Origin of the sequence: Albirhodobacter sp. R86504, from assembly GCF_042466415.1 — a bacterium.
Lineage (GTDB): Bacteria > Pseudomonadota > Alphaproteobacteria > Rhodobacterales > Rhodobacteraceae > Albirhodobacter.
The window spans coordinates 113,308-170,688 of record NZ_JAXHCH010000003.1 but is presented as its reverse complement, the minus strand read 5'-3'; the positions used below and the strand labels follow the sequence as shown (position 1 = coordinate 170,688).

The 57,381-nt window shown below is 59.8% G+C and carries 53 protein-coding genes (2 of these 53 cut by a window edge); 32 read left to right on the top strand and 21 right to left on the bottom strand.

What is annotated here, in order from left to right; all coding sequences use genetic code 11:
* The 6 genes from SJY32_RS16465 to SJY32_RS16440 all read right to left on the bottom strand — a co-directional run.
* Positions 1–16: the start of a dihydrodipicolinate synthase family protein gene (locus SJY32_RS16465; protein WP_376878296.1), read on the bottom strand. 884 nt of this gene lie to the left of the window's left edge; only the first 16 of its 900 coding nucleotides appear in the window; its start codon is at positions 14–16; its stop codon lies off the left edge, out of view.
* A 115-nt stretch (positions 17–131) separates the two neighbouring features.
* Complete coding sequence (locus SJY32_RS16460; RefSeq protein ID WP_376878293.1) at positions 132–863, bottom strand: FadR/GntR family transcriptional regulator; 732 nt, start codon at positions 861–863, stop codon at positions 132–134.
* A gap of 134 nt (positions 864–997) precedes the next feature.
* A complete protein-coding gene (locus tag SJY32_RS16455) occupies positions 998–2,158 on the bottom strand; it encodes a YHYH protein (RefSeq protein WP_376878290.1) in 1,161 nt (386 codons plus the stop codon).
* 1 nt (position 2,159) lies between these two features.
* Entirely contained in the window at positions 2,160–2,624 is a 465-nt protein-coding gene (locus tag SJY32_RS16450; RefSeq protein ID WP_376878287.1) for a MarR family winged helix-turn-helix transcriptional regulator, read from the bottom strand.
* 63 nt (positions 2,625–2,687) lie between these two features.
* The gene (locus SJY32_RS16445) at positions 2,688–3,980 is read right to left on the bottom strand and encodes an MATE family efflux transporter (protein ID WP_376878284.1); all 1,293 of its coding nucleotides are present in this window, start codon (positions 3,978–3,980) and stop codon (positions 2,688–2,690) included.
* Positions 3,981–4,200: 220 nt separating this feature from the next.
* Positions 4,201–4,902, bottom strand: coding sequence for a GntR family transcriptional regulator (locus SJY32_RS16440; protein WP_376878281.1), 702 nt, complete (start codon positions 4,900–4,902; stop codon positions 4,201–4,203).
* A 267-nt stretch (positions 4,903–5,169) separates the two neighbouring features.
* On the opposite strand from SJY32_RS16440, the gene SJY32_RS16435 reads away from it, so the two are divergent.
* The 6 genes from SJY32_RS16435 (at position 5,170) to SJY32_RS16410 (ending at position 12,912) form a co-directional block, all read left to right on the top strand.
* Positions 5,170–6,273, top strand: coding sequence for an ABC transporter ATP-binding protein (locus tag SJY32_RS16435; protein ID WP_376878278.1), 1,104 nt, complete (start codon positions 5,170–5,172; stop codon positions 6,271–6,273).
* A complete protein-coding gene (locus tag SJY32_RS16430) occupies positions 6,270–7,235 on the top strand; it encodes an ABC transporter permease (RefSeq protein ID WP_376878275.1) in 966 nt (321 codons plus the stop codon). The genes SJY32_RS16435 and SJY32_RS16430 overlap by 4 nt, the downstream gene beginning before the upstream one ends.
* A 9-nt stretch (positions 7,236–7,244) precedes the next feature.
* Positions 7,245–8,126 (top strand): carbohydrate ABC transporter permease, encoded by an 882-nt coding sequence (locus SJY32_RS16425; RefSeq protein WP_376878272.1) that lies wholly within the window; start codon positions 7,245–7,247, stop codon positions 8,124–8,126.
* Positions 8,127–8,179: 53 nt separating this feature from the next.
* Complete coding sequence (locus SJY32_RS16420) at positions 8,180–9,724, top strand: extracellular solute-binding protein (RefSeq protein WP_376878269.1); 1,545 nt, start codon at positions 8,180–8,182, stop codon at positions 9,722–9,724.
* Between the two features lie 72 nt (positions 9,725–9,796).
* Positions 9,797–12,172: a DUF4962 domain-containing protein gene (locus SJY32_RS16415; protein ID WP_376878266.1), complete on the top strand. Its 2,376-nt coding sequence runs from the start codon at positions 9,797–9,799 to the stop codon at positions 12,170–12,172.
* Positions 12,169–12,912, top strand: a complete 744-nt coding sequence (locus SJY32_RS16410) for an SDR family NAD(P)-dependent oxidoreductase (RefSeq protein ID WP_376878263.1) — start codon at positions 12,169–12,171, stop codon at positions 12,910–12,912. The genes SJY32_RS16415 and SJY32_RS16410 overlap by 4 nt, the downstream gene beginning before the upstream one ends.
* Before the next feature lie 45 nt (positions 12,913–12,957).
* On the opposite strand, the gene SJY32_RS16405 is transcribed toward SJY32_RS16410, so the two are convergent.
* Positions 12,958–13,683, bottom strand: coding sequence for a FadR/GntR family transcriptional regulator (locus tag SJY32_RS16405; RefSeq protein WP_376878260.1), 726 nt, complete (start codon positions 13,681–13,683; stop codon positions 12,958–12,960).
* Positions 13,684–14,208: 525 nt separating this feature from the next.
* Here SJY32_RS16405 and SJY32_RS16400 point away from each other — a divergent pair.
* The 3 genes from SJY32_RS16400 (at position 14,209) to SJY32_RS16390 (ending at position 17,086) form a co-directional block, all read left to right on the top strand.
* Positions 14,209–15,201 (top strand): TRAP transporter substrate-binding protein, encoded by a 993-nt coding sequence (locus SJY32_RS16400; RefSeq protein WP_376878257.1) that lies wholly within the window; start codon positions 14,209–14,211, stop codon positions 15,199–15,201.
* Positions 15,202–15,284: 83 nt separating this feature from the next.
* Positions 15,285–15,776 (top strand): TRAP transporter small permease, encoded by a 492-nt coding sequence (locus tag SJY32_RS16395; protein ID WP_376878254.1) that lies wholly within the window; start codon positions 15,285–15,287, stop codon positions 15,774–15,776.
* A complete protein-coding gene (locus SJY32_RS16390; protein WP_376878251.1) occupies positions 15,773–17,086 on the top strand; it encodes a TRAP transporter large permease in 1,314 nt (437 codons plus the stop codon). The genes SJY32_RS16395 and SJY32_RS16390 overlap by 4 nt, the downstream gene beginning before the upstream one ends.
* A 114-nt stretch (positions 17,087–17,200) precedes the next feature.
* Here the strand turns inward: SJY32_RS16390 and SJY32_RS16385 are convergent, their stop codons facing one another.
* Positions 17,201–18,394, bottom strand: a complete 1,194-nt coding sequence (locus SJY32_RS16385) for an AGE family epimerase/isomerase (RefSeq protein WP_376878248.1) — start codon at positions 18,392–18,394, stop codon at positions 17,201–17,203.
* A 67-nt stretch (positions 18,395–18,461) separates the two neighbouring features.
* Positions 18,462–19,319 carry a LysR family transcriptional regulator gene (locus tag SJY32_RS16380; protein ID WP_376878245.1) on the bottom strand — a complete coding sequence of 286 codons (858 nt, stop codon included), beginning with the start codon at positions 19,317–19,319 and terminating at the stop codon, positions 18,462–18,464.
* Between the two features lie 139 nt (positions 19,320–19,458).
* Between SJY32_RS16380 and SJY32_RS16375 the strand changes: the two genes are divergently transcribed.
* From SJY32_RS16375 to SJY32_RS16350, 6 genes are read left to right on the top strand one after another with little or no spacing between them, the layout of a single operon-like run.
* Complete coding sequence (locus tag SJY32_RS16375) at positions 19,459–20,496, top strand: TRAP transporter substrate-binding protein (RefSeq protein ID WP_376878242.1); 1,038 nt, start codon at positions 19,459–19,461, stop codon at positions 20,494–20,496.
* A gap of 10 nt (positions 20,497–20,506) precedes the next feature.
* Positions 20,507–21,040, top strand: coding sequence for a TRAP transporter small permease subunit (locus SJY32_RS16370; protein ID WP_376878239.1), 534 nt, complete (start codon positions 20,507–20,509; stop codon positions 21,038–21,040).
* Positions 21,037–22,317 carry a TRAP transporter large permease gene (locus SJY32_RS16365; RefSeq protein ID WP_376878236.1) on the top strand — a complete coding sequence of 427 codons (1,281 nt, stop codon included), beginning with the start codon at positions 21,037–21,039 and terminating at the stop codon, positions 22,315–22,317. The genes SJY32_RS16370 and SJY32_RS16365 overlap by 4 nt, the downstream gene beginning before the upstream one ends.
* Positions 22,318–22,329: 12 nt before the next feature.
* Positions 22,330–22,983: a DUF2848 domain-containing protein gene (locus SJY32_RS16360; RefSeq protein ID WP_376878233.1), complete on the top strand. Its 654-nt coding sequence runs from the start codon at positions 22,330–22,332 to the stop codon at positions 22,981–22,983.
* On the top strand, positions 22,980–24,236 hold the full coding sequence (locus SJY32_RS16355; RefSeq protein ID WP_376878231.1) for an amidase family protein: 1,257 nt from the start codon (positions 22,980–22,982) through the stop codon (positions 24,234–24,236). Before SJY32_RS16360 ends, SJY32_RS16355 begins: the two co-directional genes overlap by 4 nt.
* Positions 24,229–25,419, top strand: coding sequence for a M24 family metallopeptidase (locus tag SJY32_RS16350; RefSeq protein WP_376878228.1), 1,191 nt, complete (start codon positions 24,229–24,231; stop codon positions 25,417–25,419). The genes SJY32_RS16355 and SJY32_RS16350 overlap by 8 nt, the downstream gene beginning before the upstream one ends.
* Positions 25,420–25,440: 21 nt before the next feature.
* On the opposite strand, the gene SJY32_RS16345 is transcribed toward SJY32_RS16350, so the two are convergent.
* From SJY32_RS16345 to SJY32_RS16325, 5 genes are all read right to left on the bottom strand, one after another.
* Positions 25,441–26,463: a YeiH family protein gene (locus SJY32_RS16345; RefSeq protein ID WP_376878225.1), complete on the bottom strand. Its 1,023-nt coding sequence runs from the start codon at positions 26,461–26,463 to the stop codon at positions 25,441–25,443.
* On the bottom strand, positions 26,456–27,760 hold the full coding sequence (hisD, locus tag SJY32_RS16340) for a histidinol dehydrogenase (RefSeq protein WP_376878222.1): 1,305 nt from the start codon (positions 27,758–27,760) through the stop codon (positions 26,456–26,458). The genes SJY32_RS16345 and hisD overlap by 8 nt, the downstream gene beginning before the upstream one ends.
* 101 nt (positions 27,761–27,861) lie before the next feature.
* Positions 27,862–28,548, bottom strand: a complete 687-nt coding sequence (locus SJY32_RS16335; protein ID WP_376878219.1) for an aspartate/glutamate racemase family protein — start codon at positions 28,546–28,548, stop codon at positions 27,862–27,864.
* Positions 28,545–29,750: a DegT/DnrJ/EryC1/StrS family aminotransferase gene (locus tag SJY32_RS16330; RefSeq protein ID WP_376878216.1), complete on the bottom strand. Its 1,206-nt coding sequence runs from the start codon at positions 29,748–29,750 to the stop codon at positions 28,545–28,547. Before SJY32_RS16330 ends, SJY32_RS16335 begins: the two co-directional genes overlap by 4 nt.
* Before the next feature lie 5 nt (positions 29,751–29,755).
* Positions 29,756–30,775 carry a D-cysteine desulfhydrase gene (locus SJY32_RS16325; protein ID WP_376878213.1) on the bottom strand — a complete coding sequence of 340 codons (1,020 nt, stop codon included), beginning with the start codon at positions 30,773–30,775 and terminating at the stop codon, positions 29,756–29,758.
* A 117-nt stretch (positions 30,776–30,892) separates the two neighbouring features.
* On the opposite strand from SJY32_RS16325, the gene SJY32_RS16320 reads away from it, so the two are divergent.
* From SJY32_RS16320 to SJY32_RS16290, 7 genes are all read left to right on the top strand, one after another.
* Positions 30,893–31,801 (top strand): LysR family transcriptional regulator, encoded by a 909-nt coding sequence (locus tag SJY32_RS16320; RefSeq protein WP_376878210.1) that lies wholly within the window; start codon positions 30,893–30,895, stop codon positions 31,799–31,801.
* Positions 31,802–31,950: 149 nt separating this feature from the next.
* Positions 31,951–34,374, top strand: a complete 2,424-nt coding sequence (locus tag SJY32_RS16315; protein WP_376878207.1) for an FAD-dependent oxidoreductase — start codon at positions 31,951–31,953, stop codon at positions 34,372–34,374.
* 67 nt (positions 34,375–34,441) lie between these two features.
* Positions 34,442–35,200 carry an electron transfer flavoprotein subunit beta/FixA family protein gene (locus SJY32_RS16310; RefSeq protein ID WP_376878204.1) on the top strand — a complete coding sequence of 253 codons (759 nt, stop codon included), beginning with the start codon at positions 34,442–34,444 and terminating at the stop codon, positions 35,198–35,200.
* The gene (locus SJY32_RS16305; protein ID WP_376878201.1) at positions 35,200–36,126 is read left to right on the top strand and encodes an electron transfer flavoprotein subunit alpha/FixB family protein; all 927 of its coding nucleotides are present in this window, start codon (positions 35,200–35,202) and stop codon (positions 36,124–36,126) included. Before SJY32_RS16310 ends, SJY32_RS16305 begins: the two co-directional genes overlap by 1 nt.
* A gap of 122 nt (positions 36,127–36,248) precedes the next feature.
* Entirely contained in the window at positions 36,249–37,244 is a 996-nt protein-coding gene (locus SJY32_RS16300; RefSeq protein WP_376878198.1) for an ABC transporter substrate-binding protein, read from the top strand.
* Positions 37,245–37,307: 63 nt separating this feature from the next.
* On the top strand, positions 37,308–38,114 hold the full coding sequence (locus SJY32_RS16295) for a taurine ABC transporter ATP-binding protein (protein WP_376878195.1): 807 nt from the start codon (positions 37,308–37,310) through the stop codon (positions 38,112–38,114).
* A complete protein-coding gene (locus SJY32_RS16290; protein WP_376878192.1) occupies positions 38,111–39,340 on the top strand; it encodes an ABC transporter permease in 1,230 nt (409 codons plus the stop codon). Before SJY32_RS16295 ends, SJY32_RS16290 begins: the two co-directional genes overlap by 4 nt.
* A gap of 48 nt (positions 39,341–39,388) precedes the next feature.
* Here SJY32_RS16290 and SJY32_RS16285 read toward each other — a convergent pair whose 3' ends face one another.
* Positions 39,389–40,399 carry a LysR family transcriptional regulator gene (locus SJY32_RS16285; RefSeq protein ID WP_376878189.1) on the bottom strand — a complete coding sequence of 337 codons (1,011 nt, stop codon included), beginning with the start codon at positions 40,397–40,399 and terminating at the stop codon, positions 39,389–39,391.
* 243 nt (positions 40,400–40,642) lie between these two features.
* Here SJY32_RS16285 and folD point away from each other — a divergent pair, with 243 nt between their 5' ends.
* Positions 40,643–41,593 carry a bifunctional methylenetetrahydrofolate dehydrogenase/methenyltetrahydrofolate cyclohydrolase FolD gene (folD, locus tag SJY32_RS16280; protein WP_376878186.1) on the top strand — a complete coding sequence of 317 codons (951 nt, stop codon included), beginning with the start codon at positions 40,643–40,645 and terminating at the stop codon, positions 41,591–41,593.
* Positions 41,594–41,603: 10 nt separating this feature from the next.
* Entirely contained in the window at positions 41,604–42,488 is an 885-nt protein-coding gene (gene purU, locus SJY32_RS16275; RefSeq protein ID WP_376870942.1) for a formyltetrahydrofolate deformylase, read from the top strand.
* A gap of 52 nt (positions 42,489–42,540) precedes the next feature.
* Here purU and SJY32_RS16270 read toward each other — a convergent pair whose 3' ends face one another.
* From SJY32_RS16270 to SJY32_RS16250, 5 genes are read right to left on the bottom strand one after another with little or no spacing between them, the layout of a single operon-like run.
* Positions 42,541–44,793, bottom strand: a complete 2,253-nt coding sequence (locus SJY32_RS16270) for a glycoside hydrolase family 2 TIM barrel-domain containing protein (RefSeq protein ID WP_376878183.1) — start codon at positions 44,791–44,793, stop codon at positions 42,541–42,543.
* Position 44,794: 1 nt separating this feature from the next.
* The gene (dgoD, locus tag SJY32_RS16265; RefSeq protein WP_376878180.1) at positions 44,795–45,943 is read right to left on the bottom strand and encodes a galactonate dehydratase; all 1,149 of its coding nucleotides are present in this window, start codon (positions 45,941–45,943) and stop codon (positions 44,795–44,797) included.
* Between the two features lie 7 nt (positions 45,944–45,950).
* Positions 45,951–46,865 (bottom strand): Gfo/Idh/MocA family protein, encoded by a 915-nt coding sequence (locus tag SJY32_RS16260; RefSeq protein ID WP_376878177.1) that lies wholly within the window; start codon positions 46,863–46,865, stop codon positions 45,951–45,953.
* Complete coding sequence (locus SJY32_RS16255; protein ID WP_376878174.1) at positions 46,865–47,923, bottom strand: ABC transporter ATP-binding protein; 1,059 nt, start codon at positions 47,921–47,923, stop codon at positions 46,865–46,867. The genes SJY32_RS16260 and SJY32_RS16255 overlap by 1 nt, the downstream gene beginning before the upstream one ends.
* A 49-nt stretch (positions 47,924–47,972) precedes the next feature.
* Complete coding sequence (locus SJY32_RS16250) at positions 47,973–48,782, bottom strand: IclR family transcriptional regulator (RefSeq protein ID WP_376878171.1); 810 nt, start codon at positions 48,780–48,782, stop codon at positions 47,973–47,975.
* Between the two features lie 144 nt (positions 48,783–48,926).
* Here SJY32_RS16250 and SJY32_RS16245 point away from each other — a divergent pair, with 144 nt between their 5' ends.
* From SJY32_RS16245 to SJY32_RS16215, 7 genes are all read left to right on the top strand, one after another.
* A complete protein-coding gene (locus SJY32_RS16245) occupies positions 48,927–50,159 on the top strand; it encodes an ABC transporter substrate-binding protein (RefSeq protein WP_376878168.1) in 1,233 nt (410 codons plus the stop codon).
* A 71-nt stretch (positions 50,160–50,230) separates the two neighbouring features.
* Positions 50,231–51,151, top strand: a complete 921-nt coding sequence (locus tag SJY32_RS16240) for a carbohydrate ABC transporter permease (protein WP_376878165.1) — start codon at positions 50,231–50,233, stop codon at positions 51,149–51,151.
* Positions 51,151–51,996, top strand: coding sequence for a carbohydrate ABC transporter permease (locus SJY32_RS16235; protein ID WP_376878162.1), 846 nt, complete (start codon positions 51,151–51,153; stop codon positions 51,994–51,996). Before SJY32_RS16240 ends, SJY32_RS16235 begins: the two co-directional genes overlap by 1 nt.
* Entirely contained in the window at positions 51,996–54,074 is a 2,079-nt protein-coding gene (locus SJY32_RS16230; protein ID WP_376878326.1) for an alpha-galactosidase, read from the top strand. Before SJY32_RS16235 ends, SJY32_RS16230 begins: the two co-directional genes overlap by 1 nt.
* A complete protein-coding gene (locus SJY32_RS16225) occupies positions 54,071–54,961 on the top strand; it encodes a 2-dehydro-3-deoxygalactonokinase (protein WP_376878159.1) in 891 nt (296 codons plus the stop codon). Before SJY32_RS16230 ends, SJY32_RS16225 begins: the two co-directional genes overlap by 4 nt.
* Positions 54,958–55,554, top strand: coding sequence for a 2-dehydro-3-deoxy-6-phosphogalactonate aldolase (locus SJY32_RS16220; protein ID WP_376878156.1), 597 nt, complete (start codon positions 54,958–54,960; stop codon positions 55,552–55,554). The genes SJY32_RS16225 and SJY32_RS16220 overlap by 4 nt, the downstream gene beginning before the upstream one ends.
* Positions 55,551–56,402, top strand: a complete 852-nt coding sequence (locus tag SJY32_RS16215; RefSeq protein ID WP_376878153.1) for an SMP-30/gluconolactonase/LRE family protein — start codon at positions 55,551–55,553, stop codon at positions 56,400–56,402. The genes SJY32_RS16220 and SJY32_RS16215 overlap by 4 nt, the downstream gene beginning before the upstream one ends.
* Before the next feature lie 63 nt (positions 56,403–56,465).
* Here SJY32_RS16215 and SJY32_RS16210 read toward each other — a convergent pair whose 3' ends face one another.
* Positions 56,466–56,852 carry a YciI family protein gene (locus tag SJY32_RS16210; RefSeq protein WP_376878150.1) on the bottom strand — a complete coding sequence of 129 codons (387 nt, stop codon included), beginning with the start codon at positions 56,850–56,852 and terminating at the stop codon, positions 56,466–56,468.
* 85 nt (positions 56,853–56,937) lie between these two features.
* Here SJY32_RS16210 and SJY32_RS16205 point away from each other — a divergent pair, with 85 nt between their 5' ends.
* A protein-coding gene (locus tag SJY32_RS16205) for a fumarylacetoacetate hydrolase family protein (protein ID WP_376878147.1) crosses the window boundary here: on the top strand, positions 56,938–57,381 show its 5' portion. It continues 426 nt past the right edge of the window; 444 of the gene's 870 nt are visible here — the first part of the coding sequence; the start codon lies at positions 56,938–56,940; the stop codon falls past the right edge of the window.

The following is a 57,381-nucleotide window of genomic DNA, read 5'->3' as shown; positions in this document are numbered from 1 at the left end:
CAAGATCATGCGTCATGGGAAGGCTCCTCGCGGCGTCAGTGAAATAGATCAAAGTTGTAAATATTTATTACTAATGATTCCGCGCCGCGTCAATCACCGCGCGTCCTACGCATGTGGCCTGCGATAAGAGGTCAGAGCGATTGATCGAGGATGCGGTTTCGCACGCTGACCAGATGATACTGCATGTAAAGCCTGGCGAGGTTTCCATCGCCCGCCTCAATCGCATTGAAAATATCGCGGTGTTCTTGCAAGACGCGCTCGGTCCGTTCGGGTGGGCGATTGGTCGTGATCTGTGACGCGATCCGCATTGTGCCCGTCATCTCCGGTCGCAGCGATAGGATCTGACGCTCGAACAGGTCGTTGTGCGTGGCGCGCGCGATCGTGATGTGGAATTGGAAATCGGCCTCGGTTGCATTTTCGCCCGCCGTATTCAGCGCCCGTTCCATCATGTCTAACGCTTTGCCAATGCTGGAGATATCCGCCTTATCCGCGCGTTGCGCCGCGAGCCGCGCCGCCTCGCATTCCAAGCTCTGCCGGATCTCGTAGGCGCGAATATAATCGGCAATTTGCACGTCTTGTGCGAAGGGCGCCATATCTTGCGGCGGCAAGCGCAACACGAACGTGCCCGCGCCGCGCCGCGCGCCGATCAACCCGTCGTTTTGCAGTTGCTTGAGCGCATCGCGGATCACCGGCCGCGAGACGGAGAACTGCTCGGCCAGCGCGTGTTCGGTCGGCAGGCGGTCGCCTGTTGCGTAATGATGCGCGGCAAGTTGCGACAGGATCTGTGCGTAGACCTCATCCGCGAGCCGTCGTTTGCGCAGCGGGGCAACGGAAAGCTGTTGCGGAGCGGGTTTGGATGTCATGCGGGCGCCGATAGTTGTAAACTTTATTATCAATATCGCGCCCGTCCCGCGCTCGCAAGCCCGAGACAAAAAATCAGCCCGCGCAGCGGAAGGCTGGGCGGGCTGGCTGTTTTGGGGCGTCGAGATCGAGGGCTCTAGGGCCGCTGGGGCATGGCCGCGCGCAAGGCGTCTTCGCTCACCCCGAGCTCTGCCGCCGCCTTGGCGAGATCGGGTTCCTGACCTGGCCCGCCCAAGGCTTGCATCAAATCGTCGACGCTGACGCCGAGATCTTCCGCGGCGGTGTCAAAGCCCGGAGGGGTGCCATGACCGCCACCGTCAGGCCCGCCCGCAGCGCCGATGCCGCCTGCGGCTGTCGTTGCGAAGTTATCTTGCGCGCTGACGCCAACAAGGCAGGCGGGTAGATTGGGGAAGCTGTCGGAGGCATGATAATGGTAGGACGTCTCGCCAGTTGCTGTGACGCCAATATGCCCGCCGCATTGATCAAGGTCTTCGGGTTTGGAGCCGTCGTGCTCCAAGCTGCCAACCATCGCGAAGCCGTCGAACGCATACCCAAAGGGGGCGGAGGCGTCCTGCGCGAGGCCGCAATCGGCGCTGACGCCTTCATTCGCGAGCAACGTGTCGATATCGGTCGAGGTTGCGTGCCAGTGATACCATCCGCCCGGATCGATGTGCCCGCCGCAGGTGTCCAACGCGGGCAGGTGGCCGGTTTGCAACACGGACGGCGCATCTGCGAAGATCGGCACACCGTCAAGCGCGACGCCAACTTTCGCGACAGTGCCCAGATCTGTCGGCGTGTCAGCCATCACCGGATCCACCGGAATCCGCATGGTAATGACGACATCCTGATCGGGGCTGGCCATCAGGCAGGCGTGATCTGCGGAGGGCGCTTCGCCCGAGTTGGGATCGGAAATCGCGATGTTTCCTGCCGCGTCATAGAATGTATAGCCCTGATCCGCGAGCATCTCAAAGAAGGTACGATCAAGGCGGTATAGACCCGCTTTCTCGCCGTCCCAATCCCACAAGCCGCCGGTTTCGTCCAGCGTACTCGGGCAAAACGGGCCGATCTCCAGCCCTTCGGGTTGATACCCCGCGATGAACTCGTAGCATTTCGCCTCATCGCCATTTTCCAACGTGCAATCCACAATTTGCGGGGCGCTGGTGAAGGCGGTCTCGCTAAACGCCTCCAGATCGGCATTGGCGAGGGCCGCATGCGGGGCGGCGAGCGCGGCCAAGAGCGGCGCGATAGTGCGCAGACGCAGGGTATTGCGGGTTCGGGTATGCCGAATAAGAGCCATATTAGAGCCTTTCTGGATCAGCTTTGCTTTGCCCATCGCCGCCGGGCGGGCGGGCGCCCAAGGCAGAGTGCAGCTTTGCGGCGCCAGCCAAGAGCGAGCTTGCGTCGTCGTCGCCTAAAAGCGAATAGATGAGCGCATCAATATCCGCCCATGCCGATTGGATATCCGCATGAAGCGCGCGGCCTTTCTCGGTCAGTTCGAGAATATTGCCGCGCGGATCGTCCGGATTGGGAACGCGAGAGATCCAACCGCCCAGAACGAGCCGCAATGTCATCGTGCTCATGCTTGCGGGGGTGATCGAAAACTCCCGCGCGAGCGTGACCTGTGACGCCTTGCCCATCCGCGCCAGCGCATCAATCACGCGCGCCTGACGGGGCAACAGATCAAGCCGCGCAAGACGTTTGCGCAACCGATCTTCGAGAATTTCCGCGCTGTGCAGAATGTAATGTAAACCATGTGTCTTCATCGTTAGTTAGTATACATATAGTTTCGCAAAAGTGTAGCGAAAATTTGCGGGGCGTCGATGGTGTCACGTCAGGCCGCGCTTCCATCCCCCGCGCAAAAGCCGGATGTGGAAAGCGGGAAACTTCACCAGCTCCTCCATCAGCAAAAGCGAAAATACCCACGTGACCGACAAATCGAGATACAAGATCATGATCGCCGTCAGGGGAATGCGAAACGCCCATTGCGCGGCGATAAACAGGTTCATGACATAGACCGTCTCGCCCCCCGCTCGCAAAGTATTGCCGCAAATCGCGTTTGATCCTTTCGGGAAGGGCAGGATGACCAAAATCGGCAAGAAGCTGAGCAGCGCCGCCTTTGTCTCCTCTTGCAGGTCGCTGTAAATCCAGCCCGCGCCGAGCGCCACGCACAGGTAGGTAAACGACACGAGAGCCGACGTCAGGCAGGAGGTTTTCCACGCGCGGCGTAAGAAGGCATCCAGCTCATCGCCTTTCAGGTTGCGACCCAAAAGTTGGCCGATGAGGATCCCCGTCGCCTGCGCCCATGTGATGCCGAGGGTGCCGGCCACGTTCACCCATGGCAAGATCAGGGTAAGCGCGGCAAAGGCGTTCACGTTCAGATGTGCGTAGAGCAGGGTGGAGGCGGTGTTGGCGAAGGTGCTGCTGATGAAGGTCGCGGCGATGGGGAGAGAAAAGCGGATATGCCGCTTGAGCGAGGCTTTAAGCGTGCCATCCATCCATCCGGCGACGTCAAAATACCCGCCGGTCTGGGCGTAAAACCGCATCCCGAGATACCCCGCCCGCAATAAAGACGAGACCGCGCTGCCGATCGCCGCGCCAAGCACGCCGAGTTCGGGCAGGCCCCAAAGGCCGTGGATCAGGCCGACACTGACGATAATATTCACGGGCACCGCAAAGAGGTGACTGTAGAACGAGGTTTTTGTCTCGCCGCAGCCGTTAAAATGGCTGGAAATTGCGCCCGCGACGGCTTCGCCCAAAACCACAAAGAGGAATGCGTTGAGATAGGTTTGGGCCTGTGCCGCGATCTCCGGGGTATGCGCGAAACGTGTGAACAGATCGCCGCCGAATATCAAAACGGCGAGAATTCCCAAAAGGCCCGCCGCCACATTGATCGCAAGGCCGCAGTAAAATCCTGTCTTCAGGGCAATGGGTCGCCCCGAACCATAGGCCTGCGCGATCCAGATTTGGGTGGCGGAGGAAAAGGCGAGAAGGGTGCCCACAAGCATGCCCCCGACCGCCCCCGCAAGGCCCATTGCCGCGAGCGCGGCCTCGCCCAAACCCGCAACAAGCAAGGCGTCGATCACCACGATTCCGTGCGTCATCATCGCTTTGAGGGTCATGGGCCACGCCATGTGGAAGATCTGCGCGGTGGTGGGGATGGCGGCGTTAGGTGGGTTTGGTGGCATGGAAATCCGGATTCGCAGAAGGATTTGGGGATGAATGAGGCGCAGCAAAAAACGGCGCGCCCTCGCAATGGGCAGCGTTGACGTGTCGGAAAATCAGTCTTGAGGCCCTTACCTGCGCATGGTCGGGCGGGCAGGGGGCGGTTGTCGTGTCGTCTTACGGATCGAAATAGCGGGCGTTGTTTTCCGATACGGTGGCGATCGTGTCATCAAGGCGCGACAGGTGCAAAAGACAGGCTTCCTCCGCGGCCAGCGCGTCGCCCTCCTTCACCGCCTTCGCGATGGCCTCATGGTCGGACAAAAGGCCCGGCATCCGGTCCTCTTTTGCCAAGCCCAAAAGGCACAGACGATCCACTTTCGATTTCTCGAACGAGATCACCTCAAACGCGAAATCGGCCTTTGCGATCGCACAGAGTGTCTTGTGAAATTCATAATCGAGTGCGCCGAACCGATCGTAATCGCGCGCCGCAACGGCCTCGCGTTGATCTTCAAGGCACATATCAAGTCGCGCGGCGGCCACGGCATCACAATGCCGCGCGGCCTCTTGCAGGACTTTCACCTCAACAGCCGCCCGCACAAAGCGCGATTTGGTGATCTCGCGATGGGAGAAGCGTTTGACCTCGGTTGCGCGTTGGGGGCGCGAGACGATGAGATCCAGCGTCACAAGACGGCTGAACGCATCGCGCACCGGTTGGCGCGATAATCCGAACTGCGCCGCGATATCGGCCTCGGATATTTTATCGCCCGGCAGCAACCGCAAAGACGTGATCTGTGCATAGAGGTGATCAAACACCTCATCGACATTCGTGCGGCGCGGAGCTGGCGTGCGTTGGGTGGTGGACTCTGTCATCTGTCCCATTTTGCATCCCCTAAAACTCTGACCTCAATATCCAATCGCGCAGGTAATATCCAGAATTCTATGCCTGCGCGGGATGTCGCCCATGGTGCGGTGAGGCTGAGTGAGTCCCTGAACTTTAAACTGGAATACCAGATACGTTACTAGTATACCAGTTTTATTATGCGCACCGAATCATAGGGGGAGTCTTTGATCCGGTCGCGGGAGGTGCTTTGCGATATCCGTTTATTTTCAGGGTTTTGGCAAAGTATTATAGCGCAGGGAGAGAGAATGTCCGGAGTTCAGCTCAAGAGCATTGTGAAGGCATACGGGGCGCTTCAGGTCGTGCATGGCATCGATTTGGAAGTCGCGGAGAAAGAGTTTGTTGTGCTTGTCGGCCCGTCGGGGTGCGGTAAATCCACAACATTGCGGATGATCGCGGGACTGGAGGAAATCTCGGATGGCGAGCTGAAAATTGACGGGCGTCTCGTCAATCAGGTTGCGCCGAAGGATCGCGACGTGGCGATGGTGTTCCAGAATTACGCGCTCTATCCGCATTTGAATGTCGCGCAAAATATCGGGTTTGGCCTGCGGATTCGCAAAGAGCCGATGACGAAGATCGATGCTGCGGTCAAAGAGGTCAGCACAATTCTGGGCCTCACCGAGTATCTTGATCGCCGCCCTGCCGATCTGTCTGGCGGGCAACGCCAGCGCGTGGCGATGGGCCGTGCGATTGTGCGTCGCCCCAAGGTGTTCTTGTTCGACGAGCCCTTGTCGAACCTCGATGCCAAGCTGCGCACCCAGATGCGCGCCGAAATCAAACGCCTTCACAATCGGCTCGGCGTCACCAGCATCTATGTCACGCATGATCAGGTCGAGGCGATGACCTTGGCGGATCGTATCGTTGTGATGAACAATGGCCGGATCGAACAGATCGGGACGCCGATGGAACTGTTCCTCAATCCGGCGAATGCGTTTGTGGCGGGCTTCCTTGGCGCGCCGCCGATGAACCAGATCAACGCAGTGATCGCGGACGGGGCGCATGGCCCTGTCGCCCAATTCGGCGGACAGCAGATCGCCTTGCCGCCCTTGCCTGGTTTGCAAAACGCGGTGGGGCGCCCCGTGATCGTCGGGATCCGGCCCGAATACGCCGAAATCGCAACCGGGGCGGGCGAAGGTGTTGTGCAATGTGATCTCGATCTGGTGGAAACCTTGGGATCGGAGGCTTTGCTGCATATGAGCTTGGGCGATACGCCCTTCGTCATCCGCACGGAAACCTTGGGAAATATGGCGAACTTGTCCTCTGTGGCGGGGTTCACCGCGAAGACGGATCTGATCAAGGTCTTTGACGCAAAAACGGGTATGGCGCTGTCTGGCCAGACGCGTGTCGCATGACTGATCCCGTCGTTTCAGGGCATATTTCCATCGTCCCCCGCCCCCGTGCGAGCCGCCGGACGCGCTTCTCCCACCATCTGCGCAACGAGTGGCAGCTCTATGTGATGCTTGCGCCGACGATCATCTGGCTGTTAGTGTTTTTATATACGCCGATGTACGGCCTGCAGATCGCGTTCAAGGATTACAGCATTTTCCGCGGCGTCTCGGGCAGCCCATGGATCGGGTTTGAACATTTCGAGACCTTGTTCAACAACGATCAATTCCTGCGGGCCCTGCGCAACACAGTCTATATCAGCTTCTATAGCCTCCTGTTCGGCTTCCCGATGCCGATCTTGCTGGCGGTGATGTTCAACGAGGTCATCAGCCAGAAGTTCAAAAAAGCCGCGCAGACGATCGTTTATCTGCCGCATTTCATCTCCTCCGTGATCATCGCGGGCATCGTCATCACGGCCTTCTCGCCCTCTGCGGGCATCGTGAATACGGTTTTGGGGTGGTTCGGCATGGATGCGGTTTACTTCCTGACCAAGCCTGAATGGTTCCGCCCGATCTTTGTTGGCACCACCATTTGGCAAGAGGCGGGCTTCCAATCCATCGTTTATCTCGCCGCGATCGCGGGCATCTCGCCCACGCTCTACGAGAGCGCAGTCGTGGACGGCGCCTCGCGGTGGCAGATGATCTGGAAGATCACCCTGCCGTCGATCCTGCCGACGATCATCATCATGCTGATCATCCGTATCGGCAACATGCTGGAAGTCTCGTTCGAGATGATCTTCCTGCTCTACCAGCCCGCGACCTACGAGACGGCGGATGTCGTGAATACGTTCATCTACCGGCAGGGCGTGCAAGGCGGGCAGTATGATCTGGCCGCGGCTGCGGGTCTGTTCAATGCGGTGGTCGCCTTCGTTTTGGTGATGACGGCGAATACAATTTCCAAGCGCTATTCGCGCACCTCGCTTTGGTAGGGGGCAGATATGTCAAACATGAACCTCTATTCGCGCGGCGATAAGACCTTTGTGATCCTGAATATGATCCTGATCGGGATTTTCACGATCTCCGCGCTCTATCCGTTTATCTATATGGCCTCGCTTTCTTTCAGCTCCGGCTTTGAGGCGCGCGCGGGCAATGTCGTGCTGACGCCGGTGGGTTTCACACTGGAAGCTTACAAGCGCGTCTTGTCCGAGCCGATGTTCTGGGTGTCCTATAAAAACACCTTCATCTACACGATCGGCGGCACATTGATGAGCCTCGCGTTCATCATCCCCGGCGCCTATGCCTTGTCGCGTAAGCAACTGTTCGGGCGGCGTTTTTGGAACCTCACCGTGGCGTTTACGATGTGGTTCCACGCAGGCATGATCCCGTTCTTCCTTAACATGCGCGATCTTGGCCTGCTCGATAGCTATATCGGGATCATCATCGGCTTTGCGGTCAACGGGTTTAACCTGATTTTGCTGCGCAACTTCTTTGAGGGTATCCCGCAAAGCTTCGAGGAAGCCGCGCGCATGGACGGGGCAAACGAATTCCAAGTGCTTTGGAAAGTTTACATGCCGCTGTCCAAACCGGCGATTGCGACGGTGGCGCTGTTTTGCATCGTGTCGCGTTGGAACGGCTTTTTCTGGGCGATGATCTTGTTGCAAGACGAGAGCAAGATCCCGCTTCAAGTCTATCTGCGCAAGATCATTGCCGAGCTTTCAGACGATGAGGAATTCGCCAACACGCTGCAATCGGCGGCCTATTCCTTCGAGACGGTCAGCGCCGCGATCATCGTCTGTTCCATCATTCCTGTGCTGCTCGTTTATCCGTTCCTGCAAAAATACTTCAACAAAGGGATCCTCTTGGGAGGGGTGAAGGAATGAACGGGGCACCACAGGCTGCGACTATCAACTTTGCGTTTTTTGGGAGGAAAACCATGCGATCACTTACTTTGGCGGCGGCCATTATGATGGGCACTGCGATCACATCGCCCGTCTTTGCGGCCGATGATGCGAAGATCTCTGACGAGCCGTTGAACCTGAGCATCCACCTGCACTGGGCGCGGGCGCAGAAATACAATGACGCCTATCCGGTCGAACTGGCCGCGCGCGAGAAGACCAACATCTTCCTCAACGATGCGACGATCGGCGCGAATACCACCGATAGCCAGGAGGCGTTCAACCTGTTGCTGGCGTCGGGCAAAATGCCCGATATCGTAGGCGGCGCGCGGATCAAGGATAACGTCAACCAATACGGGCCGCAGGGCGCCTTCTTGCCGCTCAACGATCTGATCAAGGAACACGCGCCCAACCTGCAAGCGTTCTTCGACGCGCACCCCGATCTGTTGAAGGCGGCGTCGGCGGCTGATGGCAATCTCTACTACGTGCCGTATTTCCCCGATGGCAAATTCGGTCGCGGCTATTTTATCCGTCAGGATTGGCTCGACAAGCTCGGCCTCAAAGCGCCTGAAAATGTCGATGAGGTCAAAGCCGTTTTGGAAGCCTTCCGCGACCAGGACCCGAACGGCAACGGCAAGAAAGACGAGATCCCCTATTTCGTCCGCCAGTGGGAGGAGCTGATCCGCCTTGTGACGTTGTGGGACGGGCGCTCGACAGGGTCGGACACCTACCATGATTTCATGGTGCAAGACGACGCGATCGTTCACCCCTATGCGCTCGATGGCTACCGCGAGGGGATGAAGAACATCGCGCAGTGGTACAAAGAAGGCCTGATCGACGCGGAGGTGTTCACCCGCGGATCGAGCGCGCGCGACTATCTTTTGTCCGAAGATCTTGGCGGGATGACGCATGACTGGTTCGCGTCAACGGCGGGTTACAATGACTCGCTGCAAGAAAAAGTGCCCGGCTTTAGCTTTGTCGCCTTCGTTCCGCCGGCATCCGTATCGGGGGTTCGGATGGAAGAACACCGCCGCATCGCGATCAAGCCGGAAGGTTGGGCGATTGGCTATGCGAACGAGCATCCTGTCGAGACGATCAAATATTTCGATTTCTGGTTCTCGCCTGATGGGCGCAATATGTCCAACTTCGGTGTCGAAGGGCAGCATTGGGATATGGTCGATGGCAAAGCCACGTTCAAACCCGAGATCCTGAACAATGGTCAGGCCGTCAACAGCCAGATGTATGAGGCCGGCGCGCAGATCCTGCGTGGGTATTGGATGGATTATAACTACGAAGTTCAGTGGACGGGCGAGGAAGCCCTCAAAGGGATCGAGCTCTACGAGCAGGGCGATTACCTGATCGATGATTTCCTCGGCGTGTCCTTCAATGTCGAAGAGCAGGCCGTCTACGACAAGTTCTGGCCGTCGATCCGCACCTATATGTTGGAACGTCAGCAGGCGTGGATTTTGGGGTCGGGCGATGTCGAGGCCGATTGGGATGGCTATATCTCGACGTTGAACAAGATGGGCTACGATCAGGTCGTTGAGGTTATGACCGCGGCGTATAAGCGCCAATATCAGTGATCTTATTTTGATCCTGCGTGCGGCGACCGGCGCCGCACGCGCTATTCCTTTCATGACGAGAAAGCCTATCCCATGCCGAGCCAAACCTTGCCGATGCTGGATGCCCCGAAGACGGGCCGTTTGACCATCCAATACGGGCCCGAACAGGGCACGACATTGACGGAGAACCCGCCGCGTTTCACTTGGCTTCCGGTGATCGAGGACGGCGCGCGCTATGTCTTGCGCGTCTCGACCGATCCTGCCTATCCGGCCAAATCGACCCTTGTTTTTTCCAAAATCGAATTGAATTTCTTCACCCCCGATCAGGTTTTGCCTGCGGGTGAGTATTACTGGTCTTATGCCACCTGCGACGCGAAGACCGGCCAACCGACCAGCGCTTGGGGCGAAAACCGCCGCTTTACGCTGACAGCTGATTTGCCGCAGACGCCCCTTGCGCGGCGCGATACGCGCCTTGCAAAAGCGCCCCGCAGCCATCCGCGCCTTTGGCTGACGCAAGATCGTTTGGCCGAGTTCAAAACCCAAGTCGCCGCGGATGCGGATCATTGCACATGGTCGACCTTCTTTGCGAAGTCGGTTTTGCCGTGGATGGACCGCGACATTATGGACGAGCCTGCGGGCTATCCCGATCACAAGCGCGTCGCGAAGATCTGGCGTCAAACCTATATCGATTGTCAGGAATTGCTCTACGCGATCCGCCATCTCGCGGTGGGCGGGCAAGTGACCCAAGACGCCGCAATGCTTGCGCGCGCGAAGGAGTGGTTGCTCTCGGCGGCGGCTTGGAATCCTGCGGGGACGACCTCGCGCAGCTATACCGATGAATGGGCGTTCCGCGTCAATCTCGCGCTGGCTTGGGGGTATGATTGGTTGTTCGATCAGCTCTCCGAGGACGAGCGCACGGTTGTTCGCACAGCGCTTTTGGCGCGTACGCGCGAGACGGCCGATCATATTATCAAACACGCCAATATCCATCTGTTCCCCTTCGATAGCCATGCCGTGCGGGCTGTCTCGGCGGTACTGGTTCCGGCGTCGATCGCGCTTTTGGATGATGCGCCCGAGGCGGAAGACTGGCTGCATTACTCGATCGAATTCCTCTCCACCGTCTATTCCCCTTGGGGCGATTCAGATGGGGGCTGGGCGGAGGGCCCGCATTACTGGATGACGGGGATGGCCTATCTGATCGATGCGGCTAACCTTTTGAAATCCTACACAGGAATCGATCTCTACGCGCGCCCGTTCTTCCAAAAGACAGGCGATTTCCCGCTCTACACCAAGGCCCCCGATACCCGCCGCGCGACCTTTGGCGATGATAGCACGATGGGCGATCTGCCTGCGATCAAGGTGGGCTATAACCTGCGTCAATATGCGGGTGTCACGGGCAATGGCGCGTATCAGTGGTATTACGACGAAATCAAACGCACAAATCCGGGCACGGAAATGGCGTTTTACAACTGGGGTTGGTGGGATTTCAATTTCGACGAATTGGTCTACCGCACTGATTTCCCGATCATCAAGGCCGAGCCACCTGCCGATGACGATCAGCTTCGCTGGTTTAAGGGGATCGGCTGGGTCGCCATCCAGCATCGGATGCAAGATCCCGACAACCACATCCAGTTCGTGATGAAATCGTCGCCTTACGGCTCGATCAGCCACAGCCACGGCGACCAGAACGCGTTTTGCCTCGCGGGCTTTGGCGAGGATCTGGCGATCCAATCGGGCCATTACGTCGCCTTCAACAGCACGATGCACCAAGCTTGGCGACGCCAAACCGTATCGAAGAACGCTGTGATGATCGACGGTAAGGGCCAATACGCGGGCAAGGATAAGACGCTCGCGATGCGCTCGACGGGAAAAATTACCGTGGCGGAAGATCGCGGCGATCATATCTATATGCAGGGCGATGCAACGGAGGCGTATAAGACGCTGACGTCGCAGGTCACATCGGTTCTGCGCGACGTTTACTTCGTGAACAACGAGTATTTCGTGATTGTGGATAGCATCGATGCCGATACGCCAGTCAGCGTCGATTGGTTGTTGCATGCCAACGGGCCAATGGCGCTTGGTGATACGAGCTTCCGCTACACCGGCGAGCGTGCCGGTTTCTACGGCCAGATGCTTTGGTCGGAGGCCGGCGCGCCCGTGATCACGCAAGAGACAGGCTTCCCCGGTGTTGATCCGTCGGAGATCGAAGGCCTGCCCGTCAGCACCCGCCTAAAGGCCACGTTCCCCAAGGCGATCCGCCACCGGATTGCGACCTTGCTCGTGCCATACTCGCTTTCGGCCCCGCGCCGGATTTTCAGCTTCCTCGACGACCAAGGCTATGATTGCGATCTGTATCTCACCGATGCTGAAGACCGCAGCTTCCGGGTCATCGTTCCGAAGACGTTTGACGTCGGGACCTCAACCGTCCAGACACACCCCAAGACGAAAAACCAGAAGGAAACCACATGAAACTCTCAGGAAAAACCGCAATCGTGACAGGCGGTGGCCGTGATATCGGGCGCGCTTGCGCAATCCGTCTGGCGGAAGAAGGCGCGAATGTCGCGATCAACTACTTCTCCAGCAGCGAAGGCGCAGATAGCGCCGTTGCGGAGATCAAAGCCGCGGGCGGCAGTGCCTTTGCCTTGCAAGGCGATCTCAACACCCAAGAGGGCGTCGATGCGCTTGTGAACAAAACCGTTGCCGACTTCGGCGGCATTGATGTTTTGGTCAACAATACGGGCGGCCTGATCGCGCGCAAAACAATTGCCGAGATGTCGTTGGAACATTGGCAGGCGGTGATGGATCTGAACCTCACCAGCACCTTCTTGATGGTGAAAGCTTGCCTCGCGCATATGGACAGCGGCGCAATCGTCAACCTCGCGAGCCAAGCTGGCCGTGACGGCGGCGGCCCGGGGTCGGTTGCTTATGGCACATCGAAGGGCGCTGTGATGACGATGACGCGCGGCTTGGCAAAAGAGCTCGGCCCGAAAATCCGTGTCAACGCGCTTTGCCCTGGCATGATCGACACCGATTTCCACAATATCCACACCAAACCGGAAGTGCGCAAGAACGTCGAAAATGCGAGCCCGTTGAAACGTCAGGGCTTGCCGGTTGATATTGCCAACCTCGTCTTGTTCCTCGCCTGCGATGACAGCGCTTTCATCACTGGCACGAACATGGATATCAACGGCGGCATGCTATTTAGCTAAAATTTATTTACATAGCGAATACGGGCCTGCTTTTGCGGGCCCGTTTTACGTTGCGACGATCATATTGCTCTCAAAGAGACGCGATCTGGCGTTTTCGATATGGGCGCGCATTGCCTCGCGGGCGGCGGTCTGGTCTTTCGCCTTGATCGCGTCAAAAATCGCGTGGTGCTCTCGTTGCACCAAATCCAGACGTGCTTTCGGCTTTGTCAGCGAGAGCGACCGCGTCAGGGTCAACCCTTTGAGGATGTTGGGCTTCATGGATTGGCGCGCGGTCAGAAAATAGTCGTTTTGCGAGGCTTTGCAGATTTCCGAATGAAATGCCTCGTCCGCGTCGGTGCCCAATTTGCCCTCTTGCACGCAGATATCCAATGCCATGAGCGCCGATTTTATCCGCGCGAGATCGGCGTCGCTACGACGCGCGGCGGCATGAAAGGCGGCCTCGCCCTCGATCGCCGCGCGGAATTCGAACACCCGCTGAATATCCGCGATGGACCCGATCGGCGCGAATTCCAGCACAGCGCTATCGGGCTGGCGCGTGACGTAAGAGCCTGATCCCTGTTTCGAGACAATCAGATGATCGACGCGAAGCTGTTGCAACGCTTGTCGCAAAACGGGCCGCGAGACATGCAAACGCTGGCTGAGCGCATGTTCGCTCGGCAGTTTGCCGCCCGCCGGATATTCGCCGCGTACGATCATCGCCAGCAACTGCTCATACGCGAGATCGGCAAGGCTGCGATGCGCCGCGCCCTCATTTGCGGCGTCACGTTTCATGCGAAAAGGCGGGGGTGGGGTTTGGCCTGCCGCCATCGGATCGGTTCCAGTCATCAGGGTGTAACGGTATTGGGCGGGTCAAACACGCACCCAATCTCGCTCTCTTACTGTGCCTGTCCGTCGTTCTCAAGCATCGGGCTCAAGCATCGGGCTCAAGCATCGGGTCAAGCATCTGGGCGGGCGCATTTGTGCGAGGAATCGGCCCGCTCCCGCAGGGAAGGGCGCCGCCTCCTTGCCGGAGCGGCGGCGAAAGCGGCCGCGTGACTGGCGCGAAAATGTGCACGAGGGCGAGGGCAGGGGATGATAGCGCCTGACAAATCGATCTTTAACAAAGTTTTTGCAAAAATAACTATACTGGTATTCTAGTATTATCCATTCAAAATCATATTGTTACGGCATTTATGCCTAATTGTTAGGCAAAAAAATTTGCGTTTATTCGTTGACTTAAAACAAATTTTTACATCTATTTAGCACAGTCAAGAGGCCGCCCTGGAGGGGAGACGGCCCTGAACTGGGAGGACTAAAATGACGATTTTCAAGAAAGCCACCGGGATCATTGCGGGCGCCGTTATCGCGTCAGGGGTTCTGGCATCAGGTGCCTTCGCGCAGACAACCCTGCGCGGCGCGAGCATGTTTGATGACAACCATGCCTTCACCAAGACGCTCCGTAAATTCATCGAGCTGACGGATGAGAAATATGACGGTGAGGTCGAATTCGATCTGCGTCTCAACGGCGAACTCGGCGTCGAATCCGATTACGTGACCTACCTCAACCAAGGCGTTGCGGTTGACTTCACGATCCTCGCGCCATCGAATATGGCCGTGTTTGCGCCGTCGATCCCGTTGATGGATATGCCGTTCCTGTTCCGTGATCTCGACCATTGGAACGCGGTTCTCTCGTCGGACGTTCTGGCCCCGCTAGAGGCGGAGTTGCTGGAGAAAGCCGATATCAAGATCGTTGGCTACACTGGGGGGGGCGTGCGCAACATCCTCTCTGCCAAACCGATCCATAATATGGCGGAGCTGAACGGCTTCCGTATGCGGGTGATGGGCGCGCCGATTCAGGCGCAGGTCTTCTCCGCGATTTCGGCCGCGCCTTCGGCGATCGCTTATAACGAAGTGTATAACGCGATCCAAACCGGCGTTATCCAAGGGTTCGAGAACGAAGCCGCCAGCATCCAGAACCTCAAGTTTTACGAGGTTGCGCCGAACGTAACCCTGACGCAGCACTCGATCACCGTGCGTCCGATCGTGATGAGCGGCAAAACCTTCCGCAACCTGCCTGAGGATCTTCAGGCGGCGGTGATGGAGGCCGGTAAAGAGGCGGGCGCATTTGGTCGTGAGCTGGAATCGCGCGAAGATGGCGTGAAACTGCAAGAGATGGCCGACGCAAAGCAGATCAACGTGATCGAATTTGAAGGCCGCGATGAGTTGCTGGATCTCGTGAAGCCGGTTCAGGACGCTTACGCGGCCGAGCTTGAGGCGACCGAGCTGCTCGAAGCGGTGCGCGCGAAGTAAGATCCCTATGAGGGCGGGTCGTTTCCCGCCCTCTTTTCCGCGCCCTTCGGGGCGCCCGTTCCAACCATCTCAGGGGTCTTGTTTTGGGCGTTTTGCTTGACCGGTTTTCGAACCTTCTACGGGTGCTGCTCGCAGTGCTGATGGGCGCGCTTGCGATCCCCGTCGCGATGCAGGTGATCTCGCGCTACACGGGTGTGATCCCCACCTTCTTGTGGACGGAAGAACTGTCCACGTTCATCTTCATCTGGGTGGTCATGCTCGGCTCGATGGTCGCGGTTTGGGATGGCACGCATTTTGACGTGCAGGTTATCCCCGACTCGGAGAAGCCCCTGCTCCTATTCGTGCAAAGGGCGATCGTCTTGATCCTCGTTCTGGTCTTCTCGCTTTTGTTTGCGTGGTACGGGATCGAATACGCCAAATTCGGCGGAATTCAGAATTCCGTCATGATGCGCGCGAACCTGATGATTACCTATATTTCGGTGCCGATTTCGGGTGTGGTCTGGACCCTCTTTACGAGCTACCGGCTCTATGAAGCGTTTGTCGCCTACCGTTCGACCAAAGGACTCCACGCATGATCGTTTCAACTCTTATGGCCTGCGCGATCCTCGTCGGCGGGTTCATCTTCCTCGTCGCGATCCGCGTGCCTGTGGCTTTCGCGCTTGGTATCGCGACCATTCCGATTGTGATGCTGGATATGCGCCTGACGCCGTTCATCATCATTGACCGGATGTTCCAATCGTATAACTCCTTCATTTTGCTAGCGGTTCCGTTCTTCCTTCTGGCGGCGAACCTGATGAACTCGGGCAAGGTGACAGATCGTTTGATCGAGCTGTCGCGCGTGCTGACGGGTTGGATGCCGGGCGGTCTGGGGCATGTGAACGTGGCGGTGTCGATGCTGTTCGCGGGGATCTCTGGGTCCTCGACGGCGGATGCGGCGGGTTGCGGCAAGATCCTCATTCCTGCGATGCAAAGAGAGGGCTACGACACGCGTTTCTCGATCGCGATTACGGCGTGTTCGTCGGTGATGGGCGTGATTATCCCGCCAAGCATCTTGATGGTTGTTTGGGGCGGCGTGATGCAAGTGTCGGTTGGCGCGCTGTTCTTGGGCGGCGCCATTCCCGGCTTGCTGATCGGGCTGGCGTTGATGGCGACGGTGTATGGCTACGCGAAAGTGTATAATTACCCGACGGCCGGGCGCCCGACATTTGCTGAATTCTGGCACGCGCTGAAGGGGGCCGCGCTCGCGATGTTCACCCCGATTCTCGTGATTGGCGGGATTGTGGGCGGGATTGTGACCCCGACGGAAAGCGCGATTATCGCCGCCGCTTACGCGTTGATCTTGGGCCTGTTCGTTTACCGCACTGTGACGGTGCGTGATTTGGGGACGATCCTGTATGACACGGGCCGCTTCGCCTCCATCTCGCTTTTCGCGATTGGCACGGCGTCGGCGTTCGGGTGGATGCTGTCGTTCTACAACGTTCCGCGTCTGATCGTGGGGACAATGACGGCGTTGGAATTCGGCCCAACGGGCACGGCATTCATGATTGCGGGTCTGTTCTTGTTCTTCGGCCTGTTTATCGACGCGATTCCGACGATCATCATCTTGGGCACCGTGTTGATGCCGGTTGCACAAGCGGCGGGGATCGAGCCTGTTGCCTTCGCGATCATCGGCATCGTCTCGCTTGCCTTCGGCCTTGTCACACCGCCTTACGGTCTGTGTCTGCTGATTTCGGCCTCGATCGGCGGGATGAACGTCTCGAAAGTCATGCGCGATGTGGTCATCATCTTGGTGCCGATGTTGTTCATCTTGCTGATGCTGATCGTGTTCCCACAGATCGTCATGTGGCTTCCCAAAACCTTGATGCCGGATTCCTTCCCCGGCTGAGGTTGAATGCCAGAGGCGGTAGGGCCAAAATTTCGCATCTGGCGTGACGCCTGCCCGTTAAGGGCAGGCGTTTTTCGTCTCTAGTTGGCGCTTTAGGCTCTTATTTTGTGCGGTTCAGGCCGGATGCGCGGGCGGGTTTGGCCAGAAGCCGGCGCGCGCGCCCTCGGTCAAAGCCACCGCGATATGATACATCACGCGCGTCAACGCCTCCGGCCAGATCGTCTCGCCCTGCGCATCCAATTGGTTCACGAAGGCGGGGCGTCCGTCGAACCAGCCCGCAAACATCAACACCAAAAGCGCCTTCGCACGGCCTTCCGCCACGGGATCGCCCGCCATGTGCCGCGCGGCCAATGCTTTGATCGCCTCGGTTTGCGGCCAGAGCAAGAATCGGTTCTCCATCACGGCGCCTGATACAGACACGGCGTCATAGGCCGCGCCTTTAAGGGGACCTTGCGCGGCAAACCCGCCCTGTTCGGCAAAGCCCATCAGCGCGTTGACCGTCGCGGTGAGATCCGTGCGGCCGGCCAGATGCGCCTCCTCCGAAAGCAGCCACGCCCATTCGCATTGGTGGCCGATCTCGCGCCGCAATCCGTCCGGTGCGGGCAGGGGGCGGTAATCAGGGGTGATAAACTCGGCGAGGCTGCCGCTATCGGTATCGAAGAAATACCGCAGGCCAATGGTCCGTATGTCTGCGGCGCGCGTCAACCACTTGCCGTCGCGCGTCATCCGGTAAGCCTGCAAGCAGGCCTCATACCAATGCATATGCGGGTTTTGGGCAGGGTTAGACACTGTTTTGGTATCATCATTGCGCAAAACGCCGGTGTCGGGATCTGTCAAATGCGTCTGCAAGGCCGCCCAACATGCCTCGATCAGGGCCTCGGTTTCGGCCGAGGTCTCGATCTGGTTCCACGTCACCAACCCGAGGAGGACAAAGCTCAACTCGTAGCTCCGCGCGACCTCGTCTTGCGGATTTCCGGTCACCGTGCCGTCTCGCGCCAGTTTCGCGCGGTAAAGGCCATCCGCCCGCCGAAACAGATCGACAAAGGCCGCCTGCGCGCGCGTGGCATCGATCATCGCTGGCTCGCGGGTGATCTGCGCAATATGGGCGAAGGTGAACAAGGTGCGGGCCTGCGCGAGCAGCGTTTTGCCCGCATCCAGATCGGGCTTTCCGGTCACGTCGAGCACATCGAAAACGCCGTGCGGGCCGTCGATCACTTGCGCGCGCCAGTGTGGGAAAGTGTCGCGCCAGAAAGCGGTGACGAGGGCGGTCGTGTCGCCGATTGGCGAACTTGTATCGGTTTGTGTCATGGGGTCCTCCTGTCCTTGTGATACTGGTATACTTGTATGCCAGTCAAGCAAGCCCGCAGGCAGGGCGTCACCCATCCGCCACCTCGCGAAAACATTTAACCGCCTGCTCAATGAGCGTCCCCTCATGCTCGCGCAGATAAGAGGCCGAGAGCGCAATCGGGTTTGGGGCCCATCCGGGATCAAACCGCGCCACCTGCACGGATTCCATCCGTTTGAGCAACGCGCGCGTCGGGAAAGCCCCCGCGCCAATGCCCGCGCCGACCAACTCGAACCCCGTCGAGAGCGCGCTTGAGGGAAAGACCCGAACGCCCGAGCCGTGCAACCGTGTGAGATGGGCGTGGATCTCTTGAAACGGGCGGGATTTGCGGTGAAACGTAATGACCGGCGTTTTTGCCAGATCGGGATCTGGTGTCCCCGCCTGTTTGAACCATCCCATCTCGACCGGCGGGAGGGTGGTATTGGTCACGGAATATTCCGAGATCGGCCCCATCAACACGGCCAAATCGAGGGACCGTTCCAAAATCTGATCGCGCAGGTTCACCGAAATATCGACCGACACCTCCACCAACACGCGCGGATAGCGGCGATGGAACCGCGCCAGAAATTCCGCCAGCCAGCTCTCGGCGGCTGTCTCGACGACCCCGACGCGCAGCACCGCCTCCAGCATCTCGGAGGGCACAAGCTCGGACCGGATGCGGTTCATTGTCTGCTCCAGCACTTCCGCATGGGGGATCAGCAAAATCCCCGCGCGGCTCAGCCGCATCCCGCCGCCGCCGCGTTCGAACAAGGTGAGGTTGAGATCTTCCTCCAGCGCAAGGATGCGGTTCGAGATCGCGGGCTGCGACAGGCTCAGGGCCTCCGCCGCGCGCCGCACACCGCCAAGCCGCGCCACGGCGAGAAATGTTTTGATCTGATCGAAATTCATTCACGCCTCCCGTTGGTTCGTGATAACTATACGTTATCACTTTAGATCAAAAACTAAAATTTGACAGAATTGCCCCGACAGCGGAGTTTTGTCACAAGGCTGTGACAATAGCGGCCAATCCCAACAGAGGTTCTCCCCCATGAAAAAACTAGCACTCACCCTCACCGCGCTCGCTTTGGGCACCACCGCGCAGGCGCAAGACAGCCTGTCCGTCGTCGGAAGCTGGAGCGGCCTTGCGCTGCACAAGAATTATGAGGCGCCGTTCTGGACGACGACCGTTCCGGAAGTCACCGATGGCAAGCTTGCCGTTGCGCTGACCACGCATGATCAGATGGGCATCGCGGGCGGCGACGTGTTCCGCATGATGTCGCAAGGCGTGTTTGATGTTGGCATGACGGCGGCGGATTACGCCGTGTCCGATAGCGCCGCGCTGGAAGGTCTGGATGTGCCTTTGGTCGCCAAGGACGCCGATGCGGCGAAGGCGGCGATGGACGCCGCGCGCCCGATGATGGATGATATTTTCGCCTCCGTCTTTAACGCCCATGTCATCGGCACCGCGCCTTATCCGGCGCAAATCGTCTTTTGCAACAAGCCCATCGAAGGCCTCGCAGATCTCAAGGGTTTGAAGGTGCGCGCATCGGGCCGCATGACGGCGAATGTGCTCGAGGAGCTCGGTTCGGAAGCGGTGACGATGGCGTTTGGCGAAGTCACCGGCGCGTTGCAGCGCGGCGTGGTTGATTGCGCGGTGACCGGCGCGGGGTCTGGCTATAGCGCGGGCTGGTGGGAAGTTTCCACGCATCTGTTGCCGTTGGCATTGGGTGGCTGGGATCCGGTCGTGGCCGCTATCCGCCTTGAGCGTTGGAACGCGATGGATACCGCCACGCAAGACGCAATCACCACTGCGTTTATCGAGCAAGTCGAGACCCCGACTTGGGCCGAAGCGCAGGCAAATATGACATCCGAGATCGCTTGCCTGACGGGCGAGGGCGACTGCGCGATGGGCGAGGCGCATGATATGACGCTGGTTGCTGTGACCGAGGCGGATGAGGCTCTGGTCAAGGATATTCTGGTCACGGAAGTTCTTCCGGCGTGGTCGGAACGTGCGGGCGGCGATTGGGGTCAGCGTTGGAACGAGAGCGTCGGCGCTGTCTCCGGCCTGACCTTTAGCGCGAACTGAGGCGGGGATCATGCAAGCTCTTGTCCAAACTCTTGCGCGGGTGAACGGCTATATCGCCGTCGCGGCGGGTGTGATGTTGCTGGCGACAGTGGCGGCTATTCTCGCGGATGTCGTGATGCGGGCCATCTCGCATCCGTTGGGGGGCACTGACGAAATTTCGGGATATGCGATGGCCATCACCTCCGCTTGGGGGGCGAGCTACGCCCTCACTGAGCGGGCGCATGTGCGTATCGAATTGATCCGGAACAAATTTGTGCCTGCGGGGCGGGCTTGCATGGATCTTCTGGCTTTGGGTGCTCTCGCGGCGACGGCCGTGATGATCGGCTGGCGCGGGTGGGGGGTTTTGGCCTCCACCCTCGCCAATGATGCGCGGGCCAATACCGCGCTGGCGACACCTCTGGCGTGGCCGCAGACCTTGTGGCTTGCGGGCTGGCTTTGGTTCGCGGTCTCGGCGCTGGTGCTGATGGCGGCGGGTTTGGTGTTCATGGTTCAACGCAACTGGGCCGCCGTGGATGAGGCCGCTGGCTTCAAGGGGGAAATATGATCCTGTTTACACTTTCGGGTCTATTCGGCCTGCTTCTGGCGTCGATCCCTGTCGGCATCGTTTTGATCCTGCTCTCGATCGGGCTGGATGCGTTCTTCTCGCCCTTCCCGTTGATGCGCGGTCTGGGGCAGGTGGTTTGGTCGTCGTCCAACTCGGGCACGCTGATCGCTATTCCATTCTTCGTGATGCTGGGCGAAATACTTGTGCGCAGCGGCGTCGCGGCGCGCACCTATAACGCGATGAACAGCTGGCTCTCGTGGCTGCCTGGCGGGTTGATTCACGCCAATATCGCGACATCGACCCTATTTTCCGCCACCTCCGGTAGCTCGGTTGCCACGGCGGCGACGGTGGCAACCGTGGCATCGCCGCAGGGCGACCGGCTCGGATACGATCCGCGCCTGTTCACCGGCGCAATTGCGGCGGGCGGCACCTTGGGGATCTTGATCCCCCCATCGATCAACCTGATCGTTTACGGCTTCCTCACCGAGACGTCGATCCCACGGCTGTTCCTTGCGGGGTTGGTGCCGGGCATTTTGATGGCGGTGCTGTTCATGGCCGTTGTTGTGGCCCTGTGCATGTGGAAGCCTTCTTTGGGCGGCGAGCGGCCTGCGTTCTCATGGTCGCAGCGCTTGCGCAGCTTGCCCGATTTGCTGCCGGTTCTGGGCCTCTTTGCGACAATTGTCGTGACGATTTACGCCGGCATCGCGACGCCAACAGAATCCGCCGCTCTCGGCGTGGTCTTTGCGCTGGTCATCGCGGCGCTCAACCGTGCGCTCACGGTTTCGATGCTCAACGAAGCATTGCGCGGCACGGTGAAAACCACGGCGATGATCATGCTGGTGGTTATCGGCGCCTATGTTCTCAACTTCGCGCTGACCGCTCTTGGCATCAGCCGCCAGTTGCAAGCCTTGCTTGAAGGTCTGGGCCTTGGCGCGTTCGGCACGCTGATGGTGATCGTGCTGATCTATATCGTGCTCGGGTTCTTCATCGAAACACTGTCGTTGATGGTGGCGACAATCCCGATCGTTGTGCCGATCATCGAGAGCTTCGGCTATGATAAAATCTGGTTCGGCATCTTGATGATCGTGTTGATCGAGATGGCGCTGATCACCCCTCCTGTTGGTCTCAACCTATACGTCGTGCAAGCCGCGCGTGGCCGCGGATCGATGTCGGAGGTGGTCGCAGGCGCGCTTCCCTTCGTCATGGTGATGCTCGGCATGGTTGGCCTTCTTATTCTTATTCCCGGCTTGGCCCTTTGGCTGCCTGACTCCCTATAAATCGAGGTTATGATGCAATTCCAAACACCTACCGGCCCGGTTACGCTTGATATTCGCCATTTGGTCGTCGCGGGCTGGACAGGGCGCGATGCGGCGAAGGTCACGCATCACATTGAAGAACTCGCGGCCATTGGCGTCGCGCCGCCCTCAACCGTGCCTTTGTTCTACCGCACCTCGTCGAACCTTTTGCAGCAAGGCGAGCGCGTCGAAGTTGTCGGCCCGGGCACCTCGGGCGAGGTTGAGCCGCTGGTGATGAACGCAGGCGGTCAGCTCTGGCTCGGCCTCGGGTCGGATCACACCGATCGTCCGCTGGAGGCGCATTCTGTTGCCGCCTCCAAGCAGGCCTGCGCCAAGCCGGTTGCCTCGCAGATCTGGCCGTTGGCCGAGGTGAAAGACCACCTCGATGCGTTGGAGCTGCATTGCGACATCCGCGAGAACGGCGCTTGGGTTGTGTATCAAACAGGCACTTTGGCCAGCATCCGCCCCCTGATGGATCTCGTTGCGGGTGCAAACCTGCCGGAAGGTGGCGCGATGCTTTGCGGCACGTTGGGCGCGATCGGCGGGGTGCGTGAAGCCGCCGCCTACCGCATGCGCTTGACAGATCCGGTTCTGGGTCGTGAAATCACGATGCACTATGAAACGGAAACCCTACCGGTGATCGCATGACAACGCCCCTGACACCTGCAATGACCGATGCCGATCGCATCGCCCGCGCGAAGGCGAGCACATCGGTGTTCACCAAGCTTCTGCCCGAGGCTTTCGCACAGGATGCGGGCCGGGCAGGGCCGTTGGCGGGGCAGGTTCTGTCCGTCAAAGACCTGTTTGATCTGAAGGGCGAAGTGACCCGTTCGGGGAGCCCTCTCCTTGCTGATACCGCGCCCGCGATAGCGGATGCCGTGGCGGTTGCGCGGCTGCGCGATGCGGGCGCGCGCGTGATCGGGCGCACAACGATGACGGAACTGGCCTATTCCGGCCTTGGCCTCAACCCGCATGATGGCACGCCGGAGAACCCTTTGTTCCCGGGATGTATTCCGGGCGGATCGACGTCTGGCGGCGCGGTCTCCGTTGCCTCCGGCTTGGCGGATATCGCGTTGGGCAGCGACACCGGCGGGTCTTTGCGGATTCCGGCGGCGTTTTGTGGGTTGGTCGGGTTTAAACCCTCGCAGATGAGCGTCCCTCTGGACGGGGCGATGCCCCTGTCCGAGAGTCTTGATAGCGTGGGGCCGATGGCGCGCGATGTCGCGACCTGCGCGACCACGTGGCAAGTTATGTCGGGCCAGACGACTTTGGGCGATGCGACCAAGATCGCGCCCGCGCGCCGCGAGCTGATCGTGCCGCTGAATTTCGGGATGAGCGATCTCGATCCGGCCGTGACGGCGGGCTTTGCCGCGTTGCGCGCGGCGCTTGACGCCGCGGGCTGGACAGTGCGCGAAGCCGAGCTACCGGTTCTCAACGACTACAAAAACCTGCCCGTCTGGCAGTTTAGCGCCTATGAGAGCCTTCGCCGCTTCAAGGCGCGGATGGACGAGCATGGCGACAAGATGGACCCGCGCGTCCGGCAACGGATGGCGCGCGGTGCCGAGGTCTCCGAGGCCGATTTCGCCGCGACCTTGGCGATGCGCGCAGAGTTGATCGCCGCCTTCCGCGCGCAGCTTGGTGATGCGCTGGTGCTTTTGCCCACGGTCGCCATTCAAGCGCCACGGTTTGAGGATGTCGCAAACGACGATGGGTTCACGCGGATCAACTTGCTTGCCCTGCGCAACACCAGCCTTGCAAATGTGATGGACGGATGCAGCATCAGCCTGCCGTTTGGCAAAGGCGATGCGCTGATTGGCGCGATGCTCACGGGCTTGGGCGGCGACGATGCGGCCTTGTTGGCGGCAGCATTCGCGATGGAGGCCGATCTGGCGGATGCGTAATCCGCCGTTGACGCTCCGCCAGCGCGATCCGGCAATTCTCCCTGCGCGCCGCGCGGCCATCATGGCGGCGGCGGGCGGGCGACCCGTGGTCGTTTTCGGCATGGGCAGCGCGCTTGGCGGGGGCACGCGGTCGCATGGCGGTATGCGGTTTCTGACCGGCTGGGATAGCCACGAATCCGCCTCGCTTTTGGTGATGACGCGGGCCGGTTGCCATCTGTTGCTCACGAGCCCCTTCATGGAGCCCGCCGCGCGCGAGACCGTGCCCGAGCTTGCGCCGCGATATCTCCCGCAGGCCCTCTGGCCGCAACACCTGCGCGATCTTCTGGCGGGGCAGGCACCCGTCTTGATCGGCGAGGCAGAGATGCCGATGGGGCTCTATCAGCCGCTGGCCCCGATTTTGGCAGGGGGTGAGGATTTCACCCCCGTTTTGGATGCCGCGCGCCAGATCAAGGCGCCCGCCGCGATCGCATTGCATCAGGCCGGAGCGGAGATCTGCGATCATCTGTTTGCCGCGCTGCCGGAGGCGATCAAGATCGGCCGGACGGGGCGTGAAAGTCAGCGTATTTTGGAGGATACCGCCCTGCGCCTTGGGGCCGAGTATTGCCGCACGTGGCTCACGCTGCGCCCGCAAGCCGATCATCCGCGCTATTGGCCCGAGGAGACGGGGCGCGCGGCGGCTTTGGGGGATCAAATGCTGTTCGGCGTTGCGCTGACGGTGGACGGGCATTGGGCGCATGGCCTGCGAATGGGGCATATCGGCGCGGTGCCCGATACGATTGCGCAGATGCACGCCCATGTGCAGACCGCGCTTGACGCAGGGCTCGCCGCGCTGCGCCCCGATCACCCGGTGTCGGACGCCGTGCGCGCGATGGCGGCTGCGACGGACCTATCGGCGACCGCGTTTGGATTTGCCGAATTGCGGCAGTTCAGAACGGGGCACGGTCTTGGCCTGACTTATGAGGAACCGGGCCTGACCGCCGCTTTCCCGCAACGGTTTGGCGCCTATCCCGAAACCATGCCGAAGGAAGATGGCCCCCTCCTGCGAGAGGGGATGATATTGGAATTACATCCAAATCTATTTGTGCCCGGCCATGGTGGCGCCGCATTGGGGCAGATGATCTGCATAACGAACGACGGCGCGCGATTGATGCTGACGGCGCCGACCGAGGTCATTGCCTTGTGATCTCGCGCGCCGTCTTTTACCTTAAAGCAGGAAGATATGCGCGAAGATGATCGCCTGAGCCAACAAGAACACGGTATCGACCGCGATCAAAACCAACCCCTTCACCCCCGGCGCAAAGAGCTTTTGCAGGGAGGTTTTGACCCCCAAAGCCGAGATGGCGACGACGAGCAAGAACCGTGAAGCATCGTTCACAAAGCTCAGGAGCGCCTCCGGCAAGGGAACGAAATTGCGGACGATCATCAAGATGATGAAGGCCACAACGAACCATGGCAGGCCCGCCGTGCCGCCCGATTCCTTGCGGAAAATGATTGTCACCGCCAAGAGGACAACCGGCAAAAGTGCGACGCGCAACAGCTTGGTGAAGGTGGCAATGTCGCCGGCGGTATCACTGACCGAATAGCCCGCGCCGACGACCTGTGCGACATCGTGGATCGTCGCCCCGATCATATAACCGCTTTCAATATCGGCCAGACCGAGCGATTTGAACAACATCGGATAGACGATCATCGCAATGGTCGACATCGCGGTGACGCCCACCACCGTGAGCAAGACGTCCTCCTCTTTGAGGTGTTTTTTCGGCAAAACTGCCGCAATCGCCATCGCCGCCGATGCCCCGCATATCGCGACCGAGCCACCCGTCAGCAGACCAAAAGCGGTGCTGCGCCCGAACAACCGCGCGAAGAGCACGCCGCCGAGCAAGGTGAGCACCAGCATCACCGCCACGCCAATGATCGGCGTGATCCCCAATTGCGACACATCCGCAAAGGTCAGCCGCAGGCCCAAAAGCGCAACGCCGAGCCGCAACAGATCGCGCGCGCAAAAGGCGATGCCTTCGGCCATACGCGGGGTTTCGTTCATAAAGTTGAACGCCATCCCGATGAGCAACGCAAATAGCATGGCAGGCGCGCCGTAATGCTCATCAAGGAAACTGGAGGCCAGCGCGATGGTCGTGGCGAGGATGATCCCGCCGCGATGCAGATGGAACCACTCGATCGCTTGACGCTGCTTGGAAAGAGGCGCGCCGATTTGCGGGGCCTCACTCATCTGCCGCGCTCAGATCGAAGGTCTCGTCGGGGAAAAACTTGGCGAGGCGGATATCGGCGGAGCGTGCGTGACCTTCCATCCCTTCAAGCCGCGAAATCCGCGCGGTGGCTTCGGCCAAGGGGCGCGCACCGTCCCGTGTGGCGCGCTGCCAAGTGACGGTTTTCATGAATTTATGCACCGAAAGACCGCCCGTGTAGCGCGCGGCACCCGAGGTTGGCAAAACATGGTTCGGGCCCGACGCCTTATCGCCAAACGCCACCGTGGTTTCCTCGCCCAAGAACAACGATCCGTAGGAGCGCAGGCGCCCCAGCCACCAATCCAGATCGGCGGCTTGGATGTGCAAATGCTCCGGCCCGTATTGATCGCAGACCTGCGCCATATCCTCTGCATCATCACACAGCATCACCTCGGCATAATCGCGCCACGCGGCCTCGGCGCTGGATCGGTTCGGCTCGGGCAGGGACGCGATCATCCCCGGCACGATCTCCATCACCTTTTCCGCCAAGGCGCGGTCAGATGTCACCAGCCAGACGGGCGAGTTATAGCCATGCTCCGCCTGACCCACCAAATCCATCGCCACCAATTCGGGATCGGCAGTGGCATCGGCGGCGACCATGCTATCGGTCGGGCCTGCGAACATATCAATCCCCACATGGCCGAACAAAATCCGTTTCGCTTCCGCAACATATTGGTTGCCGGGGCCGACGAGGATATCGGCTTTGGGAAGGCCAAAGAGCCCGTTCGCCATCGCCGCCACGCCCTGCACGCCGCCCATCGAGAGGATTTCATCGGCGCCGCACAGATCCATCGCGAATAGGATCGCCGGCGGAATCCCAACGCCCGGGCGCGGCGGCGAGCACGCCGCGATATGGGGCACGCCGGCCATTTTCGCAGTGGTGATCGTCATAATCGCGCTGGCGATATGGGAATAGCGCCCCCCCGGAACATAGCAGCCCGCCGCAGAGACGGGGATCTGCTTTTGGCCCGCGATCAGGCCTGGAAGGATCTCGATTTCGCAATCGGTCACGGTGGCGCGCTGTGCCTCGGCGAAGCGTTTGATATTGGCATGGGCGAAGCGGATATCTGCTTTCAGCTTCTCGGGCACCAAGGCCGCCGCCGCGGCGCGTTGCTCGGCGGAGACCACAATATCGCCCGCCCATTTATCCAGATCGCGCGCGTATTGGCGGGCCTTTTCCTCGCCGCCTTCCGCAATCTCGCCCAACATTTTCACAACGATATCATGCACATCGCCCTGATCGGTTTCTGCGGTGCGGTCGGCTTTTTTCAAATAGATCATGGCATTGGCTCTCAATTTTTTGCCGGATGCTGCCAGTAAATCTGGGGGCATCGGGGCGGCGGGAGGCAGTGGCGCGCGGTCAAATCCACCGCGCCCACCGGTTAAGCTTTCGCTTGCAGCAGAACTTCTTTCACCAGCTGGTCAAGCGTGTCGAAGGCGGTCGCCTGCGGGGAGACCGACTCGGGGATCAGAGAAAACTCGGTGCAGGCAATCATCTGGACGGTCGCGCCGCGCGCGCAAAGTGCTTCGGAGGCGGCTGTCAAAATCGCACGCGCTTCGGGTTTTGGCCCGACGGATTTCAATTGGCGGATGGCGGTGAGGGTTGCGTCCTCATCCTCGGCATAGATGGCTTTGAGGCCGTGACGCGCCAACGGCCCGTCAAAAAGCCCAACCTTCCGCACCGCCGGCGATCCGAGCACCCCGACCAGACCATTGGTCGACAGGCTCGCCGCATGGGCGCACGACAGCTCGATCATGTCGAGCATCGGCACGCTGACCGCGCCGCGGATCGCATCGGCGTAGTGATGCGCGGTGTTGCACGGCATCGCCAGCACGTCCGCGCCGCCCGCCACCAACCGCCGCGCCATATCGGCCAAGGCCGCCGAGGGATCGACCGTTCCGCCTTCGAGTAAATGTTTGATCCGCGAGGGGATCTGCGTGTTCTGATCAACGATGAGCGGGATATGATCGCTGTCGTCGTTTGCGGGTGTGCCGGCCAAAATCTTTTGCATAATCAAGATGGTGGCTTCCGGCCCCATACCGCCTAAAATCCCGATCCGCCGCATCATTCGCGCTCCTGTTTCAGCATGGCTACCGCATCGAGGATGTGATCGGCCAAGAGCGCGCAATCCTTCAGATCAAAGGTCAGCGGCAGGCGCATATCGAACAGGCCCGCCAAGATCCGGTCGGTCTGGGGTAGGGCTTGCGCCGCGATATAGCGCCAGCTTTGATGCGCCGAGGTGAAGCCAACGGGCATGGACGCGCCAAACCATTTGACCTCGACGCCCACCGCCGCGAGATGCGCGATAAACCCGCGAGCGGCGTCCGGTGTGATGTGGGGCAAGCAAAACTGGATCGAGGAGCCGACGTAGAGCTCTGCCTCGGGGCGATTGGGCAGGTGGATCGCGGGATTGGTCGCCAGCATCTCCGCCACCAAATCGTGCCGCGCGTTCCAATCCGCGATGCTTTGATTCAGGGCGCGCAGCTGCGGGCGCAAAATCGCGGCGCGCAGGTTATCCATCCGCGCCGAGCAATTGGGTGTATCGAGTTTGATATCGTCGTAGACCTCTGTCGCGGGGCCCGCGCCGTGCCGATCAAACAGCATATAGGAGCCGGAGAGGATCGTCGCCCGCGCCATGAAATCAGGATCGTCTGAGGTCAGCAAGCCGCCCTCGCCGGAGTTCATATGCTTGTAGGTTTGGGTGCTGAAACATCCCGCCAGTCCGAAGGAACCGGAGAGCTTCCCGTTCCAGCGCGCGCCCATCGTATGCGCGCAATCTTCGATGATCGTCATGCTGTGCGCGGCGGCAATCCGCATCAAACGATCCATATCGCACAGGTGTCCGCGCATGTGTGACAGCAACAAATAGCGCGCACCGGTTGCCTTTGCCTTGCGATCAAGATCATCGAGATCAATGACCAGATCATCGGTGATTTCGATCAAAACCGCTTTCGCCCCGACGCCGGCAATCGCGCCCGGAACCGGCGCGAGGGTAAAGCCGTTCGTCATCACCAGATCGCCGGGCTGAACGCCGCTTGCGCGCATCGCGATCTGCATCGCCTGCCCGCCGGACGCCACCGCGAGGCAATAGGGCTGGCCCTGCCATGCGGCGAATTCGCGTTCCAGATCGGCCGTCTCGCCGGCCGCATCGGCGGCAGTGTTGTAACGGTGCAAACGGCCCGAGCGCATCACCGCGACGGCCGCCTCGATGGCGTCATCAGGGATCGGCAATTGCTGGGTAAAGCTTTTGGTGAATGTCGCTCGGGCCATCTTAATTACACTTTCAACGCTTGGTTGCCCTCGGCAAAGACCGAGTCATACCCGAACAGCGCAGTTGAGCCACCGGTATGCAAGAAGACAATCCGCTCGCCCTTCTTAAACGTGCCTTTGCGGCAATGATCGATCAGGCCTGCCGCGCCTTTGCCGGAGTAAACCGGATCGAGCAGGATGCCTTCGAGCTGTGCGAACATGCGGATCGCTTCGATCGTGTCTTCGCGGGGCACGCCGTAGCCTGCGCCGACGTAGCTGCTGTCTGCGATCACATCGCCGCGCGATACGACATTCGGGCAACCGAGCTTCTCAGCCGTCTTTTGTGCCAGCGCGAAGACGTTTTCTTCTTGCTTCTCTTTGGGCGCGCGAACGCCGATCCCGAGCAACGGGATATTCGCGTTCATGGCTTTAAGACCGGTAATCAGGCCGGCTTGTGTGCCCGCAGACCCTGTCGCGGTGACGATATGATCGATGCGCAGGCTGCGATCATTGGCTTGGCCCATGAGTTCAAACGCGCAGTTCACATAGCCCAAAGCGCCCGTCGCGTTGGAGCCGCCACCCGGAATGAGATAGACCTTACGGCCTTCTGCTTTGAGTTTTTCGGCAACAAGCTCCATCTCGGCCTGCATATCCATGCCGCCTGCGCGTTTGGACGTCGTCGCGCCGTGCAAATGATCGAGAAGCACATTGCCGTTATCGTTGTAGTTATGATCGTTGGAGCCGGTGCGATCTTCCAACAGGATATGGCAGCCCATGCCGAGTTTTGCGGCGAATGCGGCGGTCTGGCGGGCGTGGTTTGACTGGGTCGCGCCCTGCGTCATGACCGTGTCGGCGCCCATAGCCAAGGCTTCGGCCATCAGGAATTCGAGCTTCCGCGTCTTGTTTCCGCCGGTGGACAGGCCCGTGCAATCATCGCGCTTGATCCAGATTTCCGGCCCTCCGAGTTCGGCCGACAGGCGGTCCATCTTCTCAAGCGGGGTCGGAAGATGCGCGAGATGGACGCGCGGGAAGCGGGCGAGATGCATGTGATGTTCCTTGAGTGATGACACTAACTTGTATGATCTGACCGTTGCGCATCTCAAACGGCTATGCAAATTCGAAATTTTTGATATGTTATGCAAAACTTGCAAGTTAGGTGCGATATGCGTCTTGAATGGTTGGAAGACATCCTCGCGATTGCCGATACCGGATCATTCAGCGGCGCCGCCGAACGGCGGATGCTCACGCAATCAGCATTTTCGCGAAGAATTAAGCAGATTGAAGATTACGTTGGCGTCGAACTGTTCGATCGCGCCCATAAGCCGATTCGGCTGAAACCGACGACAACCGCGCAAAGCGAACAGATCGTCCAATTGACGATGGCTCTGCGGCAGCTTGTCGTTGATTTGCGGCGCGGCGAGCGGATGACGAGCAACCGCGTGGTGATCGCGTGCCAACATTCGCTCACCGCGATGCGCGTCCCGGCCCTTTTGCAGCAAATGCCGATGGAGCGTGACGGGATCTACGTGCGGCTCCGATCGGCCAACCTCGACGAATGCACGGGCATGTTGTTATCGCGGCAGGCGGATGTGGCGATTGTCTACCGGATGCCCGATGAGCTGAACGATTTCGGCACGGATTTCCTCGAAGAGCTGGTGATCGGGTCGGATCGCTTGATTCCTGTTTTCAACAGCCCGATGCCGGATTTACGCCGCGCGCTGACGGCGCAAAACGGCGATCAACGCTTTGAGTTGCCTTATATTACGTATCCACCCGATGTATTTTTGGGGCAGGTGATGGAACGCAAGATCCTGCCGTTTTTGAATCCCGCGCTGGATCATGCGCCAAAGCTGGAAACGGCCCTGACATTGGCGGCGGTCGAGATGGCGGCGATCGGGCTCGGGGTGGCGTGGGTGCCCGAATCCCTCGCGCAGGAGCGTTTGGCCGCAGGCACCCTGTTTGACCTTTCGCCGGTCCTGCCTGTGTTTGATTTGCAGGTGATCGCGGTGCGGGTGCAAGGCGCGCGCAACATGGCCGAAGGTATCTTCTGGTCGCAACTGGCGGCGATCTGACGGCGATCTAACGGCGCCGCGGCGCGCGGCTGTTCTGCTTAATTTTAGGGGTCGTTCTGATTTTCTGAACGCATCACGCGCCCAATTGACCGATCCCGAAACGCAGCGTCATCTGATTGCAATTCAGAAAAATGCAAGGTGAGGTTGCTATGAAAAGTCAAACACGTGTGGTCGTCATCGGCGGGGGTATCGCGGGGTGTTCCACCCTCTATCACCTGACGCAAGAAGGCTGGACCGACGTGGTCTTAGTCGAACGCAACGAGCTGACTTCGGGGACGACGTGGCATTCGGCCGCGCAGGTCACGAACTTCGGCGCGGTGCAAACGATGGTCGGCCTGAAAAGCCATTCGATCAAACTTTACAAAGAGTTGGCGGATGATCCGGAATACCCGATCAACTACCACCACGCCGATGGCGGGATGCGTTTGGCCAATACGCAGGCGCATATGGACGGCTATCGTCACTTCGCCAGTGTCGCCAAAGGCATGGGCGTTGAGTTTGAAATCATCGACGCGGAAGAATGCGCCCGCCGCCACCCGCTGATCTCGACCGACAACCTTCTGGGCGGCCTTTGGGATCCGCTGGACGGTGATATTGATCCGGCGCAGCTGTGCCAAGCACTCGCCCGTCGTGCCCGTTTGGCCGGCGCGGAGGTGTATCGCAATACGCCAGTCACCGGCCTCACCCAGCATAAGGACGATAGCTGGACGGTTCACACCGAGCACGGCGACATCAATTGCGAAATCGTGGTCAACGCCTGCGGCTACCGCGTGAACGAAGTCGGCGCGATGATGGGCGTGCACCACCCCGTCATGTCGATGGAGCACCAATACTTCCTGACCGAGCCGATCAAAGCGATTGAGGAAGCCGGCCACCGGATGCCGCTGATCCGTTGCCCCGTGTCCGATTACTATTGCCGCCAAGAGAAAAACGGCCTGCTGGTTGGTTTCTACGAGCAAGATTGCCGCACGTGGGGGATGGACGGGATCGACCCGAAATTCGTCAACGCTCTGTGCCCCGACGATCTCGACCGCGTCACCGACGTGCTTGAGGGCGCGTTTGCACGGATGCCGGCGCTCACCGAAGTCGGTATCCACACCGTCGTCAACGGCCCGATCACCTACACGATCGACGGCGCGCCGCTGGTCGGCCCGATTCCGGGCAAGCGCAACGCGTTCTGCATCATCGGCCTGCGCGCAGGTCTGGGCGAGGGCGGTGGCCACGGCTGGCTGCTCGCGCAACAAATCGTCCACGGCGAGGCCTGCTATGACACTTGGGTCACCGACCCGCGTCGTTTCACCGGCCATTGCAACGTGGAACTGACCGCGCTCAAAGCGATTGAAGATTACCAAAACGAATTCCGCTTCCACATGCCGCATGAGCATCGTCCGGCGGGCCGTCCGATGAAAACCACGCCGATCACGCCGATTTTGGCGGCGGCAGGTGCGGAATTTGGCGTCGTCAACGGCTGGGAACGTGTGGCCTATATCAAGCCGACACCGGACTTCCACGAGACCCACAGCTTCTATTTCAACGAGACGTTTGACGTTGTCGCCAAAGAGATTGCCGCGATCCAAAGCGGCGTCGGGATGACGGAAGTCAACGGGTTCAACCGGTTCGAGATCACCGGCACCGGCGCAAAAGCCTGGCTTGATACGATGGTCTGCGGCCGCGTTCCGACCAAGGTTGGCAAAGTGGGTCTGGCCTATTTGCTCAACCACCACGGCAACGTGAAAGCGGAAGCCACGCTCGCCAATCTGGATGCCGATACGATCTGGTACGGCTCGGCCGCGGCGTCCGAATATCACGATATGGACTGGCTGCAAAAGCACCTGCCCGATGACGGCTCCGTGCAGGTCAAATCGCTCACCAATGACTACACGATCCTCGTGATCGCAGGTCCGAAATCGCGCGAATTGCTCTCGGCTGTGTCGCGTGGCGATTGGTCGAAAGAGGCGTTCCCGTGGCTCTCCGTGCGCCGCGCCTTCGTGGGCATCGCGCCTGCGGTGATCATGTCGGTCAGCTTCTCGGGCGAATTGGCCTATGAGATCCATGTGCCCAACAACCAGCTCTACGCCGCCTATCTCGCGCTGCAAAACGCGGGCAAGCCGCTCGGCCTGTCGCTGTTCGGGTCGATGGCGGTTGAATTGATGCGTCTGGAAAAAGGCTACCGTCACTGGAAGGCTGATTTGATCACCGAATTCAACCCGATGGAAAGCGCGCTGGACCGGTTCGTGAAAACCGACAAACCGGCCTTCATCGGCAAGGAGGCCATGCTTGCCCAGAATGAGAAAGGCCTGCGTCAGCATTTCGTCAGCCTCGTTCTGGATTGTACCCATGCCCCCGCGCATGGCGGCGATAGCATCGTGCTGGAAGATGGCACATGCGTCGGCACGATCAGCTCCGCCGGATGGGGCCACCGCGTTGGCAAAAACATCGCGATGGGCTTCCTCTCGCCCGAATATTCCGCGATCGGCACCAAGCTGATGGTCGAAGTGATCGGCGTGCCGGTGCCCGCAGAGGTGGTGGAATTCGATCTCTACGATCCGGAAAACGCTAAAATCCGCGCGTAATCGCGCCACACAACACCGCAGGGGGCGCATGTCCCCTGCCAATTCCTAATAGTCTTCCGGAGGCCAAATGAAGGTTCTAGTCCCAGTCAAACGCGTGATTGATTATAACGTGAAGGTTCGTGTGAAAGCGGATGGGAGCGGGGTTGATCTTGCGAATGTTAAGATGTCGATGAACCCGTTCGACGAGATTGCCGTTGAGGAGGCGATCCGTTTGAAAGAGGCGGGCGCGGCGGAGGAGGTGATCGTCGTCTCGATCGGCGTGAAGCAGGCGCAGGAGACGCTGCGCACGGCTTTGGCGATGGGGGCGGACCGCGCGATTTTGGTGATCGCGGCGGAGGATGTTCACACCGATATCGAGCCGCTCGCGGTGGCGAAAATCCTCGCGAAAGTGGTCGAGGCGGAGGCGCCCGGTCTCGTGATCGCGGGCAAGCAAGCCATTGATAATGATATGAATGCGACGGGCCAGATGCTGTCGGCGCTGCTCGGTTGGTCGCAAGCGACCTTCGCATCCGAGGTTTTGATCGCGGACGGCGCGGCCAAGGTCACGCGCGAAGTTGATGGCGGGTTGCAGACGATTTCTGTCAAATTGCCGGCAATTATCACCGCCGATTTGCGCCTCAACGAGCCGCGCTACGCGTCGCTGCCCAATATCATGAAGGCCAAGAAAAAGCCGCTGGAGGAGAAAACGCCCGCCGATTACGGCGTGGATGTCGCCCCGCGCTTAACGGTTGTTAACACGGTGGAGCCTGCGGGCCGCGCGGCGGGCATCAAGGTTGGCTCGGTGGACGAGCTGGTATCGAAACTCAAAGACGCGGGGGTGCTGTGATGGCTGTTCTTCTTTTTGCGGATGTTCAGGGCGGCGAATTGTCGGTGGACGCAACGGCGAAAACCTTGGCGGCGGTGGCAAGTTTGGGCGACGTCCATGTGCTGATCGCGGGCGCGGGATGTGACGCTGCGGCGGCGGAGGCGGCGAAATTGTCGGGCGTTTCCAAGGTTTTGGTCGCAGAGTTGGCGGATTACGATCACGGCATAGCGGAGGCCACGGCGGCGCTGATCGCGGGGCTTGCGGGCGATTACGGCCACATCGTTGCGGCGGCGACGGCGGCGTCGAAGAACATCCTGCCGCGGGTTGCGGCGCTGATGGACGTGATGATTTTGGGCGATGTGACGGCGGTGATTGATGCCGATACGTTCGAGCGGCCGATCTACGCGGGCAACGCGATCCAGACGGTGAAATCATCGGATAAGGTTAAGGTGTTAACCATTCGCACCGCGGCGTTTACCGGCGTCGAGGCGAGTGGCGCGGCCGCCGTTGAGGCAATTTCCGGCGCAACGGTGAGCGGCTTGAGCACTTGGGTTGAGGATAAGGTCGCGGCCTCGGATCGTCCCGAGCTCACGTCCGCGAAGGTGGTCGTTTCGGGCGGGCGCGGCGTGGGATCGGAGGCCGATTTTGCCCTGATCTCCGGCCTCGCGGACAAGCTCGGCGCGGCCGTTGGCGCCTCGCGCGCGGCGGTGGATTCGGGCTATGCGCCCAACGATTGGCAGGTCGGCCAGACCGGCAAAGTCGTGGCGCCGGACCTCTACGTCGCGGTCGGGATCTCCGGCGCGATCCAGCATTTGGCGGGGATGAAAAATTCGAAAATCATCGTCGCGATCAACAAAGACGAGGAAGCCCCGATCTTCCAAGTCGCCGATTACGGCCTCGTCGCGGATCTCTTCGACGCCGTGCCGGAATTGACGGGGAAGATTTAAGCCCCGCCTTCACGATGGCGGCGCGCGCATCACTGTGCGCGCCGCGACCCATAATGGAAATCGGAAAACCGATCGTCTTTGAGCCGCGTTTTGCGCGGCCTTTCACCAACAAGGAGCATAAAATGAACACCAAAACCGGTCTCACGACGCTTGTCTTGTCTTCTCTCATCGCCATGTCGCCCGCCTTCGCGCAAGACCGCCTCACGGTTGCGTATTTTCAAGAATGGCCGATGCCGTTCCAATTCGCGAAAGCTCAAGGAATTTACGACGAAAAGCTGGGCGTGCCAGTGAATTGGGTCGCCTTCGGTTCGGGCGCGGCCATGTCGGCGGCGATGGCCGCGGGCGATGTGCAAATCGCGGTGAGCCAAGGCGTTTTGCCCTTCATTAGCGCGACCTCCGCAGGCCAGGATTTACAGATCGTCGACGTTGCCGCCTCCTATGCGGAGAATGAGAACTGCGTTGTCGCCTCCGGTTTGGAGATCGATAAAGACAGCGCGGCCGAGCTCGCCGGCAAGCGCGTTGCCGTGCCCGTGGGCACGGGTGCGCAATACACATTCTTGCAGCTGATGGCGCATTTCGGGGTCGATACCTCCACGATGGCGATTGTCGATATGGAACCGGCCGAGGGCGCGGCGGCGTTGTCGCAGGGCAATGTCGATATGGCTTGCGGTTGGGGCGGCGCATTGGCGCGGATGAAGGAATTCGGCAACGTTCTGCTGACCGGCGCGGAGAAAGAAGATATCGGGATCCTGTCTTTCGACCTGATCACGACAACGTCGCGTTTCGCGAGCGCGGAGCCGCAATTGCTTAATGATTTCATGGCGGTTACGGCCGATATGAACGCGGAATGGAACGCGGGCGAAACCCGTGCCGATATGTTGCCCGTCATCGCGAAAGATGCGGGTATGGAAGTTTCTGCCGCCGAGGCCACGATCAATGACTTTGTGTTCCTGCCTGCGGATGAGGTTCTGTCGGACAAATGGATGGGCAAGACCGTCGGCGCCTATCTCGACGGCGCGGCGCAGTTCTTCTTTGAACACGGCACCGTTCCGGCGGTTTTGCCAAGCTACGGCGCTTTGATCAATCTTGCGCCGATGCAGGCCGTTCAAAGCCGTTAATTCGCGTGCGAGGGGGCGTTTGCGCGCCCCCTCATTTACGACCGCAGAGGGGGGATTGCCCGAATGTCCGGATTAGTACTCAACAATGTTTCGATGCGATTTGATCTGCCGAACGGATCACATGTGCAGGCGTTGCAAGATGTGTCTCTCGATCTCAAACCGGGGGAGTTGTTGTCCGTTTTGGGGCCATCGGGGTGCGGTAAAACCACGCTTTTGAATATTGTTGCAGGGTTTTTGGCCCCGACCTCGGGCAAAATCAGCCTCAATGGCCACGCGGTCAAGGGGCCGGATGCGGAACGGGGGATGGTTTTCCAAAAAGGGGCGTTGTTCGAGTGGATGAATGTGCGCGAAAACGTCTCCTTCGGGCCGCGCATGGCGGGAAAATCGGAAGCTCAATTCGGCGCGATGGTCGACCATTTGATCGATGTCGTCGGCCTGCATGATTTCCGCGAGAAAGCGATTTATGAGCTCTCCGGCGGGATGCAGCAACGCGTCGCTTTGGCGCGCTGTCTTGCGAATGATCCCGACGTGATCTTGATGGACGAGCCGCTCGGGGCGCTCGACGCGCTGACCCGCGAGAAGATGCAATCGTTGGTGCTCAATCTGTGGAAAGAGACCGGCAAGACAGTGATGTTGATCACCCACTCCGTCGAGGAGGCGCTTTTGCTGGGCGAACGGCTCATCGTGATGGCGCCGCGCCCGGGACGGATTTACAAGGAATATCGGCTTCCTTTCGCGGAACTTGGCGCGGGACGTGACCTGCGCGAGGTTAAAAAGATGCCGGAATTCGTGAAAACCCGTGAGGAGATCCTCACGATGATCTGGAACATGGAAGAAGAAATCATGGGCCGCACAGGAGCCGAAAAATGACCGCTCTCTCAATCCTCCTTGCCTATATCGTTTTGTTTTCACTATCGGCGGCGCTGTTGCGCGCGGTCAGGCAGCGGCGCGTGAAGCTCAATGATTTCGTGAATGCCAAAACGGTCACTTTCGGGGATGAAAGCGCGATCACCGCCGATCGTGCGGCCTCGGTGATTTCCGTTTTGGTGATCTTCTTGCTTTGGGGTGCGTTCACGGGATCGAAATATGTGCCGCTGCATGTGCCCGGACCGTTTATCGGCGAGACCGAATTCTCCTATCAGGCGCGCACCGAGGCGGGGGAGGTGATCGAGGGCGATATGCGCTTGCTGGTTGAGCCGGTCGGCGCGCCGTCGCAAGCAGGCGCGGGCGCGCAAGCGCCCGTCGTTGTGCAGGCGGGCCGCGATAAGCTTTTGAAAATAGACGGTGATCCGCAGGTCATCTCGATCAATGGCACGCCGATCGCGGCGGGTGAGCGGATTGATATCGATGACGGCACAGTCTCCCTGACGGCGAAGGGCACGCTCTCCTTCGTGTCCGCGAAAGGGCTCCAGATGGAGCCGATCTGGCTTCCCTCGCCAGAAGCCGTGGCCAGCCGCTTCGTTGAGATCGCCGTCAACGGCTACCAGAACTATACGCTTTGGGAACATCTGGGCGCGTCGCTCATGCGGGTTCTGGCGGGGTTTGCGTTGGGGTCGATCATCGGGATTCCGCTTGGCTATGCGATGGGCCTTTCGGGATGGTTCCGCGGGTGGTTTGATCCGATCGTCGAATTCATGCGCCCCGTGCCGCCTTTGGCGTTGATTCCGCTCGTGATTATCTGGTTCGGGATTTGGGAGACCGGCAAGATCGTCCTGTTGTTCTTGGCTGCGCTTTGGGTCATGACGATTGCGGCGCGCGCGGGGGTTTCGGGCGTTAGCATCACCAAAGTGCACGCGGCCTATTCGCTTGGCGCCTCAAAATGGCAGATCTTGCGGCATGTGATCTTGCCGAACTCGCTCCCCGAAATTTTTACCGGCGCGCGTGTCGCAATGGGGATTTGCTGGGGCACGGTTGTCGCGGCGGAACTCGTCGCGGCGCAGATGGGGGCGGGGATGATGATCATCGCGGCCTCAAAATTCCAGCTCACCGATATCGTGTTGATGGGCATCATCCTCATCGGGATCATCGGCTATGGGATTGATGTGCTGATGCGCCGCGCGGAGATCAAACTCGTCCCGTGGAAAGGGCGTAGTTAATCGCGACGCGATAAAACAAGGCTTGGGCGACGACAGCCGCCCGAGCCTTTACAGCAACGCATCGCCCGATACTTCTAATGCGTCGATCAGATCCGGCGCGGCGGCCTCGAAATCGGGCACGACCTCCTCTTGCAAGAGCTGCCGGAATTGTTTGGCCAACAGGTCAGGCAGAGAGCCAAGCTCGTCCATGCGGCTGATCAGGTAGATCTGCCGCGACACGCCGGCGAACGGCAATGGGCAGATGTCGATCTGGTCACGAAACCGCAGCGTATCGAGGATGCTGAGCGGCGTCGTCAATGTCCAACCGCCGGTTTTAGCGACTGTCGCAATCACCGAGCGGCTTGTTTCAAAAGAGAATTTCCGGGACGGATGAAAACCGATGCGTTTCAGATGCGTCGCCACCAATTGCCCCATCGGCATCGCCTCGGAATATTGCACGAAGGGCAGCTCCGATAGCTGCGCCCGCCAATCCCCTCCGCGGGTATAGCTCCCCTTCGCGGTGACCAAGACAAACTTCTCGCGCAGCAATGGCACAACGTGGAACCGGTGCATATCCACCGGAATTGATGCGGTCACTGCAATATCTGTCTCTCGCGCGGCGAGGCGTGCGGTGACCTGATCCGATCTGCCCGAGAAGGTCCGGATGAAGCATTTGGGCATTTGCGATTGCAGTGATGCGGCGAGAACCGGCGTCAGTGACGTATCCAGATCGTCGATAATACCGAAATTCAACTGAGGCAAACCGGCAAGGCTAAGCTCGGCCAACGATGCCTCGGCCACCGATACCATCGCCAGAATCCGGTGGGCGTGCAGGCTGAGAACTTGCCCCGCCGGCGTTAGCGTCACCGGTTTTTGCTGGCGGTCAAACAAGCGCGTCCCGATGCTGGCTTCCAGCGCGGTGATATGTTGAGAGACGTTCGACTTGCTCAAATTCAGGAATTTCGCGGCCTCGCCCAGTGACCTTGCTTCCTCCAGCGCAATGAAAACGCGCAACCCGCGGAGGGTCAGCCGCCCCGAAGCATCTGCAGTGAGGCGCGCGGGCTCGACAGGGTTTGCCATGGCGATAAAGGCCTTTCATCTGCGGGGGGGCGGGGGCCGGAAGTCGGGGGAAAGTGTAAAAGAATTGCGAAATATTGCAAGATAGTTAGGGGCTTAGTTGGCTTTTTCCTATCTCGTGAAGGCCCCCTGTTCGGCTTTGTTTGAGGTCACGTTCTAATTTTCTGAACGCGGCATCAGGGCAATTGACCGCGCGGGCAAGCCCCAGTTTAGTGCCACAAACGATTGCCTCAACGCGGAGATCCCATGACCGACTGTCCGATCCAGACGCCCCTATCCCCCTCGCTCGACATGGCTTCGCGGGATGCTGATGTGATTGACGGCAAGGCGCTTGCGGCGGGGTTGCGGGCGGAGATGGCTTTGGCGGTCGGGCGGTTGAAGCGTGATCACGCGATCACGCCGGGTTTGGCGGTGGTGCTGGTGGGGACTGATCCCGCGTCGGAGGTTTATGTCCGCTCAAAGGGCAAGCAAACCGTGGAGGCGGGGATGAATTCGTTCGAATTTCGCCTCGCGGAGCAGACGACCGAGGCGGAACTGCTCGCCTTGATCGGGCGCCTCAACGCCGATCCCGAGGTGCATGGCATCTTGATCCAGCTGCCGTTGCCGCCGCATCTTAACTCCACCTTGGCGATCAACGCGATCGATCCTTCGAAAGATGTGGACGGGTTCCACATCTCGAATGTCGGCATGGTCGGCACGGGGCAGGATGCGATTGTGCCCTGCACCCCGCGCGGCTGTATGATGATGCTGCGGCGGATTTACCCCGATTTCCGCGGCAAAACGGCGCTGGTGATCGGCCATTCCAATATCGTCGGCAAGCCCATGGCGCGGTTGCTTTTGAATGCCGATTGCACGGTGATCGTCGCGCATAAATCCTCGACGAACATCCCTGAGCTCGCGCGGATGGCCGATATTGTCGTCGTTGCCGCCGGTGTGCCGGGGCTCGTCAAAGGCGATTGGATCAAACCCGGCGCGACGGTGATTGATGTTGGCATCAACCGTGTGCCCGCGGATGATGGCAAGACGCGGCTTGTGGGGGATGTTGATTTTGCCTCGGTCAGCAAAGTTGCGGGGGCGATTACGCCGGTGCCGGGCGGGGTCGGGCCGATGACCATCGCTTGCTTGCTCGCAAACACGCTCACCGCATGTTGCCATGCGCATAACCTTTCGGAATCCGCGCTTTCCAGCGCGTCATGAGGATGTTGAAATGACCAAATACTGCCTGACGGTGACCTGTCCTTCCCAACGCGGCATTGTCGCTGCGATCTCGTCATTCTTGGCGACGAAAGGTTGCAATATTATTGACAGCTCGCAGTTTGACGACCTCGCGACCGATATGTTTTTCATGCGGATCGGGCTGGTGTCCGAACAGGGCGTATCGGAGGCGGAATTGCGCGAGGATTTCGCGGCTGTGGCGGCGCAATTCGGGATGGATTTTGCGTTCCATGACGCGGCGAAAAAGATGAAAGTCGTGATCATGGTGTCGCGGTTCGGGCATTGTTTGAACGATCTTTTGTACCGCGTGAAGATCGGCGCGCTGCCGGTTGATATCGTGGCTGTGATCTCGAATCACATGGATTATCAAAAGGTTGTGGTGAATCAGGATATCCCGTTCCACTGCATCAAAGTGACGAAGGAAAACAAGATTGAGGCGGAGGCGATGATCATGAAGGTCGTCGAGGATGCGGGGGCGGAGCTGATCGTTCTGGCGCGGTACATGCAGATTTTGTCGGATCAGATGTGCGCGAAAATGTCGGGGCGGATCATCAACATTCACCACTCGTTCCTGCCCAGTTTCAAGGGGGCGAACCCCTATAAACAGGCGTATGAGCGCGGCGTGAAGCTGATCGGCGCGACGTCGCATTACGTGACGGCGGATCTCGATGAGGGGCCGATTATCGAGCAAGACACGATCCGCGTGACCCACGCGCAATCGCCCGAGGATTACGTGTCGCTGGGCCGCGATGTGGAGGCGCAAGTCCTCGCCCGCGCCATCCACGCCCACGCCCACCACCGCGTTTTCCTCAATGGAAACAAAACGATCGTCGTCCCCGCCTCGCCAGGAAGCTACTCCTCAGAACGCATGGGGTGAGGTAGGTTTTGTCGCCGCCCGTGGTCAGCACGGGCGGCGCTGTTGTGCTTGATCAGACCGCGAATTGCGCGGATTGCGGCGCGGGTCGGGTTGCTTGCAAGGTTACAACCTGCGTTCCAAAACGGGGCGATGTGACACTCAAGCTGATCGCGCCGATCCCGCCGGTCAACCGCAGCCACGCGCCCGATGTTCCGCCCGCCAGCACCGTCATCTCCGGCCCGATCAACGTCGCAGGCCCGTCAACCTGTAGCGTCAGGGGTTCATTGAGAAACATCATCTTGTTGCCGGCCTGATCGAGCGCGCGGAAGATCACGCGGATATCCTCGCTTGCGTCGGCCTCGGCCTCCCACACATCGGGCGCAATCTCCAACGTGGTTGGCACGCTATCGCCGGGGAAAATCCGCTCCGCGACCTTCTCCCCGTTCAAATATCCGGTGATCCGCCCGCCGTGCCAGCTTTGCCCCCAATGGCCCAGCTCATCGGGCGAGAAATGCCGATCATCGATGATCACCGGCGGGTTTGGCAGATGGCCGAACCGCTCCAAATCCGGCCCGACGCGTTTGACCACATCGGCGAAGGCCAGCTCGACCTCATCGCAATTGGTCAGGATCACCAGCGGCAAAACCCCGCCGATATTGCGCTCGCCGCGCGCCCAAACCGTCACCGGCTCCATCACGATGCCCTCGGATGCGGGCTTTTGGCTGGAATAGGCATAGGCCGCGAATTTCGGCTCGCGGAAAATCGTCATCACGCCGTGGTGGCAAATCCGGTCGCCCGCGCCGAAATCTTTATGGGTGTTGTAATCATACATGCACCACCCGATGCAGCCGGAGATATTGGGATCGGCGTAGGCGGCGTTGAGCACCTCCAGATGCCGGATCACATGCTCGGTCTGATGCGCCTCGGGATCGCCGGCTTTGGTGGGGAACATATGGCCGTTATATTCGGTGATAATATAGGGCACGGGTTTGGGCAGGCCGGTCACCTCGGCTTGGGTGCGCAAAGGCGTGCGCGGGCGGTTATTGCCGGGCAGATCGAACTCGCCCAGCACGAAATCATTCATCGTGTAGACGTCTTCCAACAGCTCGCTATCGGTAATATAGCGCACGCCGCCGGTCGGGCGGGTGGGATCGAGATCGCGGGCCATCGCATTGGTGCGGGTGTAGAAATCGTGATTATCGAAGCTCTCGTTGATCCGCACGCCCCAGATGATGATCGAGGGGTGGTTCCAATCCCGCTCAATCATCCGCGCGACGTTTTGCACGGATTCCTCTTGCCATTTTGCGCCGCCGATATGCTGCCAGCCCGGAATTTCCTCAAACACCAAAAGGCCGATTTCATCGCAACGATCAAGGAAATAAGGGCTTTGCGGGTAATGTGAGGTGCGCGCGATGTTGCATCCCAGATCAAAGCGCAGAATTTCCGCATCGCGTTCCTGCGCGCGTTTGCCCTGCGCGTAGCCGGAATAGGGGAAGCTTTGATGGCGGTTGAGGCCGCGCAATTTGAGCGCCTCGCCATTGAGCAAGAACCCGTTCGGCGTCCAGTCAATCTGCCGGAAGCCGAACCGCGTCAGGATTTTATCGCCGCTCGAAAGCGTGATTTCCGCGGTGTAAAGAGTGGGCGTCTCGCAAGACCAAAGCGCAATGCCGCGCAGATCGGTGATCGCAATCTCCGCCTGATCGCCGGAAATCTGGCCGCTGCCGCGCGCCACTTCCGCCCCCGCAGCATCAAAAATTACCGCCTGCGCTGTGCCCGATGCCGCCTCGGTCTTGATCTTGAACAGCGCGGTTTTTGTGGTGGCCAAAACCTCCGGCGTCTCGATTTTCACATTGCGGATATGGGCGCGGGGCAGAACCCGCAGCCAGACATCGCGGTAAATTCCGGCATAGGTCAGGTAATCAATCCGGCCGCCAAACGGCGGGATTTCGGGGTTCTCCGATCCGTCAATCCGCACGGTGATAAGGTTCATCCCCTTGGTCAAATGCGGGGTCAAACGCGCGGTGAAGGGCGTGTAGCCATCCGCGTGGCGCATCACTTCCACGCCGTTGCACCAGACCACCGCATCCGCCATCGCCGCGTCAAACCGCAGATCAACCTCCGCGCCGTCCCACGCATCGTCCCAGATCAGCGCGCGCTGATAGGTGAAGGCGTGCTGATAGGCGGTCTCGTCAAAATAATTGAGCGGCAGATCGACGGCATTATGGGGCAGGGTGATCGCCTCACCCGCCAGATCAGCGTTAATCCATCCCGCGTCAAATCCGGATTTAAACGTCCAATCTGCGTTCAGTTTTTGAATATTGCGCATCTTACCACTCCGCAAAGCTGCCGTCGGCATGACGCCAAACGGGGTTACGCCAGCGATGGCCATTGGCGGCCTCGCGGCGGACTTTATCCTCATTTACCTCAATCCCGAGGCCCGGCCCCTGCGGGATGCCCACAAAACCGTCTTTATATTCAAACACTTCGGGATTGGTCAGGTAATCCAGCAAATCCGAGCCCTCATTATAATGGATGCCCAAGGATTGTTCCTGAATGAAGGCGTTGTAGCACACGGCGTCCAGTTGCAGGTTCGCCGCCAGCGCAATCGGCCCCAACGGGCAATGCAGCGCCAGCGCCACGTCATGCGCCTCCGCCATCGCCGCAATCCGGTAGGTTTCGGTGATCCCGCCGGCGTGCGAAGGATCGGGCTGGATGATATCGACGAAGCCTTCCTGAAGGATCGTCTTGAAATCCCAACGCGTATAAAGCCGCTCGCCCAAAGCAATCGGGGTGGAGCAATGATTGGCAATCTCACGGAGCGCCTCGGCATGTTCCGACAGCACCGGCTCCTCGATGAACATCAACCGGTACGGTTCCAATTCCTTGGCCAGAACCTTCGCCATCGGGCGATGCACGCGGCCATGGAAATCAATGCCGATGCCGAAATCAGGGCCCATCTCATCGCGGATCGCCTGCACGCGCTCCAACACCTGATCGACCTTCGCGTGGCTGTCGACGAATTGCATCTCCTCGGTGCCGTTCATCTTCACGGCCGTGAAGCCGCGGTCTCCGCAGTCGCGCGCCATCCGCGCCGTATCGCCGGGGCGATCGCCGCCGATCCAGCTATAGACCCGAATTTTATCGCGCAATTGCCCGCCCAAAAGCGCATGCACCGGCTGGCCCAAGGCCTTGCCCTTGATATCCCAAAGTGCTTGATCGATGCCCGCAATCGCCGACATGTGAATCCCGCCGCCGCGATAAAATCCGGCGCGGTACATCACCGTCCAATGATCGTTGATCAAGCGCGGGTCTTTGCCGATCAGGTAATCCGACAGCTCGTCGACCATCGCGGCCACGGTTTGCGCGCGCCCCTCCAACACCGGTTCGCCCCAGCCGGAAATCCCCTCATCGGTGCTGATTTTCACAAAACACCACCGCGGCGGCACGATGAAGGTCTCGATTGCAGTGATTTTCATATTGGCCTCACGGGTGGAAAGGGTCGGTGGGATGATGCTGGCCGGTCAGGAACGCATCGGCAACAAGGCGCAGCGGCGCGAGATCGACCTCGCTTTGCTTCGCTTTGATCAGATCATGGAAACGGGCGTAAAGGCGGGCGTATTCATGGTTTTCGCCCGATGTCAGGGGGGTTGCGTTCACGCTCATCCGCGCGCCGCCATCTTCCAGCAAAAGCGTGCCTTGATCGGTCTCGAACGTGATCCGCCAAAGCTCGTCGCGCTCATACCGCCAATCAAACGCGGCGGTGATCGGCACATCGCCCGCCTTGAGCCGCAGATCGGCGGCAATCGGCGTGGCGCGGCCCTGCGGGATGTGCAAATCGGCGCGCTCCAACACGACATCCGAGATCAGTTTGGTCAGGATCGAGAGCGCGTTGATCCCTGGATCAAACACGCCCAATCCGCCCGCCGCCCAAATCCAATCCTGGCCTGGGTGCCATTTGCGCACATCCTCGAACCATTCAATCGCGATGGATTTCAACGCCTTATCCGAAAGCCAATCGCGGGCGGGGTCGACGGCGGCCGCCTCGCGCGAATGCCACGAGGCGAAGATCGTGACGCCTTGCGCTTGTGCCTCGCGCTGCAAAGCCTCAACCTCCGAGAGCGTTGCGCCGGGCGGCTTTTCCAGCATCAAATGCCGCCCCGCACGCAGCACCGCCATCGCCTGATCAAACCGGCCCTGCGGCGGGGTGCAAAGCGAAATCGCGGAAATCTCCGGCTCGGCGGCGAGGAGTGCCGCGACATCGGGATAGCTCGGCAGCCCGTCCAAAACCGCATTGCGGGACGCAATCGCCGCCAGCCGCATCGACGGGTTCGCCGCAATCGCGGGCAGATGTTGGGCGCGCGCAATCACGCCCAGCCCGACCAAACCGATGTTCAACATCAGCGCACCCGCAGCCCGCTATCGGCGCGGAACACAAAGCAATCGGCAGGATCAAATTCCAGCCCCACCATCGCGCCGCCCGCCGCCGGAAGCCGCTGCTCGGTTTCCACGACAAGCCGTTCCCCCGAAGGCGCGGTCAGATGCGCATAGGTCACAGCCCCAAGGTTTTCGGCGTGCTCCACGCGGTAGGGGCCGGTGGCCGTGATCCGCAGCGCATTCGGGCGCAGGCCGATTTCCACTGGCACGCTATTGCCCGGCATGGTGATCGGCGGCGTGATCCGCGCATTGTCGAGGCCCGGCGCGATGATTGCGCCGTTTTCCACCATTGCGGCCACGAAATTCATCGCAGGCGAGCCGATAAACCCCGCCACGAACCGGTTATCGGGATCATCGTAGAGATGCATCGGCGCGCCGACCTGCTCGATATGGCCCGCGCGCAGCACGACGATCTTATCCGCCATCGTCATCGCTTCGACCTGATCATGGGTCACATAAATCATCGTCGCGCCGATTTCGCGGTGCAGACGCGCGATCTCGGCGCGCATTTCCACCCGCAATTCGGCATCGAGGTTGGAAAGCGGCTCATCAAACAAGAACACCTCCGGCCCGCGCACAATCGCGCGGCCAATCGCAACGCGCTGGCGCTGCCCGCCCGACAGGGCCGCAGGTTTGCGATCCATCAACGGCTCCAGCTTCAAAATCCGCGCGGCCTCATTGACCTTGGACGTGATCTCCGCCTTCGGGTGGCCGTTCATTTTTAGACCGAACCCCATATTTTCCCGCACCGTCATATGCGGGTAAAGCGCGTAGGTCTGGAACACCATCGAGACGCCGCGTTCTGCCGGATCGGCGTCGGTGACATCCCGCGCGCCAATCGAAATCGCGCCGCCGGTGGTTTCCTCAAGACCCGCAATCATCCGCAATAGGGTCGATTTTCCGCAACCCGATGGCCCGACAAAGACGCAAAACTCGCCCTGTTGAACATCCAGATCAATGCCATGAATAACTTCGACAGCGCCGTAGCTTTTGACGACCTTTCGCAAGGTAACTTGTGACACGTGATTTCCTCCCACGAGTGATAGATGCGGCCTCCCCCGAGACCGGTGATTATTGTTCCGGGAAGCGCCACGAATTGGACGCTTGGGCGATCGCGTGCGCGGTCTCCATCACGCGCGGCGCGTAGGATTCGAGTTTGGCGCGGTCATCGGCATTGGCCGTTGTGATCGACAAAGCCCCCAAAACCCGCCCGTTCTGGGACAGGATCGGCGCGGCGATGCACACGATGCCCGGCTCATGTTCTTCGTTGTCCCATGCGAACCCACGGGCGCGGATCGCGCTCAGTTCGGCGCGCAGATCGGCCTCATTCGTGTAGGTCGTGGGCGTGAACCGCTTGAACGACGACCGGGCGATGGCATCGGCCAAACGGTCCTCGGGCAAATGCGCGAGCATCGCTTTGCCAACGCCGGTGCAATAGCTTGGCCCGATCTTGCCCGATTGCGAGAACATTTCGACAGGGCGCGCGGCGTTGCGCTTATCGATGTAGAGAACCATCCCCTGATCGAGCTGCGCGAGGTGGATCGTCTCGCCCGTCTCGCGGCTCAGCGTATCGAGGAAGGGCGCCGCGACGGGCGCGAGGGTGCTTTGTGCCCATGCCGAATGCGCGAGCCGAACCAGCCGCAGGCCGGGCGCGTAAGTCTGGCGCTCCTCGTCGAAGGCCAGCATTTGCTGATTCGTGAGCACACGCAGGAAGCGATACAGCGTCGCTTTGGGTAGATCGGTCGCCTGCAAAACCTCCGCAAACCGGACGGGGCGCGCGAAGCTGGCAACCAGATCAAGCACAGCTAGCGTTCGGCCAACCGTGCCATCCTCATGGGTTTTCTCGCTGCCCACAGCAATCGGGTTTTGATGCTCAGTCATCCGGCCTCCCCTCCGTGAAGTCTGGCGCCGCTCTTGCAAACGACTGTTGACAGACTGACCGATTCAGAACAAGGTTTCAATATCCAATAAACGGTTCCAACATATGAAACCAAAATTGGTCTGACATAGCTTTGGGAGGAGCGAATGACTTTCACGAAAACAGCCCTGATCGGCGCGTTGATGCTCGGCGTTGCGGCGCCCGCTTTCGCGCAGCAGCGCACTTTGACGATCAACACCGATGCTTCCGATCCCGCGCCGAAACTTGCGTTTGAAAATCTGGTCGCGGATTTTGAGGCCGCCAATCCGGAGATTGATGTCGTCATCAACCTGTTCGACCACGAGGGCTACAAGACTGCGATCCGGAACTTCCTGACTGCCGATAGCCCCGATCTTGCGAATTGGTATGCGGGCAACCGCATGGCGCCCTTCGTCAATTCGGGCCAGTTCATGGATGTGTCGGATGTTTGGGCCGAGAATGGCCTGAACGAGAGCCTTGCCTCCGCGGCGTCCTCAATGACGATTGACGGCAAGCAATGGGGCGTGCCCTACACTTACTACCAGTGGGGCATTTACTATAACAAAGACGTCTATAAAGCGGCCGGCGTGGAAGTCCCCGCGACGTGGGATGAATTCGTCGCCAACTGCGAGGCCTTTAAGGCCGCGGGTGTGGATTGCCTGACCACCGGATCGAAGGCGCTTTGGCCGACAGCTGGGATCTTCGATTACCTGAACCTGCGCACCAACGGCTATGACTTCCACATGCAACTCACCAATGGCGAGATTGCGTGGACGGATGATCGCGTGAAGGACGTGTTTGCGGAATGGGCGAAGGTCGTGCCTTACACCACCGCAAATCACGCGGCGATCGATTGGCAAGATGCGGCGGCTCTGCTCGTGCAGGGCAAAGCGGCGAACTACGTGATGGGCAATTTCGCGGTCGCGACGTTCAAAGACGGCGGCATGACGAACGACAGCCTCGGCTTCATGCCATTCCCTGAAATCACGCCAGGTTTGGCCCGCGCGGAAGAAGCGCCGACCGATACGATCCACATCCCGTCGGGCGCGAAAAATGTCGAGGACGCCAAAACCTTCCTCGCCTTCCTCGCAAGCGCCGAGCAGCAAACCAAGATGAACGAGACGCTGGGTCAGCTTCCGATCAACAAGGATGCGACGGTGGGCGACGATCCGTTCTTGCAAGCCGGTTTTGAGCTTCTCAGCACGGCAGAAGGCGGCATTGCGCAGTTCTTCGATCGTGACGCCTCGGCGGAAATGGCGAAAGTCGGCATGGAAGGGTTTCAAGAATTCATGGTGAAACCTGACCGCATCGACGCAATCCTTGAGCGGCTTGAGAAAACCCGCGCACGCACCGCGAAGTAAGCGACGTCAAGGCGACCGGAGGCGGGGCTCCTGCCTCCGGTTTTGCAATTTTTGAGAAGGGGGCCACCGCTATGACGGCGCCATCTGCTACGCATCACGCAAAAAAACCGCGCAAAGGCAAATCACGTCAAGCGCTTGCGCCTTGGTTGTTCCTCGCGCCGGGTTTGGCGATGTTCCTGATCTATGTGATCATTCCGGTGTTCCAATCGATGTGGGTGTCGTTTTTCGATTGGGACGGTTTGAGCCCGAAGACATGGATCGGTTTGGGCAATTACATCGAGTTGCTCGATGATGAGGCGTTCTATATTTCGTTGAAAAACAACGTGATATGGTTGACGCTCTATATGCTGGCCGTGCCTGCTGGATTGATGATCGCGCTGTTTCTCAATCAGACCGTGCGCGGCATCCGGATTTACAAATCGCTATTCTTCTTCCCCTTCGTGATTTCGCAAGTGGTCGTGGGCCTGATCTTTTCGTGGTTCTACGCGCCCGATTTCGGGTTGTTTTTCAAGCTGATCGAATGGGTCACCGGCTATCAGGTCGCCATTCTCGCGGATGAGAACCTCGTCACTTACGGCATTATTATCGCCGGTCTTTGGCCGCAAATCGCCTATTGCATGATCTTGTATCTCACCGGCCTGAACGCGGTGGCCCCCGATCAAATCGAGGCGGCGCGGCTGGACGGGGCGAAGGGGATCAAAATGCTGTGGTATGTCGTGTTGCCGCAACTCCGCCCTGCGACATTCATCGCACTCGTGGTCACGGTGATCGGCGCGCTGCGGAGCTTCGATCTCGTCTCGATCATGACGTCTGGCGGGCCATATGGGTCCAGCCGCGTGCTGTCCTACTACATGTATGAACAAGCCCTGTCGGAATATGGCTACCGGATGGGCTACGGCGCGGCGATCGCGGTGGTGCTGTTCGCGATCATGATGATCTTCATTTCGGGCTTCATCTGTAAGATGTGGCGCGACGAAAAAGGAGCGCGCTGATGTTTCCGCGTCCAATCCAAACCCTCTCGCCCACCGCGCAATGGGCGTATAAATTCGCGCTTCCTGTGCTGCTGATTGTGTGGCTTTTGCCGTTGATCGGGGTTGCGATGACCTCGGTGCGCCCGTCCTCGGATTTGGCGGCGGGCAATTACTTTGGCTGGCCCTCGGCGCTCGCGTTTGACAACTATCTGACCGTGTTCAAAAATACGGCGCTCGATCAATACCTGCTCAATAGTTTCAAGGTCACGATCCCGACCGTGATCGGCGCGGTCGGGCTTTCGTGCCTCACGGGGTTTGCGCTGGCGATTTATAAATTCCGCGCCAATCTGCTCCTGTTTTTCATGTTCGTGGCGGGGAACTTCGTGCCGTTCCAAATCTTGATGGTTCCGGTGCGGGATTTGACGGTCAGTCTCGGCCTCTACAATTCCATCTCCGGCCTTGCCCTGTTCCACATCGCGTTCCAGACGGGGTTTTGCACGCTGTTCATGCGCAATTTCATCAAGGCGCTGCCGTTTGATCTGATCGAGGCGGCGCGGGTGGAAGGGGTCACCGAATGGCAGATTTTCCGCCATGTTGTCATGCCCTTGATGCGCCCGGCGATTGCGGCGTTGTCGGTCCTGATTTTCACCTTCATCTGGAATGACTATTTCTGGGCGATGGTGCTGACCACGGGTGCGGATACGCAGCCGATCACGGCGGGGCTCAATAGTTTAAACGGCCAATGGATCGCGGCGTGGCATTTGGTCTCGGCGGGCTCGATTCTGGCCGCATTGCCGCCGGTTTTGATGTTCTTCGCGATGCAACGCCACTTCATTGCGGGCCTGACATTGGGGGCGGTGAAGTGATCAAGCCGCAGATTTGGCATCTGAGTGATGCGCGTCAATCCCTTGTTTTGGTCGGTGAAAACGGCGACCTTCCGCAAATCATCTATTGGGGGGCGCGCCTGCGCGGTGAGGATCTCGCGGCTTTGGCGCGCGCGCACCGGATGGATGTGACGGGCGGGATGCTCGATGAGAACCCGCCTCTCTCGATTTGCCCCGAGGCCGCGCGCAGCTTTTCAGGTCAAGCGGGCCTCAAAGCGCGGGCGCTTGAGGGCGATCTGATCCGTCCGCGCTTCAAATTCGTTTCGGCGCAGGAAGGGGACAATTCTCTGGCGCTCACCTATGCCGATGGCGGCTTGCGCTATACCGCGACCTTCGCGATCCATCCGCAAACGCATATCATCACGGCGCAAGCGTCGATTTCGTCCGATGCGCCGATCTATCTCGATTGGCTGGCCGCGCCGGTGTTCCCCGCGCCGCAGCTATCGGATGAGATGTTCGATTTCGCGGGCCGCTGGATTGGTGAATTCCAGATGCAGCCCCATCCGTGGCGTGCGGGGATATTGGCGCGCGACAATCGCACTGGCCGGACGGGGCACGAACATTTTCCGGCGATCCTCCTCCCTGCGCGCGGCGCGACCAATTGCGCGGGCGAGGTCTGGGCGTTGCACTACGGGTGGTCGGGGGGCCATGCGATGCTGGCCGAAGAGCTGCCCGATGGCCGCCGCCAAATCCAGTTCGGCCATGCGCCGCAGACCGAGCCCGCCCCCATCACCGCCTTTGACACCGCCCCGATCTACGCGGTGTTCTCGGATCACGGCTTCAACGGCTGCGCCACCGCCTATCAACGCCATTTGCGCGATGAAATCGTCACGTGGCCGCATCCGGATCGCCCGCGGCCTGTGCATTACAATTGTTGGGAGGCGGTGTATTTCAACCATTCCCTGCCTGAACTCAAAGACATCGCCACCCGCGCCGCCGATCTGGGCGCGGAGCGGTTCGTGCTCGACGATGGCTGGTTCGGGCGGCGCGATGATGACACCACATCGCTGGGCGATTGGGCGATTGATCCGCGCAAATATCCCGATGGTCTGGGCCCGCTGATCGATCACATCCATACTCTCAAGATGACGTTCGGCATCTGGTTCGAGCCGGAAATGGTCAACCCAGATAGCGACATCTACCGCGCCCATCCCGATTGGGCTTTAGGGGCCACGGATCAGATTTTGGGCCGCCAGCAGATGGTGTTCGATATGTCGAATGCGCAGGTGCGCGAGTATCTCTACGGGCAGATCGCCGCCGTGCTCACCGCCTATGACATCGATTATATCAAATGGGATCATAACCGCGTTTTGCCCCATGCGGATGCGTCTCAGGCGCGCGGAACCTATGCTTTGCTGGATCGGTTGCGCGCAGATTTCCCGCGTGTCGAGATTGAAAGCTGTTCCTCTGGCGGGGGCCGGATTGATTTCGGGATCATGGCGCGTACGCAAAGGGTTTGGCTGTCCGATAGCAATGACGCGCTGGAACGGTTGCGGATTCAACATAACGCCGCGCTGTTTTTGCCGATGGCGGTGACGGGAAGCCATGTCGGGCCGCGCCATTGCCACACTTCGGGGCGGGTGATCGGGATCGAGATGCGCGCTTGGGTCGCCGCCGCGCGGCATATGGGGTTCGAGATGGACCCGCGCGAATTGACCGATCATGAAGCGGGTGTGCTGCGCGACGTCACCGCATGGTGGAAAGCCAACCGCGATTGGATGCGCCGCGCCGATATCTTGCGGCTGGACAGCGCCGATCCGGCGGTGATCGCCGAACAGCAACTGGCGCAGGATGGTGGGCGGTTCGTGGTGTTTGCGGGCAAGGCCGATACTTCCGCGCAGATCTTGCCGCGCCCGTTGCGCCTTACCGCGCTAGAGGCTGACGCCCGCTACCGTATCCGGCTGCGCAACAAGGGCGATGCCATCGGCCTGTCGCGCGGTGCGCCGTTGCTCAAGTCGGATGATATGGTGGTGACCGGACAATATTTGATGCGGCAGGGGATAAACTTGCCGTGGAGCTTCCCGCTGACGATGTGGGTCATTGAGGGAGAAAGACTGTGACGTCATTGTGGATCGCCGCGGATTGGGGCACGACAAATTTGCGGCTTTGGGCCATGGACGGGCCAGACATCATCCATCACCGCGCCTCGCCGCGCGGTATGGGCGGTTTGCGTTCCGACGAGTTCGCCGCCGTCTTGGACGCCGAAATCGCACCTTGGGCGCAGTGGTCGAACGCGCCCGTCATTGCCTGCGGGATGGTAGGCTCTCGGCAAGGCTGGTTCGAGGCGCCCTACGCACAAACGCCCGCCCCCGCACAAACGCCTTTGGTGCGCGTCCCCGAAAGCAATGTCTGGATCGCGGGCGGCATTTCGCAGGCCCATCCGGCAGATGTGATGCGCGGTGAAGAAACCCAAATCGCGGGCCTGATTGCGACACATCCTGCCTTTAACGGGGTTATTTGCCTGCCGGGGACGCATACCAAATGGGTGCGGATCGCGGGGGGCGAAATCACGCAATTCCAAAGCTTTATGACGGGTGAGATCTTCTCGCTTTTGTCAGAACACTCCGTTTTGCGCCACACTGTCGGCGCCCAGTTGGCGCAGGCGCAAGAAGAGGCCGCATTCGATGCCGCCTGCGTCGGGACGCTCGCGGATCCCGCGTCGGTCTTTTCGAACCTGTTTCGTCTGCGCGCGGAGGCCTTGCTTGATACCCCCGCGCCGGATCGTGCCCGCGCTACGCTTTCGGGGTTGATGATCGGGGCGGAGCTCGCGGCCGCAAAATCATTTTGGCAGGGCGTTGAGGTTGCGCTGATCGGCGCGCCTGCTTTGTCGCATCTTTATGGGCGCGCGCTGGAAGCGCAAGGCGTTGCGATCCGCATGCAAGACGCAAGCGCGATGACATTGGCGGGCCTGTATCAGGCCTCGACCCGAATTGGAGAAACAAGATGAATTTAGTCGCGATTCTACGCGGGATCACCCCCGACGACGTCCTCGAAATCGGCAAGGTCTTGGTGGAGGCGGGGATCAACCGGATCGAAGTGCCGCTCAACTCGCCCGATCCGTTGATCAGCATCCGCAAGCTCCAAGAGGCTTTCGGGGAGCAGGCGATGATTGGGGCTGGCACCGTTTTGACGGTGGAGCAGGTGGCGCAAGTGGCCGAGACGGGCGCGCGGCTGATTGTTTCGCCCAATTGCAATCCGGCGGTGATCCGCGCGAGCAAAGAGGCCGGAATGACGAGCTTTCCGGGCGTGATGACGCCGACGGAAGCCTTCGTCGCGATTGATGCGGGGGCGGATGCGCTCAAACTCTTTCCCGGCGAGCTTGTCGGGCCAATCGGGTTGCGCGCGATGAAGGCCGTTTTGCCGCGCGAGATGCCGCTTTACGCTGTGGGCGGGGTGACGCCTGCGAATATGGCGGATTGGCTGGCGGCGGGGGCGACGGGCTTTGGCATCGGATCGTCGATCTACAAGCCCGACGACAGCGCCCAGATCGTTGCGGATAAGGCGCGGCGTTTGGTTGATGCGTGGAACGTGGCGCAATGACGGCGACGGTCTTTGACGAAACGCGCTGCGTTTTGGGGGAAGGGCCCTTATGGCTGGCCGATCGAAAGGCGCTAATCTGGTTTGATATTCTGAACCGGAAGATGTTTTTGCGTGGCGCCGCGGACACCGCGCAGCACTGGCAGTTCGATGAGTATGTCTCTGCGGCGGGGCGTATCTCTCGGGATCAAGTTCTGCTCGCGTCGCAATCGGCGTTGAGCGTATTTGATCTGACGACGGGCGCGCGCGAGGTGATCGTGCCGCTCGAGGCGGATGATCCGGTGACGCGATCCAACGATGGCCGCGCCGATCCGCAAGGCGGGTTTTGGATTGGCACGATGGGTGTGAACGCCCAACCCGAAGCGGGTGCGATTTGGCGGTTTTACAAGGGTGAGATGCGCAAGTTGTTCTCTCGCATCACGATCAGCAATGCGATCTGTTTCTCGCCCGATGGCGGTCACGCGCATTTCACCGATACGGCGCAGCAGATCATTTGGCGCGTGACGCTGGATGCGCACGGGTGGCCTGCGGGCGAGCCAGAGGTGTTTATCGATTTGCGTACGGAAGGGTTGAATCCCGACGGCGCGGTGATCGATGCCGAAGGCGCGCTGTGGTCTGCGCAATGGGGCGCAAGCCGCGTCGCGCGGTATGATACGGCCGGACGGTTCACCGACGCTGTCCGCTTTCCGGCAAGCCAGATCAGTTGCCCCGCCTTTGGGGGCGACGATTTGACAACGCTTTTCGCGACATCCGCTTTAGAAAACCTCCCCGATCCGACAGACCTCGACGGCGCGGTCTTTCATATCGCCTCCGTCGCGAAGGGTCAGGAAGAACACATCGTCACACTGTAACGGCCTTGCGTGTCATGAGCAGGATCGGGGCCATGTGCGTGCGCGCCGCCCCGATCCTGTCCGTTACAAAAGACCCGCGCGGCCCGTCGATAGCCCGACCGAAACCGTCAGCGCGCCCTCATTGATCAACCATCTTCGCAATTCGAATCGCCGCGCGCCCGTGACATGCATCGGATCGGCATTGGCGAGATCCCGCGCCGCGTCCATCGACGACGCGCGGTAAATGATCAGCCCCGCGCCGCGAATGTCTTTTCCCGTCTCATCCGATAAGGGCCCCGCCAGCATTAAAGCCCCCGCGCGTTCGAGTTGTGCTTGATAATCAAGGTGATCTGGCAAAACCGCCCCTAGGTCCGGGCCGCCCTCAACCGGCGTCGAATACACGGCATATACTTCCAAGGCCAACGCGCCGCGCCCTCGCGCGGCTTCTTTATAGGCGTCAAAGTCCGGCATTTTTTGCGTCTCCAAAAATATCGATATTTATTGACTTAATGATTTTTCATCGGCAAAATAAAGTTAAATATGGAGAGGATCAGCTATGAAATTATTGGTAGGCACGTTGGACGGGGCAGTTTCCGTCTATGGGGTGGATGGAGATAAAGCGGTTAATCTAAGCGCCGCAGTGCCCGAAATCGGGGCAGATCTGGCCGCGCTGATCAACTCGCCTGCGCTGATGGGGCAGGCGGCAACGGCTATGGCGGAGGGAATGGCCGGCGCTGTTGCGGTATCGGATATCACGCCCGCTTTGCCGCTTGATGCGCCGGGCACGATCCTTTGCCTTGGGTTGAACTACGTCGAGCATATCAAGGAAGGCGGCTATGACATTCCCGATTATCCGGCGATGTTCTTGCGCACGCGCCCGTCGATCATGGCGGCTGGCGCGCCGATGATCCGGCCGCAATGCTCGGAAAAACTGGATTACGAGGCCGAATTGATGGTGATTGTTGGCAAAGGTGGCCGGCATATTTCCGAGGCTGACGCG

Coding starts and splice junctions, on each gene's coding strand:
- SJY32_RS16420 (WP_376878269.1), top strand. CDS start 8,180: ATGCGATCACTTACTTTGGCGGCGGCCATTATGATGGGCACTGCGATC.
- SJY32_RS16355 (WP_376878231.1), top strand. CDS start 22,980: ATGACAACGCCCCTGACACCTGCAATGACCGATGCCGATCGCATCGCC.
- SJY32_RS16300 (WP_376878198.1), top strand. CDS start 36,249: ATGAACACCAAAACCGGTCTCACGACGCTTGTCTTGTCTTCTCTCATC.
- SJY32_RS16425 (WP_376878272.1), top strand. CDS start 7,245: ATGTCAAACATGAACCTCTATTCGCGCGGCGATAAGACCTTTGTGATC.
- SJY32_RS16455 (WP_376878290.1), bottom strand. CDS start 2,158: ATGGCTCTTATTCGGCATACCCGAACCCGCAATACCCTGCGTCTGCGC.
- SJY32_RS16215 (WP_376878153.1), top strand. CDS start 55,551: ATGACGGCGACGGTCTTTGACGAAACGCGCTGCGTTTTGGGGGAAGGG.
- SJY32_RS16440 (WP_376878281.1), bottom strand. CDS start 4,902: ATGGGACAGATGACAGAGTCCACCACCCAACGCACGCCAGCTCCGCGC.
- SJY32_RS16345 (WP_376878225.1), bottom strand. CDS start 26,463: ATGAGTGAGGCCCCGCAAATCGGCGCGCCTCTTTCCAAGCAGCGTCAA.
- SJY32_RS16260 (WP_376878177.1), bottom strand. CDS start 46,865: ATGTTGAACATCGGTTTGGTCGGGCTGGGCGTGATTGCGCGCGCCCAA.
- SJY32_RS16350 (WP_376878228.1), top strand. CDS start 24,229: ATGCGTAATCCGCCGTTGACGCTCCGCCAGCGCGATCCGGCAATTCTC.
- SJY32_RS16305 (WP_376878201.1), top strand. CDS start 35,200: ATGGCTGTTCTTCTTTTTGCGGATGTTCAGGGCGGCGAATTGTCGGTG.
- SJY32_RS16320 (WP_376878210.1), top strand. CDS start 30,893: ATGCGTCTTGAATGGTTGGAAGACATCCTCGCGATTGCCGATACCGGA.
- SJY32_RS16415 (WP_376878266.1), top strand. CDS start 9,797: ATGCCGAGCCAAACCTTGCCGATGCTGGATGCCCCGAAGACGGGCCGT.
- hisD (WP_376878222.1), bottom strand. CDS start 27,760: ATGATCTATTTGAAAAAAGCCGACCGCACCGCAGAAACCGATCAGGGC.
- SJY32_RS16405 (WP_376878260.1), bottom strand. CDS start 13,683: ATGAAACGTGACGCCGCAAATGAGGGCGCGGCGCATCGCAGCCTTGCC.
- SJY32_RS16210 (WP_376878150.1), bottom strand. CDS start 56,852: ATGCCGGACTTTGACGCCTATAAAGAAGCCGCGCGAGGGCGCGGCGCG.
- SJY32_RS16235 (WP_376878162.1), top strand. CDS start 51,151: ATGTTTCCGCGTCCAATCCAAACCCTCTCGCCCACCGCGCAATGGGCG.
- SJY32_RS16285 (WP_376878189.1), bottom strand. CDS start 40,399: ATGGCAAACCCTGTCGAGCCCGCGCGCCTCACTGCAGATGCTTCGGGG.
- SJY32_RS16245 (WP_376878168.1), top strand. CDS start 48,927: ATGACTTTCACGAAAACAGCCCTGATCGGCGCGTTGATGCTCGGCGTT.
- SJY32_RS16310 (WP_376878204.1), top strand. CDS start 34,442: ATGAAGGTTCTAGTCCCAGTCAAACGCGTGATTGATTATAACGTGAAG.
- SJY32_RS16270 (WP_376878183.1), bottom strand. CDS start 44,793: ATGCGCAATATTCAAAAACTGAACGCAGATTGGACGTTTAAATCCGGA.
- SJY32_RS16335 (WP_376878219.1), bottom strand. CDS start 28,548: ATGATGCGGCGGATCGGGATTTTAGGCGGTATGGGGCCGGAAGCCACC.
- SJY32_RS16250 (WP_376878171.1), bottom strand. CDS start 48,782: ATGACTGAGCATCAAAACCCGATTGCTGTGGGCAGCGAGAAAACCCAT.
- SJY32_RS16430 (WP_376878275.1), top strand. CDS start 6,270: ATGACTGATCCCGTCGTTTCAGGGCATATTTCCATCGTCCCCCGCCCC.
- SJY32_RS16325 (WP_376878213.1), bottom strand. CDS start 30,775: ATGCATCTCGCCCGCTTCCCGCGCGTCCATCTCGCGCATCTTCCGACC.
- SJY32_RS16375 (WP_376878242.1), top strand. CDS start 19,459: ATGAAAAAACTAGCACTCACCCTCACCGCGCTCGCTTTGGGCACCACC.
- SJY32_RS16370 (WP_376878239.1), top strand. CDS start 20,507: ATGCAAGCTCTTGTCCAAACTCTTGCGCGGGTGAACGGCTATATCGCC.
- SJY32_RS16385 (WP_376878248.1), bottom strand. CDS start 18,394: ATGACACAAACCGATACAAGTTCGCCAATCGGCGACACGACCGCCCTC.
- SJY32_RS16460 (WP_376878293.1), bottom strand. CDS start 863: ATGACATCCAAACCCGCTCCGCAACAGCTTTCCGTTGCCCCGCTGCGC.
- SJY32_RS16450 (WP_376878287.1), bottom strand. CDS start 2,624: ATGAAGACACATGGTTTACATTACATTCTGCACAGCGCGGAAATTCTC.
- SJY32_RS16400 (WP_376878257.1), top strand. CDS start 14,209: ATGACGATTTTCAAGAAAGCCACCGGGATCATTGCGGGCGCCGTTATC.
- SJY32_RS16365 (WP_376878236.1), top strand. CDS start 21,037: ATGATCCTGTTTACACTTTCGGGTCTATTCGGCCTGCTTCTGGCGTCG.
- SJY32_RS16240 (WP_376878165.1), top strand. CDS start 50,231: ATGACGGCGCCATCTGCTACGCATCACGCAAAAAAACCGCGCAAAGGC.
- dgoD (WP_376878180.1), bottom strand. CDS start 45,943: ATGAAAATCACTGCAATCGAGACCTTCATCGTGCCGCCGCGGTGGTGT.
- SJY32_RS16295 (WP_376878195.1), top strand. CDS start 37,308: ATGTCCGGATTAGTACTCAACAATGTTTCGATGCGATTTGATCTGCCG.
- SJY32_RS16330 (WP_376878216.1), bottom strand. CDS start 29,750: ATGGCCCGAGCGACATTCACCAAAAGCTTTACCCAGCAATTGCCGATC.
- SJY32_RS16315 (WP_376878207.1), top strand. CDS start 31,951: ATGAAAAGTCAAACACGTGTGGTCGTCATCGGCGGGGGTATCGCGGGG.
- folD (WP_376878186.1), top strand. CDS start 40,643: ATGACCGACTGTCCGATCCAGACGCCCCTATCCCCCTCGCTCGACATG.
- SJY32_RS16390 (WP_376878251.1), top strand. CDS start 15,773: ATGATCGTTTCAACTCTTATGGCCTGCGCGATCCTCGTCGGCGGGTTC.
- SJY32_RS16290 (WP_376878192.1), top strand. CDS start 38,111: ATGACCGCTCTCTCAATCCTCCTTGCCTATATCGTTTTGTTTTCACTA.
- SJY32_RS16445 (WP_376878284.1), bottom strand. CDS start 3,980: ATGACCCTCAAAGCGATGATGACGCACGGAATCGTGGTGATCGACGCC.
- SJY32_RS16410 (WP_376878263.1), top strand. CDS start 12,169: ATGAAACTCTCAGGAAAAACCGCAATCGTGACAGGCGGTGGCCGTGAT.
- SJY32_RS16220 (WP_376878156.1), top strand. CDS start 54,958: ATGAATTTAGTCGCGATTCTACGCGGGATCACCCCCGACGACGTCCTC.
- SJY32_RS16360 (WP_376878233.1), top strand. CDS start 22,330: ATGCAATTCCAAACACCTACCGGCCCGGTTACGCTTGATATTCGCCAT.
- SJY32_RS16380 (WP_376878245.1), bottom strand. CDS start 19,319: ATGAATTTCGATCAGATCAAAACATTTCTCGCCGTGGCGCGGCTTGGC.
- purU (WP_376870942.1), top strand. CDS start 41,604: ATGACCAAATACTGCCTGACGGTGACCTGTCCTTCCCAACGCGGCATT.
- SJY32_RS16435 (WP_376878278.1), top strand. CDS start 5,170: ATGTCCGGAGTTCAGCTCAAGAGCATTGTGAAGGCATACGGGGCGCTT.